12 protein-coding genes and 3 pseudogenes are annotated in these 42,723 nt (G+C 63.8%); 12 read left to right on the top strand and 3 right to left on the bottom strand.

The features are described 5' to 3' along the window. From HU767_RS24295 to HU767_RS24260, 8 genes are all read left to right on the top strand, one after another. The coding region (locus tag HU767_RS24295) for a non-ribosomal peptide synthetase (protein WP_186730663.1) at positions 1-5,327 on the top strand (5,327 nt) is incomplete at its 5' end. A gap of 4 nt (positions 5,328-5,331) precedes the next feature. Beyond that, complete coding sequence (locus tag HU767_RS24290; protein WP_186730662.1) at positions 5,332-18,915, top strand: non-ribosomal peptide synthetase; 13,584 nt, start codon at positions 5,332-5,334, stop codon at positions 18,913-18,915. Positions 18,916-19,634: 719 nt separating this feature from the next. After that, positions 19,635-20,900: a nucleotide disphospho-sugar-binding domain-containing protein gene (locus HU767_RS24285; RefSeq protein WP_186730661.1), complete on the top strand. Its 1,266-nt coding sequence runs from the start codon at positions 19,635-19,637 to the stop codon at positions 20,898-20,900. Positions 20,901-21,151: 251 nt separating this feature from the next. Beyond that, positions 21,152-28,441: a non-ribosomal peptide synthetase gene (locus HU767_RS24280; protein ID WP_186730660.1), complete on the top strand. Its 7,290-nt coding sequence runs from the start codon at positions 21,152-21,154 to the stop codon at positions 28,439-28,441. Between the two features lie 86 nt (positions 28,442-28,527). Continuing rightward, positions 28,528-29,688: an FAD-dependent monooxygenase gene (locus HU767_RS24275; protein ID WP_186730659.1), complete on the top strand. Its 1,161-nt coding sequence runs from the start codon at positions 28,528-28,530 to the stop codon at positions 29,686-29,688. A 587-nt stretch (positions 29,689-30,275) separates the two neighbouring features. Further along, positions 30,276-31,100 (top strand): helix-turn-helix transcriptional regulator, encoded by an 825-nt coding sequence (locus HU767_RS24270; protein ID WP_186710304.1) that lies wholly within the window; start codon positions 30,276-30,278, stop codon positions 31,098-31,100. Between the two features lie 83 nt (positions 31,101-31,183). Continuing rightward, positions 31,184-32,608 carry an AdeC/AdeK/OprM family multidrug efflux complex outer membrane factor gene (gene adeC / locus HU767_RS24265; RefSeq protein ID WP_186730658.1) on the top strand — a complete coding sequence of 475 codons (1,425 nt, stop codon included), beginning with the start codon at positions 31,184-31,186 and terminating at the stop codon, positions 32,606-32,608. Between the two features lie 6 nt (positions 32,609-32,614). Then, complete coding sequence (locus tag HU767_RS24260) at positions 32,615-32,821, top strand: hypothetical protein (protein ID WP_186710299.1); 207 nt, start codon at positions 32,615-32,617, stop codon at positions 32,819-32,821. Between the two features lie 206 nt (positions 32,822-33,027). Here the strand turns inward: HU767_RS24260 and hemN are convergent, their stop codons facing one another. From hemN to HU767_RS24245, 3 genes are all read right to left on the bottom strand, one after another. After that, positions 33,028-34,416 carry an oxygen-independent coproporphyrinogen III oxidase gene (gene hemN / locus HU767_RS24255; RefSeq protein ID WP_186730657.1) on the bottom strand — a complete coding sequence of 463 codons (1,389 nt, stop codon included), beginning with the start codon at positions 34,414-34,416 and terminating at the stop codon, positions 33,028-33,030. Then, positions 34,413-35,786, bottom strand: coding sequence for a coproporphyrinogen III oxidase (locus HU767_RS24250; RefSeq protein WP_186710295.1), 1,374 nt, complete (start codon positions 35,784-35,786; stop codon positions 34,413-34,415). Before HU767_RS24250 ends, hemN begins: the two co-directional genes overlap by 4 nt. Before the next feature lie 96 nt (positions 35,787-35,882). Continuing rightward, positions 35,883-36,326 (bottom strand): hypothetical protein, encoded by a 444-nt coding sequence (locus HU767_RS24245; protein ID WP_186710294.1) that lies wholly within the window; start codon positions 36,324-36,326, stop codon positions 35,883-35,885. A 418-nt stretch (positions 36,327-36,744) separates the two neighbouring features. Here HU767_RS24245 and HU767_RS28965 point away from each other — a divergent pair. The 4 genes and pseudogenes from HU767_RS28965 to HU767_RS24240 all read left to right on the top strand — a co-directional run. Continuing rightward, positions 36,745-37,809 (top strand): annotated as a pseudogene (locus HU767_RS28965) (glycosyl hydrolase family 28-related protein); the annotation flags it as partial. Between the two features lie 122 nt (positions 37,810-37,931). Further along, positions 37,932-38,111: pseudogene (locus HU767_RS28960) on the top strand (hypothetical protein); the annotation flags it as partial. Between the two features lie 229 nt (positions 38,112-38,340). Further along, positions 38,341-38,493 (top strand): annotated as a pseudogene (locus HU767_RS29205) (hypothetical protein); the annotation flags it as partial. Next, on the top strand, positions 38,470-42,357 hold the full coding sequence (locus HU767_RS24240; protein ID WP_346343479.1) for a putative Ig domain-containing protein: 3,888 nt from the start codon (positions 38,470-38,472) through the stop codon (positions 42,355-42,357). The pseudogene HU767_RS29205 and the gene HU767_RS24240, both read left to right, overlap by 24 nt. Positions 42,358-42,723 lie beyond the last annotated feature (366 nt).

Below are 42,723 nucleotides of genomic sequence, written 5' to 3'. Positions count from 1 at the left end.
ACGTGAGCCTGTCCCTCAACGACGACGGCGAGCACATCAGCGGCCAGTTCGAATACGCCACCGACTTGTTCGATGAAAGCACCATCGCCCGTTGGGGCCAGCATTTGCTGCACCTGCTCGATGCCATGCTTGACGATGCCACCCAGCCGCTGGCGACCTTGCCGTTGCTGGATAACGCGCAGCGCCGGCAACTGCTGGAAACCTTCAACCCGACCAGTGTTGCCTTGGACGAAAGCCCGAGTCGCTTCCCTCACGCCGTGTTCGAGGCCCAGGCGAGCCTGACCCCGGATGCCGTGGCGCTGGTCTGCGCCGGCGAGTCCTTGAGCTACGCCGACCTCAACGCCCAGGCCAACCGCGTCGCCCACCGCTTGATCGCACTGGGCGTGCAGCCCGACGACATCGTCGGCCTGTGCGCGCGCCGCAGTCCGCACATGCTGGTCGGCCTGTTGGGCATCCTCAAAGCCGGCGCGGCCTATCTGCCGCTCGACCCACAGTACCCAGCCCAACGCCTGGCCCACATGCTGGCCGACAGCAAGCCGCGGGCCCTGGTCCACCCATCCGGCCTGGACGAACTGCCGGTGCCCCAAGGCCTGGCGACGCTGGAACTGGGCAGCGCGGCGTTGGCCCAAGCCCCGACTCACAACCCTCAAGTGAAAGGGCTGAATTTCAGTCACCTGGCCTACGTGATCTACACCTCCGGCTCCACCGGCTTGCCCAAAGGCGTGATGGTCGAACATCGCGGCTTGCGCAACCTGCTGGACTGGTACCTCGAAGACTTGGCCTTCCATGCCGGCGACGCGGTGCTGCTGGCGTCCTCCTACAACTTCGACCTGACCCAGAAGAACATCCTCGCGCCGCTGATGGTCGGGGCCACGCTGCACCTGGCCGCCGAACCCTTCAACCCCGGCGCCATCGTCGCGCAGGTTGCCGAGGCCGGGATCAGCCACCTCAACATGTCGCCCAGCGCCTTCCACGCCTTGGTGGACGCCGATCAACAGCAAGGCCTCGCCTGCCTGAAACGGGTAGTTCTCGGCGGAGAGCCAATCCAGGTCGCCATGCTGGAAAAACTCCCCCAGCCACGGCCGACGGTGATCAACAGCTACGGACCCACCGAGTGCAGTGACGTGGTCGCCTGGTACACCGCCGACAGCGACCTGGCGACCTACCGACACCAATCGATCCCGATTGGCCGGCCGATCCGCAACCTGCAATTACATGTGCTGGACGCTCACGGGCAATTGCTGCCAGTGGGTGTACCCGGCGAAATCCACATCGGCGGTGTCGGTGTGGCTCGGGGTTACCTCAACCTGCCGCAGCTCAGCAGTGAGCGCTTCATCGCCGACCCGTTCTATGGCAAGGCCGACGCGCGTTTGTACAAGACCGGTGACATCGGTCGCTGGTTGCCGGACGGCACGTTGCAGTACCTGGGACGCAATGATGACCAAGTGAAGATCCGTGGCCTGCGGGTCGAGCTGGGGGAAATCGAAGCTGCCCTCGCCGCATTGGCGGGTGTGCGCGAAGCCGCAGTCGTCGCCCGCGATCATCAATCTGGCCAGCGCCTGGTGGCCTACTTGTGTGGCGAACCGGCCGCCGCCGGGCAACTGCGTGACGAACTGCTCAAGCGCCTGCCCCAACACATGGTGCCCAGCGCCTTCGTCGTGCTGGACGCCTTGCCGCTCACGCCCAATGGCAAGCTCGACCGCCGTGCCCTGCCTGAACCGGACCAGGACGCCTACGCCAGCCGGGCCTATGAGGCGCCCGAGGGCCGCGTTGAATTGATCATTGCCGGGATCTGGCAAGCCCTGCTGGGCGTCGAGCGCATCGGTCGCCATGACGGCTTTTTCGAACTGGGCGGGCATTCGCTGATGGCCGTGAGCCTGATCGAACGCCTGCGCGAACAAGGCTTGAACGCGGACGTCCGCGCAATCTTCAGCACCGCGTCCCTGGCCGAGCTGGCCCAGGCCTTGACGCATGCGCCAAGCCCGGCGTTCCAGGCACCGGCCAACCGCATTCCCCCTGACTGCACAGCCCTGACCCCGGACATGCTGCCGTTGGTGGTCCTGACCCCGGATCACCTCGAACGTATCGTCGACGCCATCCCTGGCGGTGCCGCGAACATCCAGGACATCTACCCCCTGGCACCGCTGCAACAGGGCATCCTGTTCCATCATTTGCTCGGGCACGAAGGCGACGCCTACCTGGTGCGCTCGATGCTCGAGTTCGATGACCGCCAGCGCCTCGATGCCTTCACCAACGCCTTGCAACAGGTGATCGATCGCCACGACATCCTGCGCACCTGCGTGCATTGGGACGGCTTGCCTCAACCGGTGCAGGTGGTACAGCGCCAGGCACGCTTGCCGGTGCACAGCGTTTCCCTCGACAGCCACCAGGACCCGCTCAGCCAGCTCGAAGCCCTGAGCGACCCACGGCAACTGCGCCTGGACCTGCGCCAGGCGCCGCTGATGCGTGCCTGCATTGCCCAGGATCCGCATTCCGAACGCTGGCTGCTGGCGCTGCTCAACCATCACATGGCCAGCGACCACGTGACCCTGGAGATTGTCCTGGAAGAAATCCACGCGATCCTCCATGACCAAGGCGAGGGCCTGGCGGCGCCACAACCCTATCGCGACTTCATTGCCCAGGCCCAGGCCATCCCGGCCGACATCCATGAAGCCTATTTCAGCCGCCGCTTGGCGGAGGTGGATGCACCCACCGCGCCCTTCGATCTGTTGGAGGTACAAGGCGACGGCCGCCACATCGAAGAAGCCAGCATGACGTTGAGCGTCGAGCTCAACCTGCGCCTGCGGGCACAGGCCCGGGAGCGCGGCATCACCCCGGCGACGCTGTTCCATGTCGCCTGGGCGCAGGTACTGGCCCGCTGCACCGGACGCGACGACGTGGTGTTCGGGACCGTGGTCGCCGGTCGCCTGCAAGGCTCGGCCGGTGCCGAGCGGGCGTTAGGTGTATTCATCAACACCCTGCCGGTGCGCGTGCCATTGACCGCCGGCGCCCACGAACAGGTGCTGGCCACTCACCGCGACCTGGTCGAGCTGCTGGCCCACGAACAAGCCTCCCTGGCCCTGGCGCAACGTTGCAGCGGCGTGCCCAGCGCCTTGCCGCTGTTCACCACGTTGCTCAACTACAGACACCAGCGCGACGACAGCCAGTTGCAATGGCCGGGCATGCGCATCCTCGACAGTGCCGAGCGGACCAATTACCCGCTGACCTTGTCCGTCAATGACTACGGCGATGCCCTCGGCCTGACCGTGCAAAGCGTGCGGGCGGTGGACCCGCAGCGTATCTGCGCGCTGATGCAACGGGCCCTGGAGCAACTGACCCAGGCCCTGATGTACACGCCACGGATCCCGCTCGTGCAACTGGACGTGCTGCCGGCCCAGGAGCGCACCCTGCTGCTGGACACCTTTAACCGGACCGAGGTGGATTACCCGACTGGCCTGTGCATTCAGCAACTGTTCGAAGAGCAGGTCCGCCGCACGCCGGATACCTGCGCGTTGCTCGACAGCCGCCAATCCCTCAGTTATGCCGAGCTCAACGCCCAGGCCAACGGCCTGGCCCAGCAGTTGATCGCCGCTGGCGTCCTGCCGGGGGATCTGGTGGCCATCTGCGTCGAACGCGGCGTGGCGATGATCACGGGCCTGCTGGGGATTCTCAAGGCCGGTGGCGCCTACGTGCCGCTGGACCCGACCTACCCCGCCGAGCGCCTGGCCGCGATCATCGAGGACGCCAGGCCGCGCCTGTTGCTGGCCGACCCGGTCGGTCGCGCGGCCGTGGGCACCTTGCAGGAAGGCACTCGCTACCTGGCCATCGAGCGGGCACTGGCAACGTCATCGAGCAACCGTGATCCGCAACCCGACAGCGTCGGCCTGACGCCAGAGCACCTGGCCTATGTGATTTACACCTCCGGCTCCACCGGCAAGCCCAAGGGCGTGATGATCGAACACCGCAACCTGGTGAGTTCGACGCTGGCCCGGGGCACGGTGTACGGACCGGCGACCGGCAAGCGCTTCCTGCTGTTGTCGTCGATTGCCTTCGACAGCTCCGTGGCCGGGGTCTTCGGTACGCTGACCAGTGGCGGCACCTTGTGCATCGCGGATGCCGACACTGCTCGCGATCCCGACGCCGTCGCCCGTTTCATTGGCGAACAGGGCGTCACCTCGCTGCTGTGCGTACCGTCCCTGGGCCGCCTGGTGCTGGCAAGCCTTGGCAGCGGCAACGGCCATGGCAGCCTGCAAGAAATGATCGTCGCCGGCGAAGCCTGCCCCGCGCAGTTGGTGCAGGCCTGTACCGCGCTGGAACCGGCGATCGCCTTGTACAACGAATACGGCCCCACCGAAGCCACCGTCTGGACCACGGTGCATCGCTGCACCGCCGAGGACCTGGGCACGGTGCCCATCGGGCGAGCGATTCCCAACAGTCGCTTGTATGTGCTCGACGAACAGCGCCAACCGGTGCCGCTCGGCGTGCCGGGCGAACTCTACGTGGGCGGCGCCGGAGTTGCCCGTGGTTACCTGGACCGGGCGGCACTGAACGCCGAACACTTCCTCAGCGACCCGTTCGCCCCGGGCGACGAGCCGCGGATGTACCGCACCGGCGACTTGGTGCGCCTGCGCGCCGACGGGGTGGTCGAGTTCCTCGGGCGTAACGACCAGCAGGTCAAGATCCGTGGTTTCCGTATCGAACCCGGTGAAATCGAGGCCCTGATGTTGACCCTGCCAGGGGTGCGCGAGGCGGCGGTCATCGCCCGCGAAGACACACCGGGGGCCACGCGCCTGGTGGCTTACCTGAGCGTCGAACCGCACCTGGCCGGCCGCAATGCCAGCAGCACGCTACGGCCCTACCTGACCTCGCAATTGCCGGACTACATGGTCCCGGCGGCGTTCGTAGTCGTCGAGCATCTGCCACTGAGCCCCAACGGCAAGCTGGACCGCCGCGCCCTGCCCGCGCCCGGCAACGACGATTTTGCCCGCCGTCAGTACGAAGCGCCCAACGGTGAAACCGAGACGCTGCTGGCACAGATCTGGACCGATCTGCTGGGCCTGGAACGGATCGGCCGGCACGACGACTTCTTCGAACTCGGCGGTCACTCGCTGCTGGCGGTGCAAGTCACGCTCCGGGCGCGAGAGACCTTCGGCGTCGAAGTCCCCCTCAGGGGGCTGTTCGAACACCCGTCGCTGCTGGCCCTGGCTGACCTGATCAACACCTTGCAACTGGCGCAGTACGAGTCGGATGAATTGCTCGACCTGCAACAAGAAATGGCTTCGCTGTCAGAAAGCGAACTGCTCGCTATCGTCTCCAAGGATGCTTAATAAATTGAACGAACATAACGATAGTCTCGACCAGTTGAAACGTGCCGCACTGCTGCGACTGCTCAAGCAACGCGGCGCGACGCGGGTCATCGAAACCGTTGCCGAGGACCTGCCCCGCGTCGACCGCGACGCTCCACTGGCGCTGTCGTTCGCCCAGCAGCGGCTGTGGTTTCTCGACCAACTGGACCCGACCGCCAGCGCCGCCTATCACATGCCCGCCTCGCTGTCGCTGCAGGGTGCCCTCGACCAAGACGCCCTCAAGGCTGCACTCGATCGCCTGGTGGCGCGACACGAAAGCCTGCGCACCACCTTCCGTCGGGAGGGCGAACAGCCGGTGCAAGTCATCGCCCCGGTCGATTGCGGCTTCAGCCTCGTGACCCATGACCTGCGCCACCTGTCCCGGGAGCAGGCCGACACCGAGGCCGCACACCTGAGCGAAAACGCCGCCACGGCGCCGTTCGATCTGCTGCGCGGGCCGCTGATCCGCGGCACCCTGCTGCGCCTGGCCGACGACGAGCACCGGCTGCTGATCACCCAGCACCACATCATCTCGGACGGCTGGTCCATCGGCATCCTGGTCAAGGAATTTGCGGCCTTGTATCAGGCGTTCAGCGCCGGGCAGCCTGATCCGCTGCCGCCGCTGACCCGGCAATACGCCGACTACGCGGCCTGGCAACGCCAGCACCTGGACGGCGAACGCCTGGCCCAACAGGTGGAGTTCTGGCGAGCGCACCTGGCTGGCGCCCCGGCCCTGCTTTCGCTGCCGACCGACCGGGCCCGTCCGGCGGTGCAGAGCTATCGCGGCGAAACCCTGGGCTTCGACCTGCCGGCATCGCTGTCCGCCGCCATCGTCCAGTTCGCCCAGTCCCGCGCGGCGACCCCGTTCATGACCTTGATGGCCGCCTGGGCGGTCTTGCTGGCGCGCATCAGCGGCCAACAGGACCTGGTGATCGGCACCGTCGCCGCCAACCGCGACCGCCACGACGTACAGGCGCTGATCGGCTTCTTCGTCAACACCCTGGCCCTGCGCGTACGCCTGGACGCCAACCCCACCCTTGACCAGGTATTGCAGCAGGTCAAGGAACTGATGCTGGACTCCTCGACCCGCCAGGACACCCCGTTCGAACTGGTGGTCGAGGCCCTCAAGCCGCCGCGCAGCGCCAGCTACAGCCCCGTGTTCCAGACCATGCTCTACACCAATGCCGGAGGCGCCGGCGGCCAGTTGCAATTGCCCGGGCTGAACCTGGCATTCCTGCCCTCGCGCAAGGACAACACCCAGCACGACCTGTCCTTGCACATCGACGAAGGCGGCCCGAACCTGTCCTGCAGCCTGTCGTATTCCACCGCGTTGTTCGACGCCGCCACCGTCGAACGCCTCGCTGAGCGTTTCGAGCGCCTGTTGCGCTGCTTCACCGAAGCCCCGGACACCCGGATCGGCGCCCTGGAACTGGACCCGACCCAGGCCTTGCCCGAGGTCAAGGCCCTTGTGCCTGTGCCGGAACGGCTGCCGCTGTCCTTTCACCAGGAGCGGATGTGGTTCGTCGACACCTTCGAAACCGGTTACCTGTACGACGCCAACCCGGTGTACCACAACATTGCGTTGCTGCTGGAACTGACCGGCGAGCTCAATCAACCGGCCCTGCAAACCGCCCTCGACGGCTTGCTGGCCCGCCACGACATCCTGCGCTGCCGAGTGCTGAGCGACGGTAGCCATGCGTGGCAGCAATTCGACGGCCCGGCCAGCCTGGTGCTCGAGCGCATCCAGGGTAACCCTGACGATCTGGCAGCCCAGGCCTTGGCCGAAACGCGCCGCCCATTGACCATGGACGGCGGCAGCCTGGTGCGCGCAACCCTGGTACGGGGGGACGAACACAACGCCATCCTGGCCATTGCCGTGCACCACTTGCTGGCCGACCGCAATTCCATGCAGTTGCTCAAGCGCGACCTGCTGGCCCTCTACGAAGCCGCCTGCGCCGACAGCAGCGCCGAGTTGCCAGCATTGCCATTGAGCTATGGCGACTTTGCCGCCTGGCAACGCAACCTGCCGGCCACCGTGCTGGAAAACCTGCGTGCCTACTGGGCCTATCAACTGCGCGGCAAGCTGCAAGCCCTGGAACTGCCACTGAATCGTCCCCGGGCGGCGGTGCATGTGTTTGCCGAAGCCACCCACGGCTTCACCCTCGAACCGGCACTGGCAAGGCGTCTCGACGCGCTGGCCCGAGAGGTCGGCGTCAGCAGCGACAGCCTGGCCCTGAGCGCATTCACCGCGCTGTTGCGCCGCTACGCCGGCCACGATGAACTGGTGATCGGCACCACGGCCGCCTGCCGTGAACCGGCCTTGCGGGATGTCGTCGGGCCGCTGGACAACCTGCTGGTCATGCGCGGCCGGTGCGACAGCAACACGACCTTGCAACAGCTCTGGGAACAGACCGCCAACAACCTGACCCAGGGCCAGCGGCACCGGCACATGCAGTTCGACCAACTGGTGCTGGCCCTCAACCCGGCCAAGGACATGAGCCGTACCGCGCTGTTCGACGTGCTCTTCAATTTCCAGCGCAGCGCCGACCGCAACACGCTGGTAGCGGGCCTGGCGGTCACGACCTTGGAAACCAACCTGGGTTACGGCAAGAACGACCTGCACCTGCTGATCACGGCCGATGAGTCGCAGTGGGCCGGGCACTTGGTGTACAACGCTGAGTTCTTCGACGCGGCGTTCATCCAGCAACTGATGCGCCATTACGTGCGCCTGCTGGAAGCCTTCGTCGAGGACTCGCAGCAGCGTGTCGATGACGTCCCGCTGCTGGACGCCGCCGAACGCCAACGGCAGATCCTCGATTTCAACGACAGCGAAGCGGCCTGGCCCGACACCCTGACCTTGCATCAGATTTTCGAGGAACAGGCGCGCCAATACCCGGACCGCATCGCCGTCAACCTGGGCGAGGAGCGGCTGAGCTATCGACAGCTCAACGAACAGGCCAACCGCCTCGCCCGTCGCCTGCGGGCGGCCGGCGTGCAGCCCCAGGAGCTGGTAGCCATCGCCCTGGAGCGCTCGGTGCAGATGATCGTCGCCACCCTGGCAGTGCTCAAGGCCGGCGCTGCCTACGTGCCCATCGATCCGAGTTCACCCCAGGAGCGCATTGCCTATGTGCTGCGCGACAGCGGCGCAGGCAAGGCCATCGCCCGCCAGGACATGGGCCTGGCGCTGCAGGAACTCGGCATTGAAGTCTTCGATGTCGCCACGCAGAGCACCGTCAGCGCCGCCAACCTGCCTAACCTCAGTGCGGCAAACCACCTCTGCTACGTGATCTACACCTCGGGTTCCACCGGAGAACCCAAGGGTGCCCTGCTCGAACACCGCAACGTCGTGCGCCTGCTGCACAACAATCGGCTGGACTTCCAGTTCAGCGCCGACGATGTCTGGTCGTTGTTTCACTCCAACGCCTTCGATTTCTCGGTATGGGAAATCTTCGGCGCCCTGCTCTACGGGGCGCGCCTGAGCCTGGTGCCCGAGGCCCTGCGCCGCGATCCGGTGGAACTGCTGGGTTTCCTTGAAAGCGAGCAGGTGACGGTGCTGAACCAGACGCCGTCGGCGTTCCTGCAACTCAGCGCCGCCGCCCTCTCGACGCCACAGGTGCGCCTGGAACGCTTGCGCTATGTGATCTTCGGTGGCGAGAGCCTGGAACCGGGCAAGCTCGACGCCTTCCACTGTGCCTTCGGACATGTGGCACTGGTGAACATGTACGGCATCACCGAAACCTGCGTGCACGTGACCTACAAGGCCATTGGCGCGGCGGACATCGCCGCCGGCATCTCCAATGTCGGGCGGCCGATCCCGACCACCGTGGCCTACGTGCTCGATGCCCATCAACGGCTGCTGCCGGTGGGCGTGGCGGGTGAAATCTGTGTCGGCGGGCTGGGGGTGGGTCGTGGTTACCTGAACCGTCCGGCCTTGAGCGCCGAACGTTTCATTGCCGACCCGTTCCGGCCCGGCGAACGCCTGTACCGCTCCGGGGACCTGGGCAAGCTGCTGGACAATGGTGACATCGTTCACCTGGGCCGAATCGACGCCCAGGTGAAGATTCGCGGTTTCCGCATCGAACTCGGGGAGATCGAAGCCAAGCTGCTGGCCTGTGAAGGGGTGCGGGAAGCGCGGGTATTGGCCCGCGAAGACGCGAGCCAGGACAAGCGCCTGATCGCCTACTTGATCCCTGAAACGGGTTCGGTGCTGCAAGTGGCGGCATTGCGCAAGCAGTTGGGCGCCACACTGCCCGACTACATGATCCCCAGTGCCTTTGTCAGCCTGCCGGCCTACCCGCTCACCGCCAACGGCAAGCTGGATCAGGACGCGCTGCCGGCACCAAGCCTGGACGCCATGTCCGAGCGCGGTTATGCCGCGCCGCAAGGGTCCACCGAAACCGCCCTGGCGCAGATCTTCCAAGAATTGCTGGGCCTCGAACGCGTTGGACGCAGCGACAGTTTCTTTGAGTTGGGCGGCCACTCGCTGCTGGCCGCGCAACTGGTTTCCCGGGTCCGCCAGCAGTTGGGCGGCGAACTGATGCTGCGCGAACTGTTCAGCCATCCCACCGTGGAGGAATTGGCAAGGGTCGTGGGCGGACTGCACAGCCCCGGCACCGAGACCATCGGCCAGGCAGACCGCAACGAGCCTCTGGTGCTGTCGTTTGCCCAGCAACGCTTGTGGTTCCTCGACCAGCTCGACGCTGGCGCGGGCAGCGCGTATCACATGCCCGCCGCCCTGCTGCTGCGCGGCGAACTCGATCAGGCCGCGCTCAAGGCGGCCCTGGATCGCCTGGTGGTACGTCACGAGAGCCTGCGCACCACCTTCGAACGCCGTGGCGAGCAACCGGTGCAAATCATCGCCGCGCCAGACTGCGGCTTTGCCCTCGGCGAACAGGACTTGCGCGCGCTGCCTTATGAGCAGGCCAGCCTCAGCGCGGCCCGTATCGGCAACAGCGAAGCCCTGGCGCCGTTCGACCTGGCCCGGGGCCCGCTGATTCGCGGCCGCCTGCTGCGCCTGGCCGACGATGAGCACATCCTGCTGATCACCCAACACCACATCATCTCCGACGGCTGGTCGGTCGGTGTCCTGGTCAAGGAGCTGGCCGCTCTCTACCAGGCCTTCAGCCAAGACCAGGCCGACCCGTTGCCCGCCCTGCCGATCCAATACGCCGACTACGCGGCCTGGCAACACCAGGCCCTGAACGGTGAACGCCTCAACCGCCAGGCGGATTTCTGGCGCGAGCACCTCGGCGGCGCCCCGGCCTTGCTGTCCTTGCCCACCGACCGCCCGCGCCCGGCGATGCAAAGTTATCGCGGCGGCGACGTCCCGGTGGCGATCGCCCCGGCGTTGCGCGAGCGCCTGGAACGCTTCTGCCAACAGCACAACGTCACCTTGTTCATGACGTTGCTCAGCGCCTGGTCGGTGCTCATGGCGCGCCTGGGTAACGAGCGCGACGTGGTCATCGGTGTGCCGACCGCCAACCGCGGGCGCACCGAAACCGAAAACCTCATCGGTTTCTTCGTCAACACCCTGGCCCTGCGGGTGAACCTGACGGAAAACCCGAGCGTGCCAGCGCTGCTCGAACAGATCAAACAAACGACGCTGGCGGCCTACGAAAACCAGGACATTCCCTTCGAACAAGTCATCGAAGCCGTGCAACCGCCGCGTTCGCTGAGCCACAACCCGCTGTGCCAGGTCGCCCTGTCACTGGACAACACCCCGGGCGGCGGTGAACTGAGCCTGCCCGGGCTGACCCTGATGCCTGTGGCCCAGGCCCATGAAACCGCGCAATTCGACTTGATGCTGACCCTGGGCAACGACGGCGGCACCCTGGCCGGGGTAATCGAATACGCCAGCGACCTGTTCGACCGCTCCACCGTGGAGCGTTTTGCCCAGCATTTCCAAACGCTGCTGGAGGCGCTGGTCGAAGCGGACGAACAACCGGTGCTCAGCCTGCCGTTGCTCAGCCCGGCACAGCGCCAGGCCTCGCCGGCGACGCTGCCGCCCAAGGCAACATGCGCTCCCGGGTGGCTGATCCACCAGCGCTTCGAACAATTGGCCGCCGCTCACCCCCAGGCCATCGCCTTGGTGTTTGGCGAACAGCAACTGAGCTATCAAGACCTCAACCGCCGGGCCAACCGCATCGCCCAGGCGTTGCTCGCCCAGGGCGTACGCCCTGATGATCGAGTCGCGATCCTGGCCCGGCGCGGGGTGGAAATGGTCTGCGCGGTATTGGCCGTGCTCAAGGCCGGCGGTGCGTACGTGCCGCTGGACCCGGCCTACCCCAGCGAACGCCTCGGCTATCTGCTGGCGGACAGCGCGCCGGTGGCCTTGTTGGCGCAATCGGCCTGCCTCGACGCCTTGCCTGAACATCAAGTGCCGGTGGTGGACCTGGTCGATTACGTTGCCGCCGATGATCGAGCCGATGCATCCCTGGACCACAACCCCGATGCCGATACCCTGGGCCTGACGTCGCGGCACCTGGCCTACGTCATCTACACCTCGGGTTCCACCGGACTGCCCAAGGGCGTGCTGGTGGAACACGGCAATGTCGCGCGGCTGTTCGACACCACCGCCGGGCTGTTCGATTTCGGTCGCGACGATGTCTGGACCCTGTTCCATTCCTTTGCCTTCGATTTCTCGGTCTGGGAAATCTGGGGCGCGCTGAGCTACGGCGGCAAGCTGGTGATCGTGCCCAGCGAGGTGGCGCGTTCGCCCGATGATTTCTACGGGCTGGTCTGCCAGCAGCGGGTCACCGTCCTGAACCAGACGCCGAGCGCCTTCCGCCAGTTCATCGAAGCCCGCGAGCGCAGCGACCAGGAACATGCCCTGCGTGAAGTGATCTTCGGCGGCGAGGCCTTGGATTTTCGCAGCCTGCGGCCCTGGACCGCGCGCACCGCCCTGTCGCGCACCCGTCTGGTGAACATGTACGGGATCACCGAAATCACCGTGCACGCCACGTATTACCCAATCAGCCAAATGGAAATCGACAGCGGCGCGCCCAGCCTGATCGGCCCGCCCCTGCCCGACCTGTGCCTGCGCATCCTCGACGAGTACCAGCAACCGGTGCCGGTGGGCGTCGATGGCGAGATCTACATTGGCGGCGCCGGGGTGGCCCGGCATTACCTGAACCGTGACGCCCTCAATGCCGAACGGTTCATCAGCGATCCTTATGCCGTGGCGCCCGGCGCACGCTTGTACCGCACCGGTGACATCGCCCGCTACCGCGCCGACGGCGGCGTCGTCTACGTGGGCCGCAACGATTCGCAGATCAAGATCCGTGGTTTCCGCATCGAGCTGGGGGAAATCGAAGCCCAACTGCTGGCCCTGCCACACGTGCGCGAAGCCCTGGTGATCGTGCGCGAGGACTCGCCTGGCGACAAACGCCTGGTGGCGTACCTGATCGCCCATGACGGCGGCGTCCTTGAGTCTTCGGCGCTGCGTAGCCAACTGGCCGACGTGCTGGCCGAACACATGCTGCCCAGCGCCTTCGTGATCCTGGACGCCTGGCCGTTGACCACCAACGGCAAGCTGGACCGCAATGCCTTGCCGGCGCCGGACTTGTCCGCCGCCGCGAGCCAGCACTACGAAGCGCCCCTGGGCGACATCGAACGCACCCTGGCCAACGCTTGGCAGGAACTGCTCGGGGTTGAACGGGTGGGTCGCCAGGATCACTTCTTCGAACTGGGGGGCCACTCGTTCCTGGTCATCAGCCTGATCGAGCGCCTGCGCCAGGCCGACCTGCAATTGGATGTTCGCACGGTGTTTGCCGCGCCGACTCTCAAGGCCATGGCCACGGTCCTGGCCGGTGGCAGCAACGCCCAACGGGTCGTCCCGGCCAACCTGATCCCGGCCGACTGCACGGCCATCGAACCGCAGATGCTGCCGCTGGTGACCCTCACCCAGGGGGAAATCGAGCAGATCGTCGCCGACGTGCCGGGCGGGGCCGCCAACGTGCAGGACATCTACCCGCTGTCGTCACTGCAGGAAGGCATCCTGTTCCACCATTTGTTGCAGTCCGAAGGCGACGCCTACCTGATGCGCACCGTGGTGACGTTCAGCCGTCGCCAGGTGCTCGACGACTTCCTTGCCGCCGTGCAGGTGGTCATCGACCGTCATGACATCCTGCGCACTGCCCTGCGCTGGCACGGCTTGCCGCAGCCGGTGCAAGTGGTGCATCGCCAGGCGCAACTGCCGATGGTGACCCTGGACTGCGTCCCTGGCGAAGACGCCTTGCAGACCCTGCGCGAGCATACCGATACCCATCACCTGCGACTCGACTTGCAGCGAGCGCCGCTGATCGCGGCGTACATCATTTACGACGAGCCCCAGGCCCAATGGTTGCTGGCGTTGCTCGACCATCACCTGGTCAGCGATAACGTCACCTTGCGCCTGATCATGCTGGAAATTCAGGCGATCCTGGCCGGTCAGGCCGACAGCCTGCCGCCCTCCCAGCCTTATCGTAACTTCATCGCCCAGGCCGCCAGCGTGTCCCAGGCCGATCACGAAGCCTATTTCCGTCGCTTGCTGGCCGATGTCGACGCCACCACCGCGCCTTACGGCGTGCTGGATGTCCGAGGCAACGGCGCCGGGATCAAGCGCGCCGTGAAACACCTGGGCGACGCGCTCAGCGCCCAGGTGCATCGCATGGCACGCCAGCAAGGCGTGCCCACCTCCGTGCTGTTCCATGCGGCCTGGGGCCTGGTGGTGGCGGCAACCAGCGGACGCGACGACGGGATCTTCGGCACGGTGCTGTCGGGCCGCTCCCAAGGCACCGCCGGTGCCGACCACGCATTGGGAATGTTCATCAACACCCTGCCGATGCGCATTCGCCTGCAGCAAAACACCGTCGGCGACATTGTCCGCGACGCCTACCAGCAACTGAGTGAATTGCTGACCCACGAACAGGCGTCCCTGGCCCTCGCCCAGCGTTGCAGTGCGGTGGATGCCTCGTTGCCTTTGTTCACGGTGATCCTCAACTGCCGCCATGGCGACCTGGTGAACGCGTCCGGGGAAAACGTCGAGGACATGGGCGACCACGAAGGCATGCATTTCATCGCCTCCGAAACCCGCACCAACTACCCCATCGAAATTGCCGTGGCGAATGTGGGCGACGGGTTCTCCCTGACCGCCCAATCCATCACCGGCATCGACCCGCAACGCATCGCCGATTATCTCGCCCACGCCGTGGGCGCATTGGTCGAAGCCCTGGAACAGGCCCCGGAACGCCTCGCCAGCCAATTGGACGTGCTGCCCGCCAGCGAGCGGCAATTGCTGCTGACGGACTTCAACCGCACCACCAGCGATTTCGGCGCCGCGCAACCGATCCATCACCTGTTCGAAACCCAGGTCCAGGCCAACCCCGACGCCGTGGCCCTGGTCTGCGAAGAACAGCAACTGACCTACCGCCAGCTCAATCGCCGCGCCAACCGCCTGGCCCGGCAGTTGCTCGCCCTCGGTGTCGAGCCCGATCAGCGTGTCGCCGTCTGTGCCGAGCGCAGCCTGGACATGATCGTCGGCCTGCTCGGCGTGCTCAAGGCTGGCGCCGCCTACGTGCCCATCGACCCGGCCCATCCCGCCGAGCGCATGGCCTTCATGCTCAACGACAGCCAGCCACGGGCGCTGTTGACCCAGTCAGCCCTGTCGTTGCCAGCGGGCGAGCTCCCGCTGCTGTTGCTTGATACCCATGAGTCGCTGCAAGCGGCGGATGACGCTGATTGCGATGCGAATCCGCAGGTAGCGGGCCTGACCGCCGAACACCTGGCCTATGTGATCTACACCTCCGGTTCCACCGGCCAGTCCAAGGGTGTGATGGTAGAACACCGTTCGGTGTTCAACTTCTGGCAAGTGCTGACCCGCACCACCCACCAGCACTGCCCGAGCCCAGCCACCGTGGCGCTGAACGCCGGGTTCTTCTTCGACATGTCGATCAAGGGCATTTCCCAGCTGTTCTCCGGCCACCGGCTGGTGATCATCCCGCAACTGATCCGTGCCAGCGGCCATGAACTACTGGACTTCCTCGAACAGCACCAGGTGCACGCCTTCGACTCCACGCCATCGCAGCTCGATACTCTGCTCGCCGCCGGCCTGCTGGAACGCAGCCGCTACCAACCGGTGAGCGTGCTGCTCGGCGGCGAGGCGATCAATGCCGCGACCTGGACGAAGTTGCGCGACTGCCCGAGCATCCGCTTCTACAACATGTACGGCCCGACCGAATGCACGGTGGACGCCACCATCGACCTGATCCGCGACCTCGGCGAACGCCCGAGCATTGGCCGGCCGATTGCCAACGTCCAAGTGCATGTGCTCGATGCCCGTGGGGAACCGACGCCGTTGGGCGTGGCTGGCGAGCTGCACATTGGCGGCGCCGGCGTGGCGCGGGGTTACCTGAACCGAGCGGAACTGAGCGCCGAACGTTTTATTGCCGACCCGTTCAGCACCGCGCCGAACGCACGGCTGTACAAGACCGGCGACCTCGGGCGTTGGCTGGCCGACGGCACGTTGGAATACCTGGGGCGCAATGATTTCCAGGTGAAGATCCGTGGCTTCCGCATCGAGTTGGGGGAGATCGAGAACGCCCTGGTGGCCTATCCAGGTATCCGCGAGGCCGTCGTCATCGCCCGGGAGGACAGCCAAGGCGATGGGGACAGCAAGCGGCTGGTCGCCTATGTCTGCGGTGAACCGATCCCGGCCGAGCAACTGCGTAGCGCGTTGCTGAGCGGCCTGCCGGAGTACATGGTGCCCAGCGCCTTCGTCCACCTCGATGCCCTGCCCCTGACCGCCAACGGCAAGCTCGATCGCCGCGCCTTGCCGGCCCCCGGCCAGGACTCCCTGGCCAGCAAAACCTACGAGGCGCCCCAGGGCGACACCGAAATCGCCATTGCCGAGATCTGGAAAGGTTTGCTGCACCTGGACCAGGTCGGTCGTCACGACGGTTTCCTTGAACTCGGTGGCCATTCGCTGCTCGCCGTACAACTGCTGTCGCGGCTGCGGCGCAAGCTGGGCGCACGGCTGACCCTGCGCGAACTGTTCGACGCGCCGACCGTGCGTGGCCTCGCCGCCCTGGTACACGCGGCCTCGCCCACCGAGGCCGTGTCGATTCCCTTGGCCAATCGCGCCGGGCGCCTGCCGTTGTCCTTCTCGCAACAGCGGTTGTGGTTCCTCGATCATTTGGATCACGCGGCGGGCGCGGCCTATCACCTGCCATTGGCCTTGAGCCTGAAGGGAACGCTGGACAAACCGGCGTTGCAAGCGACCCTCGACCGCCTGGTAGCGCGTCACGAAACCTTGCGCACGCGGTTTGAGCTGGTGGACGACGAGCCCTTGCAAAAAATCGCGCCGGCCGACCATGGCTTCCGGTTGGAGCAGCAGGACCTGCGCACCATCGCCCCCGCTGAACGCCAGGCCACCCTTGAGCACCTCGGCCAGGTCAACGCCACGCAACTGTTCGACTTGCACAGCGGACCACTGCTGCGCGGCCACCTGGCGCAATTGGCCGATGACGAACATGTGCTGTTCATCACCTTGCACCACATCGTTTCCGACGGTTGGTCCAACAGCGTGCTGGCCCGTGAGGTCAGCGTGCTCTACAACGCCTTCACCCAAGGCCAGAAAGACCCGTTGCCGCCCCTGGCGTTGCAGTACGTGGACTATGCCGCCTGGCAACGACAATCCCTTGAAGGCCCGGCGCTGCAAGCGCAGATCGACTTCTGGCGGCAACACCTGGAAGGCGCACCCGTGCTGCTGAACCTGCCGCTGGACCGTCCGCGCCCGGCGATCCAGCGCTATACCGGCGGCATCATCGAGTGCGGCTTTTCACCCGCCCTCAGCGCCGACCTGCGTACGTTCAGCCAGGCCCGGGGCACCACGTTGTTCATGGTCTTGCTAGCGGGCTGGTCGGTGCTGATGAGTCATCTGAGCGGCCAACACGATGTGGTGGTCGGCACACCGGTGGCCAACCGTCAGCGTCCGGAGCTGGAGGCATTGATCGGTTTCTTCGCCAACACCCTGGCGTTGCGAGTCACCACCGAGCGCGACACCCGCGTCGACGAACTGCTGGGGCGAATCAAGGACCTGACCCTGGCTGCGTACAATCACCAGGACCTGCCTTTCGAGCAGGTGGTGAGCGCCCTGCAACCGACGCGAAGCATGAGCCACAGCCCGTTGTTCCAGGTGATGTTGAGCCTGGACAACACGCCACCGGCGCCGCTGCAACTGCCAGGGCTTGAGGTGCAAACCCTGGCCAGCCCGCACAACACCACGCAGTTCGACCTGTCACTGTCGCTGATCGACAATGGCGAGCGCATCGGTGGCAGCCTGCAATACGCCAACGATCTGTTCGACATCGCCACCGTGCAGAACATCGCCGGACTCTTTGCCAGCGTCTTGGAAAACCTGGTGAGCGATCCACAGCAGTCCATCGGCCAGTTGTTGCAAAACACGCCGCCGCTGGTGCGCTCGGCCAATGCCATCGTCCAACCCGCCACTGTCGAAGACGGCCCTGCGCCGTTGCCTTATGAAGCGCCTCAAGGCGACACCGAGATCGCCATTGCGGCCCTCTGGCAGGACCTGTTCAAACAGGAGCGAATCAGTCGCCACGACGACTTCTTCAGCCTCGGCGGCATTTCGCTGATGGCGGTGCAAATGGCCTCTCGCCTGCGCAAAGTCCTCGGTAAACCGATCGCCGTGCGCGACCTGTTCGTCGAGCCGACCATCGCCGGTTTCGCCAGGACCCTCGACGGCCAATCCCGGCCGAGTGCCCAGCGCAATCTGGTGCCGATCCGCCGTACGGGTTCCCAGCGGCCGTTGTATCTGGTCCATCCCTTGGGCGGCGAAGTGCAATATGCGCGGGACCTGGCGCCAGCGCTCGATCCCCAGGTACCGGTCTATGGCTTGGCAGCCAGTGGCTTGGTGGCCGGCGAGGCACCGCTGTCCGATGTACCGGCCATGGCAACGCGTTACCTGACGACCATCCGTCAGCTCCAGCCACAAGGTCCGTACCGGATCGCCGGCTGGTCGGCCGGTGGCCTGATCGCCTATGAAATGGCCCGTCAACTGCAAGCCGGTGGTGAGGCCGTGGAGTTCCTCGGCATCATCGATGCGTCGGCGCGCCCGGATCCGGTGCCCGAACAATCGATCAGTGAAGCGCAGTTCCTGATGGCCTGGTTGCCCGAGCAGGTCGATCCAGGATTGTTGCAGCAACTGACCGCGCTGGCGGAACACTCGGACATCGACGCCATGCTGGCGCTGTGCACCAGCCACCGCCTGCTACCGGAGGAGTTGCCACACGACATCGACGCCGTCCTGCTGCGCACGCATCTGCAAGTGGCTTATCGGATGCGACTCGCCATCGGCGCCTACGTCAGCCCACCCAGCCCGCTCAAGGTGTCGCTGTTCACCGCGAGCGAACAGCAACGCAGCGACCCGACCCTGGGCTGGCGTGCGTTGCTGGCCGACCAGGTGAGCGTGACGCCACTGCCCGGCACCCACAACACACTGGTCAAGGCGCCCCATGTGGCCAAGCTGGGCGAGGCGATGTCCCTGGCCTTGAAAGCAGTCGCCACGTCATAACCGGTTTGGGCTGTCCTGCGAGCGATTCGCTGGGCAGCCCAGGATGTGGAAGCCAACCCACCGCTTTCGCGAGCAAGCCCGCTCCCACAGGGAATCTGGGTGTTGATGGAATTTGGTAATTCACCACAAGCCCCTTGTGGGAGCGGGCTTGCTCGCGAAGGCGGCGGCACATTCAGCATCGTTGCAAGCTGACCCACCGCTTTCGCGAGCAGGCTCGCTCCCACAGGGAATCTGGGTGTTGATGGAATTTGGTAATTCACCACAAGCCCCTTGTGGGAGCGGGCTTGCTCGCGATGGCGGCGGCACATTCGGCATCGTTGCAAGCTGACCCACCGCTATCGCGAGCAGGCTCGCTCCCACAGGGATTCTGGGTGTTGATGGAATTTGGTAATTCACCACAAGCCCCTTGTGGGAGCGAGCCTGCTCGCGAAGGCGGCGGCACAGTCAATGCTGATGCAAGCTGACCCACCGCTATCGCGAGCAGGCTCGCTCCCACAGGGAATCTGGGGTGTGATGAGTTTTGCATTCACCACAAGGTTTCACCCCCTGATCTGCGGGCTGGAATGTCCCCGTTTTCCGCTACAGACGTTTCCTACCTGCAACCGCTTAAATAACCCCTCAAGCTGAATCGTTTCTGTGGATGGAATCCACAGGCGATGTCCGATCGCCCGCCGGTCAGGACTGTCACCCATCGCACGATCACTCTAAAAGGGAGCCTTATGCATGTGATCATTACGGCCATCGGCTCAGCCGGTGACGTTCACCCATTTATCGGGATCGGCCGCACCCTCGCCGCGCGCGGGCATCGGATAACCTTTTGCGCCAGCGCGGTGTTCGCGCCGGTGATCGAGCGCTGCGGCTTCAAGTTCCTGCCCCTGGGCACCCGCGAGGAATATCGAGCCGTCATGGCTGACCCGGCGCTGTGGCATCCGCGCACGTCACTGCCCACCCTATGGAAAACCGTCGGCGGCACGTTGCGCGAACAGTATCGGCTACTGGAACAGGCGTGCGACGACGACACCGTCATGCTGGGTTCGTTGTGGGCGTTTTCCGCCCGCCTGCTTCAGGAACGGCACGGCATCCCACTGGTCACAGGCCAGGTCACACCGTTCGCCATCTGGTCGCCCCTTGCGCGCCCCGTCCATCCACCGGGAACGAACCTGCCAACCTTCGTACCGTATCCCTTGAGGCGCCTGCTACTGGGGGTCATCGAACATGCCTTCCTCGATCGGCTCATGAAGCCTGAGCTCAACAGCTTCCGCCGCGAATTGGGCTTACCCCCGGTCAAGCGCATCATCAGTCGGTGGATTTCCTCGCCTGACCGGGTGTTGGGATTGTTTGCGGACTGGTTCGCCCCGATCCAACAAGACTGGCCTGCCCAGACGGTACTGACCGGGTTCCCGTTATTCGATGAGTCCGGCTTCGAGGCGCCAGACGCCGAACTGGAGGACTTTTTGAGCGTGGCCCCGCCGGTGGTGTTTACCCCGGGTTCGACGACGGTCAATGCCGCACAGTATTTCGCCGCTGCGGCCCAAGCGTTGAAGTCGATCGACCGCCGCGGCGTGTTCCTGACCAGCCAGGCGGTAGACCCCTCGTTGTCCAGCGACGGCAGGATCCTGGTCAGGCCTTATGTCCCCATGAGCCGCATCCTGCCCCACACAGCGGCCCTGGTGCATCACGGCGGCGTCGGGACCACGGCCTTGGCAATCGCCGCCGGGGTGCCACAGATCGTCACGCCATTTGCCCATGACCATTTCGACAATGCAGCGCGAATGCAGCGCCTGGGGTGCGGCTTGCAAGTCTTCGCACCGGCCTGCGCCGAGTCATTGGCGACGGCCCTGGACACGGTGCTCAACAGTCATGAGGTACGCGCCAGTTGCGACCGCTACAGCCAACTGATGCCTCCTGGCGACAGCGCCCGCGAAGCGGCAGCGCTGCAAGTGGAGGCCGTCGCCCGCAGAGCCGCCACGTATCGCGTCGCGTAATCACGAGTCGATGAGTGGCCTGTGGCGAGGGAGCTTGCTCCCGCTGGGCTGCGCAGCAGCCCCAAGGAAGCTGCCCACAATCAACCTGAAACACCGCGATGGCCGTTTTGGGGGCTGCTGCGCAGCCCAGCGGGAGCAAGCTCCCTCGCCACAGGACTAGCACTTTTCTCGAGTGAACAGCATCACGGCCTGACGGCATCTTTTTTTTCATTCGTTTCATCGGGCCACCGGATCGGCCCACGGAGAGCACCATGCCCCAGACCCTGCCCGCGTCGAACGCAGAGCGAGTACTGTATCCCCTCACCACTCCGCAACTGGACATCTGGCTGGACCAGGTGCTACACGCCGATAGCCCGCTGTACAACATCGGCGGTTATGCCCGTATCAATGGTAAGGTCGATGCCGCACTGTTGCAGACGGCCTTCAACCAGGTCGTCAACGGCCACGATGCCCTGCGGATCCAACTCGTGCCGGGCTCGGCCGAACACCCTCTGCCGCGCCAACGCTTCCTTGGGCCGGTAGACGTCCCGCTGGGGCTGCACGACGTTTCGGGCCATGCCAACCCGGAGGCCAGCGCATTGGCCTTGCTGCAGGCCAAGCTGCAGACCCCGTTTTCCTTTGACGATGGGCTGCTGGTGCGCGCGGACCTGGTCAAGGTCCGTGAAGGCCTCCACTACTGCTTCGTCAATTGCCACCACTTGATCATCGATGGCTGGTCCTTCGCCATGATTGGCCGAACACTCAGCCAGGCCTATACCGCCCTGCACGACCAGGCGCAAAACACGACGACGGCACCGACCTATCAAGCCTATGTCGAGCAGCAAGTCGCCAGCAAAGACTCGGTTTCGTTCCAGCGCCAGCGCCAATACTGGATGGAGAAATACCGCACGTTGCCCGAGCCCCTGCTCGCGCCCCGTCAGCCGGGTCAGTTCGGCCAGCGCCTGGCGCCCAGCCAGAACCATGCCTGGCGCTTGCCGCGGGCGCTTTATAACCGCCTCGGCGAAAACGCCAAGGCCACGGGCCAGGCGACGGTCTTCCACGTCATGCTGGGGGTGTTGTACAGCTACTTTGCGCGCACCGAGCAACGGGATGAAATCGTCATCGGCCTGCCCATCCTCAACCGCGCCAATGCCGCCCACAAGGCCACGATGGGCTTGTTCGTCGGCATGAGCCCGGTCCGCCTGAGCCTGGGCACCGACCTGAGTTTCAGCGACCTGGTCGGCAAGATTGCCCTGACGCTCAAGCAGGATTATCGCTACCAGCGCTTTCCGCTGAGCGAGCTCAACCGCGAACTCGGCTTGCAGAACCAGGGCCGGCGCCAGTTGTTCGACGTGGTGGTGTCGTACGAACAGGACCAGGACACCTGGTACGGGCCAGCGCCGGCACAACCGGTCAAGCTCAGCAATGGCTACGAACAGATCCCGCTGGCGATGCACGTGCGCGAGTCCGCGCCGGAAGACGATGTGTGGATGCACTTCATCTACAACGAGGCGTATTTCGACGCGCCGCAGATCGAAGCCCTGCAACACCGCTTCATGAACATCCTGGAAGGCGTGGCCGCTGATTTCGACGTGTCGGTCATGGCCCTCGACCCGCTGCCGCCCGCCGAGCGACAACTGCTCAAGGAATGGAATCGCACCGGCATCGACTACCCCAAGGATGTGCTGCTCCATCAATTGATCGAAGCCCAGGTCGCCGCTCGCCCCGACGCGATCGCGGTGCGCTTCGCGGACCAGGCGCTGACCTATGACGCGTTGAATCGCCAGGCCAACCGCCTGGCCCATGCCCTGCTGGAAACCGGTGTTGGCCGCGACGATCGCGTGGCCATCTGCATGGAGCGCAGCCTGGAGATGGTGGTCGGCCTGTTGGGCATTCTCAAGGCGGGTGCCGCCTACGTGCCGCTGGACCCAGGTTATCCTGCCGACCGCTTGAGCCATATGCTCAGCGACAGCGCGCCCTGTGCGCTGATCACCAGCCAAGGCTTATTGGCCAGCCTGCCCGCCGTGACGGTGCCGGTGTTGTGCCTGGATGCCGAGCCTGAAGCACTGTCCCGACAACCGACGCACAACCCGGACGCCGCCGCGCTCGGGCTGACGCCTCGGCACCTGGCCTATGTCATCTACACCTCCGGCTCCACCGGTTTGCCCAAGGGCGTGATGAACCAGCATGACGGGGTGGTCAATCGCTTGCTCTGGGCCCGCGATGCCTATGGCGTCGATGAACACAGCCGGATCCTGCAAAAGACCCCGTTCAGTTTCGATGTGTCGGTCTGGGAGTTTTTCCTGCCATTGCTCAGCGGTGCGCAACTGATCGTCGCCGCCCCCGACGGGCACAAGGACCCGCGCTACTTGATGGACATCATGGCGAGCGCCGGCATCACGCTGCTGCATTTTGTCCCATCGATGTTGCAGGTCTTTCTCGATCAGGTGGAGCCGCAGCGCCTATCCGCGCTCCAGAAAGTCCTGTGCAGCGGCGAAGCCTTGCCCCATGCCTTGCAGACGCGCTTTTTCGAATATTTGCCGAGGGTGCAGTTGCACAATCTCTATGGCCCCACCGAAGCGGCCATCGACGTGACCGCATGGCATTGCCGGCACGATGCGCACGACGGCATCGTACCGATCGGCCGCCCCATCGCGAATATCCAGATGCATGTCCTTGATGGGAACCTGCAACAGCTGCCGCCGGGGGTGGCCGGCGAGTTGCACATCGGTGGCATCGGCGTCGCCCGGGGCTACCTGAACCGTCCCGAACTGACGGCCGAACGGTTCATCCACGACCCCTTCCGCAGCGAGTCCCAGGCCCGGCTGTACAAGACCGGTGACCTCGGGCGTTGGTTGCCCGATGGCAGCCTCGAATACTTGGGACGCAACGATTTCCAGGTGAAAATTCGCGGCCTGCGCATCGAACTGGGCGAGATCGAAGCCCACCTGCTTGCGTGCGAAGGGGTCAAGGATGTGGTCGTGATCGCCCGCCAGGAGGCCGGTGATGCGTACCTCAACGCCTATTGGGTGAGCGAACCTGGATGCTCGCCATCCCCGCAAGCACTGCAGGAAACCTTGCGTCAACGGGTCCCCGACTACATGGTGCCCAGGCATCTGATGGCGCTCGAGCAGTTCCCGCTGAGTGTCAACGGCAAGCTGGACCGCAAGGCCCTCCCCGAGCCTTCCGCCACTCAGGGCTGCGATACGACAGCGCCACGCACCGCCTTGGAGCAGCTGCTCGCCGAGCTATGGCGGGACAACCTCAAGCGCTCGACGCTGGGCATCCATGACAACTACTTCATGCTCGGTGGCGACTCCCTGAAAGTCATTCACTTGCAAATCAACGCCCGTGAACGAGGCATTGCGTTGACCCTGGCGCAGGTTTACCAGTCCCCGACCATCGCCCAGTTGGCCGAGGTCCTGCAGGCTGGGCAAACATCAGCCAGCGGGCTCGAACCCTTGACCCACGTGAAGCCTTTCGCCCAGGTCCCGGCAGCGATCCGCCTGGCCAGTGAAGGCGTGTTCGATGACGTGTTTGCCGCTTCGCAGTTGCAAGTCGGGATGATTTATCACTCGATGATGCACCCGGACTCGGCGATCTATCACGACATCTTCCGCTACCGCTTGCGCCTGCCTTGGGATGCGCCGGCCTGGGAACGGGCCTGCGCCGCCTTGATCCGCCGTCATCCGGCCTTGCGCATGTCGTTCGATATCGGTCACGCCGAGGTGCCCATGGCCCGGGTGCACGCGACGGTCGAGCCTCCCGTGCAGGTCATCGACGTACGCCCGCTGAGTCCCGATGCCCGGGCCCAGGCCATTACCGCCTACGTGGAGGAACGCAAGCGCTGCCGCGAAGACTGGCATCGGGCACCGCTGTATCAATTCTGTGTGTTCGTCGCGCGGGACGAGATCGATCTGGTCTTCAGCTTCCACCATGCGATTCTCGACGGTTGGAGCGTCGCCACCTTGATGCGCGACCTGATCACGCTCTACACCGCGGTGCCTGGCGCCGACGCACTGCCTGCCCTGACCACCACGCCGGCAGACTTCGTGGTCCTGGAGCAAGAGGCCACGGCAACGCAGACCCACCGCCGGTTCTGGCGCGGATACTTGCATGAGGCCCCCGCCGCCGCCATGACCAGCTGGATTCATGCCGTGGCGCCAGACTCGACGCCGCACCGCTCGGCCTACCGTGAGTTGCCCGCCGCGGACCTGGCCCGCCTCGAGGCGTTCTGCCAGGCCCACGACCTGCCCTTGCGCGCGGTCCTGCTGACGGCCCACGGTTTCGCCCAGGCGATCATGTCCAATCAAAAGGAAGTGCTGTGTGGCGTGATCAGCCATGGCCGGCCGGAATTCGAAGATGCCGCCTCGGTCCTGGGCCTGTTCCTCAATACCCTGCCGGTACGTTTCAGCAGCCAGGGCCCGAGCTGGCTGGCGTTGATCCGGGCAACGATTGCCCAGGAACGCCAGGTATTCCCCCACCGGCGCTACCCGTTCGCGTTGATCCATCGCGAGACCGACGTAGCCTTGAACGTGGTGTTCAACTACGTCGACTTCTATGTGCTCAAGGACCTGCTGGCCCAAGGCGAAGAGATCCTCACCGATTGGGAAACGACGGAAGCGAGCAACTACGACCTGCTGACCACCCTGGGTCGCCATCCGGCCAACGGTTCGCTGATGTTGAAGATGGACTACCGCACCGCCCGTGTCGCCACGAGCCAGGTCGAAGCCTATGCCGATTACCTGCTGCGCACGCTGGAACTGATGATCGCCATCCCTGAGGCCAAACCAACCATTGCAGCCTGGCTGCCGCCCATCGAACGAACCACGCCCAGGGCCACGACGGCCTTGCCCCACGACAACCTGTCGAGCCTCTTGCTGGACAGTTTCGCCCGGCATGGCGAGCAGACTGCCGTGAGCCTTGGCCAGGCCCGCCTGTCCTATCGTCAATTGCAGGACGCTTGCGCCCAACTGGCGGGCTGGCTGCACCGGCACGGTATCGGCCAGGGTGATCGGGTCGCGATCATGATGCCGCGCTCGCCCGACCTGATCGTCGCCTTGCTCGGTGTCGTGCAGGCCGGCGCCGCGTACGTGCCGATCGACCTGAGCTATCCGGACGAACGCATCCAGCTGATTCTCGAAGACTCGCAACCGCGACTGGTGCTGTTCGCCGATGCCTCCGCGAGCCTGGCGATGACCCTGGCCGGCCAGGCCGATACGCGCCATTGGGACAGCGTGGTCGCCGGCTTCGACGACGACCTGGCCGGCAGTCATCAACGGGTGGCCGCCATTGCCGCAGGCGTCATGGCTGAAGACAACGCCTACGTGCTCTATACCTCCGGCTCGACCGGCCGCCCGAAAGGCGTGGCCATGCCGCACCGGGCCTTGACCAACATGATTCTCTGGCAAAACCGCCAGCAGCCACGGGATGTCGATACGCTGAAGACGCTGCAGTACGCGCCCATTTCGTTCGACGTTTCGTTCCAGGAAATTTTCTCGACCCTGTCCAGCGGGCATGAGCTGGTGATGATTGACGAAGGGCTGCGCTATGACTTCATCCGCTTGCTGAGGTTTATTGACGCGCAACTGGTCAATCGCCTGTTCCTGCCGTACGTCGCCTTCCAGGGCCTGGCCGAGATCGCCCTGCAGCTCGGTATCCACCCGGCATCGCTACGCCAGATCAATGTGGCTGGCGAGCAGCTGAAAATCACCGCCGAAATCCGTGACCTGATCGATCGCCTCGGCGACTGCCATGTCGAGAACCACTATGGCCCGACCGAGGCCCACGTGGTCACGCGCTTGCGACTTGAAGGCGCGACCGCGACCTGGCCGAGCATGCCGCCGATCGGCACGCCCATCGACGGCGTGCGCATGCATGTCCTCGACGGGGCCGGCAACCCCTGCCCGGTCGGCGTGGTGGGCGATCTGTTCATCGAAGGGGCCAGCCTTGCCAATGGCTACTGGAATCGCCCCGATCTGACCGACGAACGCTTTATCTATCGCCAGCTCGAAGGCCAGACCCGACGCTTGTATGAAACCGGCGACATCGGTTTCTACCTGCCCGACGGTGATCTGGTGTACCAGGGCCGCAGCGACGCCCAGGTCAAGATTCGAGGCTACCGCGTCGAGCTCGGCGAGATCGAAGTGGCCATGCTCGGCTCGGCACGGTTCAGGGCCGACATCGAGCAGGTGGCGGTCATCGACAAGCTGGCAACCGATGGCAGCCGTTACCTGGTGGGGTTCGTCCAGGCCCTGCCGGGCTGCGAGCCGGACCTGGATCAGCTCAAAGCAGAAATGCGCCTGGCACTGCCCGACTACATGGTGCCGAACACACTGGTCAAGATCACGAAGCTGCCCCTCGGGCCCACGGGCAAGATCGACCGGCAGCGTTTGCAGAAGATCGACGTCCAGACCACCTTGCAGCGTCCGTTCATCGGCCCGCGCAATGCCATGGAGGATTTGCTGCAAGCCTACTGGCAGGAAACGTTGGACCTGGACAGCATCAGCATCCACGACAACTTCTTCGAGCTGGGCGGCAATTCGCTCAAGGCGGTACAACTGGTGGCCATGCTCGCCAGGCATCAAAGCCTGGAGCCTTCGCTGTCCGACTTCATCCAGGCGCCGACCATCGCCGAATTCGCCCAGGTGTTGCAACAGACCGCAACCGGACATCCTGGCGCCGGCGCGCTGGTGGACTTCAAGAATGCCACCCGCCGTCCGACGTTGTTCCTCGTCCACCCCATCGGCGGACATGTGCTGTGCTATGCCGCACTGGCGCGGGTGCTCAAGGACCAGGTCCACCTGTATGCCCTGCAAGCGCCGGGTACCTGGGATGCCCGTGAACCCTTGCAATCGGTGCAGGCCCAGGCGGTGTACTACGCGGACGCCATCGAGCAAGTCGCACCGCAAGGCCCCCTGAACATTGGCGGCTGGTCCTATGGCGGCGTCGTGGCGTATGAACTGGCGAGCGAGTTGCAGCGACGCGGACGGCGCCTGCATAACGTGTTCTTGCTGGACACCATCGTGCGCGTCAGCCAGGGCGAGGTGCAGATAGAACGCAGCGAGTTCATGAACTGGTTCATGTGGGAACTGCTCAGCGGCGACGGCCAGAAGGAATACGCTTACCACGCGCTGGACTTCGCCGCCCTGGACGACCCTCAGGCCTTCACGGCGATCCGGCAGCACGGCATCGACCAGGGTATTTTCGACACGAGCATCACCCTGGCGACGCTCGATCAACTGTTCCGCGTGTTCCATGCCAACTGGCAAGGGCTGCTGGACTATCGCTTCCCGCCACTGGATTTGCCTATCACCCTGTTCGCGGCGGATGTCGAGCTGCCCGATGTGCTGCAAGCCCCCCACGAATTGGTGGGCACAGCCTTCCGCGACCCGTACCGCGGCTGGCGTTCGATTGCACCGCACGTGCAGCGAGTCGCCGTCGAGGGCGACCATCTGACCATGATGCGCGAGCCGCACATCTTGCGAGTGGGTCAATGCATCCAGTCGCGGATGGACCTGGCCCGGGCCAGGAACGCCGAATCCATGGGCGCATTGGCTTGACCATGACCGACGATCACGGGGCCGCATTGACGGCCCCGCATGACTCCATCGCCCGGTCGTCCCGGGCTCGATACAGGTGAGACAACATGACAGCACCCAGAAAAGCCATTGTCGCCGGTGCCGGTATCGGCGGGTTGACCGCCGCCATCGCACTGCAACGAGCGGGCTGGCAGGTCAAGGTCTTCGAAGCGGCGCAGACACTGCGCACAGGGGGCACCGGCTTGTCCGTCATGGCCAATGCCATGGCGGCGTTGCACTCGATTGACGCCCATCTCCCGGTGGAACAGGCCGGCCAGGTGATTCGCGACTTCTTCTTCAAGAAACACCAGGGCGAAGCCATCACCCGCATGCCGATCCACGAGATTGGCGAACAGCTGGGGCATCCCAGCGTGAATATCCAGCGCCCGCTGTTGCTGCGTGCATTGGCGCAGCAGCTCGCGCCCGACACCTTGACCACCGGGTTGCGCTGCACCGGGTATGAACCTCGCCCCGATGGCGTCACGGTGCGGTTCGAAGACGGCAGCCTTCAGGAAGCGGATCTGTTGATTGGCGCCGATGGCCTGAACTCGGTGATTCGCCAACAGATGCTCGGCGAAACCCCGACCCGCCCATCGGGCTATGTCGCCTGGCTGGCGGTGGCGCCCTTCAGCCATCCGGTCATGACCGAAGGTTACGTGGCGCATTACTGGGGCCGCGGCAAGCGCTTCGGGCTCTGCGATGTCGGCAACGGCCAGGCGTATTGGTGGGGCACCTGCAATCATGAAAACGCGGCGGACGCTGCCTTGAACATCAGCAAGCAGGAAGTGCTCGCGGCCTACGCCGGCTGGGCGCCGGAAGTCGTGGCGGCCATCGAGGCCACCCCTGAGAGCGCGCTATTGAAAATGCACGCCAGGGATCGCCATCCCGTCGAGCAATTCTGCGATGGGCACGTGGTGCTCTTGGGCGATGCGGCTCACCCCATGTTGCCCAGCCTGGGCCAAGGTGCCGCACAGGCGATCGAGGATGCCGTGGTGCTGGCCGATCGACTGGCGCGAACGCCGGACCTGCGCACCGCACTGCTGCACTACCAGGCCCATCGGCATCCCCGGGCCAACGGAATCGTCAATGCCGCGCGTTTCATGAGTGGTATCGAACAAGCCGAGTCGACGCTCGCCTGCTGGGCTCGAGAATGGTACATGCGCCTGTCGCCACAGAGCAGCCTGCGTAAAAAGAACATCGACCTCCTCTCGTTCAAGCCCTGCCCATGACCTTCAACACGGTCGCTGAGCAACCTGGGCGGGATGGCGCAACCCCCGCCTTGTTACCGACGGCGCTAAAGCGTCAATGACCGAAAGCGACTCCTACATAGACAAAAAACGACACGCACCGGGATAAAAATCGATAAATGAGAAGTCTTCACCATACTGGGAATCCAGAATCTGGATGCTACTGTCAGATAGGTCCTACATTGAGGGCGGGCATCCAAGAACCGAACTGCGAACGCAACCCTTTAATTTAGTTGGATATTTTCCAGACACCTTGCTGAAAGCCAACCCTGCGGCGTTCGTCGCCAGGGAAAAAAACCTTTGACCCAACGTGTTTTTGCCCGGAGGTATCCAAAAACCGACAACCCCTGCCTGACCCGGAATGTCCCTGTTTTCCCTTACAGACTTTTCCTACATGGAAACGCTTAATAGCTCCACCGGGCTAAACCGTTTAAGTCGATAGGTTCACAAGACCGATTGACCCCAAGTATCAACTCCAGAAGAAGCTTCAGCATTTTGGAAGCGGTCGGATTTTTTCCGTCAACAATCAGCGATGCGGAGCTTTTTCGAGTAAGCAGGAAATAAGGATTATGAATCGACATGCGTATATCGAGGGTGCAGAAAAATCGCACCTCTACGTAGAGCTAGGAAAGCTGATTTCAAGTGTCGGACACGAGAGCTTCTTGACCAACATGCACCAGATGATCGAAACAACGGTGCCTGTCAGTCGGCTCGAATTGAGTGAATGGACAGCCGACGACACCCAGTCGAATGTCCTCGATGTACAACTGTTGGGGTATGCGGGTGCGGAAAAAAACCTGCACATGCAATCCCCCTGCCCCACCACGGCGATACAGCGCAATGATCACCCCTTGGTAAAAAGGGTACTGGAGGTGGATGACGCCCTGCTGATCCATTTGAATGCACGCATGAAGGACGAAAGAGGCAACGACTGCCTCGGCACCTCCCACCAGTGCATTCTGATTTCACGCAAGGCCAACCGTCGCTGTGTGATCTCGTTGCAACGCCCTCAGGTACAGCGCGACTTTTCCCTCCAGGAACTGTCCTTTCTGAAGTACCTTTCCGAAACGCTGCTGCCGCTGGCCGAGCGTCATGCGCACCTCAATCGCCAATGCTTCAAAACCCCTGGCAGCGCCGCGAGCCATCCGCTCGATAGCGCCGAACAGACCCAACTGCAACGTGACTTCAATGATCGATTGAGTCCGTGCGACGTCACCCTTTCCGTGCGGGAAAAAGAGGTCTGCCTGGGCCTGCTGGCCGGAGGCACCGTGCCGGAGATCGCCGAAAAGTTGCAGGTCAAGAACAGTTCCATCGAAACCTACCTCAAGCGTGCCGCCGCCAAGCTGGGCGTGAGTGGCCGGCATGGGCTGGCGAAATGGATGATCGGCTCATGACGGCTCGCCGCGAACGGCCCGCCAGAACCCGCCTGCCGGCGCCTGCGGTGCCTGGCCAGGCACCACGATGAGATAACAGGTCGATGCATAAACTCTTGAGTCCACTGGCAGCCGCGGCATTCATGTTGGGCGGTTGTTCGCTTATCCCGGACTACCAACGTCCCGACACACCGGTCGCCGGGCAGTATCCGCAGACGTCGGCCTACGCCCCGGCCTTGTCGGGGCCCCTGGCCGCCGAACAGGGTTGGCGCGACCTGTTCCAGGACCCGGTGCTGCAACAACTCATCGAAAGCGCGCTGGCCAACAACCGCGACTTGCGGGTCGCGGCGCTGAACGTCGAGGCGTATCAGGCGCAGTATCGGATCCAGCGGGCGGACCTCTTCCCGGCAATCAGTGCCAACGGCACCGGCTCAAGCCAGCGCCTGCCGGCCAGCCTCACCGGAACCGGTGACGCCGCCATCAGTCGTTCGTATTCGGCGACATTGGGGATCAGCGCTTATGAGCTGGACCTGTTCGGGCGCATCCGCAGCCTCAGTGACCAGGCATCGCTGATTTACCTGTCCAGTGAAGAAGCCCGGCGCAGCAGCCAATTGAGCCTGGTGGCCAGCGTCGCCAGCGCCTACCTGACCTGGCGTGCCGATCAGGAACTGCTGGCGTTGACCCAGGACACGCTCCAGTCCTACGAGCAAAGCCTGCGCCTGACCGAACGCAGTAACCAGGTCGGCACCGCATCGGCCTTGAACCTGAGTCAATCGCGAACATCGGTGGAAAGCGCCAGGGCCAGCCTGGCCAAGTTCCAGCGCCAGGTCGCCCAGGACCTCAACAACCTCACGCTGCTGGTGGGCACTTCGGTCGCCGATGACCTGCCCGGCCGCCCACTGGCCTCGGACCTGCTCAGCGAAGTACCGGCGGGCCTGCCTTCGGACTTGCTGCAACGCCGACCGGACATCCTTGGGGCCGAGTACCTGTTGCAATCGGCCAATGCCAACATCGGCGCGGCCCGTGCCGCGTTTTTCCCGAGCATCAGCCTGACCGCCAACGCGGGCAGCTCCAGCAACGAACTGTCCGGGCTGTTCAAGGGCGGGTCGGGCGGCTGGCTGTTTCAACCGCAGATCAACCTGCCGATTTTCAACGCCGGCAGCCTTCGGGCGAGCCTGGACTACTCGAAAATCCAGAAAGACATCCGCGTGGCGCAATACGAGAAAGCCATCCAGACCGCCTTCCAGGAAGTGTCCGACGGCCTGGCGGCACGCAAGACCTATAAAGACCAATTGATCGCCCAGCGCGACCTGGTGCAAGCCAACCAGGACTACTACCGCCTGGCGGAACGGCGCTATCGCATCGGCGTGGATAGCAGCCTGACGTTCCTCGATGCCCAACGCTCGCTGTTCAGCGCCCGGCAAACCCTGATTGTCGACCGGCTGTCGCAGCTGCTCGCCGAAGTCAACCTGTACAAGGCCCTCGGCGGGGGTTGGGTAGAACGCACAAGCAACGTGACGATGAGGTGACTGCAAATGGGCACATTCGAACCTGGGACACTGGTGCGCTTACGCTCGGGCGGCAAGACGATGGTGGTCAAGCATTCGTCGTCCATTTCCCAGATGCCGGATACCTTGCTGCTCCTGTGTGAGTACCGGGCCAAGAATCGCCTGGTGCAGGGCTTCTACGCGACGCGCGACCTGATCCCGGCCTCCAGCAACCCGGATACCGAACGGTCGTAGGAGCCCGTAGCGAGGCTCCTTTTTGTGGCAAGGCTCCTTTTTGTGGCAAGGGAGCTTTGGTGGCGAGGGAGCTTGCTCCCGCTGGGCTGCGCAGCAGCCCCCAAAACAGCCATCGCGGTGTTTCAGGTTGATTGTGGCTAGCTTCCTTGGGGCTGCTGCGCAGCCCAGCGGGAGCAAGCTCCCTCGCCACAAAAGCAGTTCGGGCTTCAGACCGTGCGCGAATACTGGACCATCTGGTCCGCCCCCAGGTACGCGTCGAATGCCATGGCGACGTTGCGCATCATCAATTGGCCTTGGGGCAACAACACCAGCTCGTCGTCACGGATGTCCAGCAACCCGTCGCGCACCAGCTCCTGGAGCCGGTCCAGGGCATCGGCGAAGTATTCGCCGAATCGGATGCCGTGTTCGCGGTCGATCCGACCGAAGTCGATGCGCCCATGGCACATCAGTTCGCTGATGACCTCGCGCCGCAGCCGGTCATCGTCGCTCAGCCGATAGCCGCGCTGCACGGGCAGCAGGCCTTGATCCAACCAGGCGTAATACTGGGAAAGCTCCTTGACGTTCTGGTTGTAGCTGTCACCCACCTTGCCGATCGACGACACGCCCAGGCCAATCAGGTCGCAATCGGCGTGGGTTGAGTAGCCCTGGAAATTGCGCTGCAGGGTCCCCTGGGCGCGAGCGCGCACCAGTTCGTCATCCGGCAAGGCGAAGTGGTCCATGCCGATGTAGACATAGCCCGCTTCGGTCAAGCGATTGATGGTCAGCTCCAGCAGTTCCAGCTTGCGCTCGGGCGGTGGCATGTCTTGCGGGCGGATCATCCGTTGCGCCCGCACCCGTTGCGGCAGGTGGGCGTAGCTGTAGGCCGCGATCCGATCCGGACGCAGGGCGATGATCTTGCTCAAGGTGACGTCGAAACTGGCGATGGTCTGCAACGGCAGGCCATAGATCAGATCGACGCTGACGGACTTGAAGTGCGCCCGGCGCGCGGCCTCCACCAGCTCGACGACCTGGGCTTCGCTTTGCACCCGATTGACCGCGATCTGCACTTGGGCGTCGAAGTCCTGGACGCCGAAGCTCAGGCGATTGAAGCCCAGCTGGCGCAGGCCTTGGATCTGCTCTGCATCGATGGTCCGTGGGTCGACCTCGATGGAAAACTCGTGGGCGTCGCTGTCGTCCATATCGAACGCCTGGTGCAGGCAGTCCATCAGGTCAGCCAGTTGCTCATGGGTCAGGTAAGTCGGCGTGCCGCCACCTAAATGCAGCTGGGTCAATTTGCGCGAGCGGTCGAACAACGCCGCTTGCAAGGCTATTTCACGCTTGAGGTAAGTCAGGTATTCGGCGGCGCGATGGGTCTTGCGGGTGATGATCTTGTTGCATGCGCAGTAATAACAAAGGCTCTGGCAGAACGGAATGTGGATGTACACCGACAACGGCTTTGGCTGTGGCGCCTGGTGGCTGCGCTGGGCGGCCTGGCGGTATTCGTCCATGGCAAAGGCCTGGTGGAACTGCGGGGCCGTCGGATAAGAGGTGTAGCGCGGTCCCGGGCGGTCGTATTTCTCCACCAGGGCACGATTGAAACCGGAGGCAGTTTTCATGAGGGGGTCAACTTTTCAAAAGCGTGTGGGCTTGCGTCATCCGGTGCCGGGTCGAACAGGTTGCAGATCGCGTCCACATTCAATCGCCCGGCGGGCAGGATGCCGATGAATCGGCTCGACAGTTCGATCAATCCCTGGTCATGCAACGCTTCCAGCAACGGCCAGGCGGACGCGAAGTGCTCGCGAAACACCAGGCCGAAGCGCGCCTCGATGGCTTGTATATCCAACTCCAGGTCACAGGACAGCTGTTCGGTCACGCTCGCCCTGACCTGGTCCTGCGCCTCACAACGCCAGCCACGACACACCGGTAATTGCCCGGCGTCCAGTTGCTGGCAATAGAGAAGCAGGTCGTCGGTGTTCTGTACGTACAGGTGCTCGATCTGCGTGATGGCCGACAAGCCGAAGCCCACGTGATCACAGCAACCGTGACGGGTAAAACCCTGGCAATTGCGGTGCAAGCGTCCATGTTCCTGAGCCACCGCCAGGTCATCGTCGGCCCTGACGAACTGGCCCAGGCCGATGTAGTGATAACCGGCACCGATCAACTGTTCGCAACAGATGCGCCGCATGGCGTCCTTGTCGGCGGGGCTGCAAAAGGTTCCGGCCAGCCCGGCGTTCTTCGAGCGATAACGATAAGGCGCGCGGGCGTAGTCGAAAACGTGCAACCGGTCCGGCTCCAGTTCGATCAGCGTCGCCAGTTTCAGGGCGAAACTGTCCGGTGTCTGCCAGGCGTGGCCGTAGCCCAAGTCGATGTTGATGGAGCGAAAACCAAACGTGCGTGCCGCATCGATCAATGAATGGATCGGCGCCGGGTTCTGGTAGCAATCGACCGATAGATCGCTGTCAACGCCAATGTCGGGCACGCCGATGCTGACATGGGTGAAACCCTGGTCACGGATCAGGCCCATGGTCGACCAGTCGGTGTGATGCAGGTCCACCTCGATACTGTGGTCGGCACCGTCGAACTCGCAGAAGTCGAAGCGTTTGCGCAGGTCACTCATCAGCTTCTGCAGATGCGCGATCACCGGTGTGCCGCCCGTCAGGCAAAACTGCTCGACGCGCCGCCCGGCCCCCAGGTGGCAACCGACCAAGCCCATTTCATAGGCCAGGCGTTGCAGATAGCCCTCGATCTCGCCGCATCGGCAGTCGCTGGCCAGGGGCGAACACGACGCCAGACGCAAGCGCGAAGGCAGGTGCACCGCCAGGGACAGGGGCCGTCGTTTCTGGCGGCTGGTACGTAATCCTCGAAGCAGGTCGAGGGAGCCGATACCGGCATGGAACCTGCGCGTGCCGACCGGACAATCGAAATCAGCCACCACCGGGGCACGTCCCGAGGGTCGTTCACCGAGGGTATGGAACGGGTCGAACATGACAATCTCCGAGTGGCGGTGCGCGAGCAGTTTGCGGGGTAACCCGTCGGGCCACCTTGACCTGTATCAAGCGCCTTGGAACCACGCCACCAGCGCTTACCAGGTGACGTAGAACATGGCCTTGGCCAGCAGCACGATCGCGACCATGTGCAGGAACACGCTGACATGGATGATGTGCACGTAGCGGGCGTTCATGCGCCCGCTGCGGAACAACCACATCGCCCAGAGGAAATGCCCCAGCACGCTGCCCGCCAACAGGATCTTCAGGCCCAGCAGCACACCGAAGGACGATTGCAACGGCGACGACAACGCCGGCCAGTATCGCAACCAGACCATGCCGCCGCCCGCGCCGAACAACACCAGCAGTACCCACGGCATCAACTGCCGGGCGCGTTGGCTGATGCCTTGCTCCAGCAGCACCATGACCTTGGCGGGCAGTTGCTTGCGGATGCTCTCCAGGAACAGGACTTCGAAGAACACCGTGCCGATGAACACCAGCGCGGCAAACAGGTGCAAGGTCAGAAGCAGCGGATAACTCATGAGCGTCCTCGGTCGCCCTCTTCAACGGGGCGATGGTTTATTCGAGGTTATCCCGTGGTCCTGGAAGAGGGGTTGATGCCAATCAAGGAAATTCCCATCAGTCACCACAGAACCTGTGGGGGAGAACCTGTGGGAGCGGGCTTGCTCGCGAAGGCGGCGAATCAGTCGACATCATCGTGACTGACACACCGCTTTCGCGAGCAAGCCCGCTCCCACAGGGGGTATCGTTCGGCCTTGAAGCGTCAACGGAACGTTGCTTTTGCTCATCCCGGCAATACCGCTGATCAGTTACTCCAGCTTTTTGACACTTTCCCCGATATGCGGTCACAACTTTTGCGTTCCGTTGGGTCATAACACCGAGGTCGTCGATGGAATGTTGGCGTCTACCGAGGTTTAAGCCTGATACGGAGATAAGCTCATGATTTTCAACGTACAAAATTTTGGCGCCAAAGGAGATGGCATCACCGACGACACGGCAGCCATCCAAAGTGCGATTGATGCGGCGGCCGCGGCCGGCGGAGGCCAGGTGTACATGCCCACCGGTACGTACATCGTTTCGGGGGGCGAGGAACCTTCCGATGGCTGCCTGATGCTCAAGAGCAACGTCTACCTGTACGGCGACGGCATGGGCGACACCACGGTCAAGCTGGCCGATGGTTCCGACACCAAGATCACCGGCATCATCCGCTCGGCCTATGGTGAAGAAACCCATGATTTCGGCGTGAGCAACCTCACCATCGACGGCAACCGCGACAGCACCACCGGCAAGGTCGATGGCTGGTTCAACGGCTATATCCCCGGCGAAGAAGGCTACGATTCCAACGTCACCCTCGACAGCGTCGAGATCAAGGATTGCTCCGGGTACGGTTTCGACCCCCACGAGCAGACCGTCAACATGGTCATCAAGAACAGCGTGTCCCACGGCAACGGCCTGGACGGCTTCGTCGCCGACTTCCTCAGCGACAGCACCTTCGAAAACAACATTGCCTACAACAACGACCGCCACGGTTTCAACGTCGTCACCAGCACCCACGATTTCACCCTGACTAATAACGTCGCCTACGACAACGGTGGCAATGGCATCGTGGTCCAGCGCGGCAGCGAGGACATCCCCTCCCCCAGCAACATCACCATCACCGGCGGCGAGGTGTATGGCAACGGCGCCGAAGGCGTGCTGGTCAAGCTCTCCAGCGAAGTGACCGTCACCGGCGTCGACATCCACGACAACGCCAGCGCCGGGATCCGCATCTACGGCAGCAACCACGTCGAGGTCATCGACAACACGCTCAACAACAATTCCCTGGGCGGCGCCGTACCGGAAATCATCATCCAGTCCTACGACGATACCCTGGGCGTGTCCGGCAAGTATTTCAACGGCAGCGACAACCTCATCCAGGGCAACATTATCAGCGGCAGCGACCTGTCGACCTACGGTGTCGCCGAGCGCAATGAAGACGGCACCGACCGCAACGCCATCATCGCCAACACCATCAGCCACACGAGCAAGGGCGCCACGCTGGTCTACGGCGACGGCAGCTACGTCAGCGCCACGGTGCCAATGACGACCGTGCAAGGTACGGCGGGCAACGACATCCTGACGGGCACCAGCGCCAGCGAGATTTTCTATGGCGCGGCAGGCAACGACACTCTCAACGCCGGGGCCGGAAGCGACATCCTGGTAGGCGGCGCGGGCATCGACAAACTCACCGGCGGTACCGGCGCCGATACGTTCCGGTTCGTCGCGCAGTCGGACAGTTACCGCAACGCGACGACAAGCTTCGATGACACCATCACCGATTTCGACGTCACCCAGGACAAGATCGACCTCGCCGGCCTCGGTTTCACCGGCCTGGGCAACGGTCGCGGCGGCACCCTGCAAGTCAGCTACAGCGCCAGCAACAACCGCACCTACATCAAGGACTTCGACGCCGACGCCAGCGGCAACCGCTTCGAGCTGATCCTCACGGGCAACCTCGCCAGCACCCTGACCGCCAATAACTTCATCTTCAACCGGGTGATCACCGGCACCAGCGGCAGCGACTCGCTGTTGGGCAGCGATGCGGCCGACACCCTGCTCGGCCTGGCGGGCAACGACAGCCTCAGTGGCGGCGCCGGCGACGACAAGCTCGACGGTGGTGCCGGCATGGACACCCTCACCGGCGGCACGGGCGCGGACACTTTTGTGTTCGCCAATCGCCTGGACAGCTACCGCAACTACAACACCGGCGGCGCCAATCTCGGCGACCTGATCACTGACTTCAACATCGGCGCCGACAAAATCGATCTCTCGGCCATGGGCTTCACCGGCCTGGGAGATGGCAAGAACAACACCGTGTACCTGGTGCTCAACAGCGCCGGCACCAAGACCTACATCAAATCCCTGGAGGCCGACGCCAACGGCAACCGCTTCGAGGTGGCCCTGGACGGTAATTACCTCAACACCCTGACCAGCGCCAACTTCGTCTTCGCCACCTCCTCGCCGACCAACCAGGCGCCCGTGCTGGCCACGCCGTTGCTGGACCAGAACGCCACCGAAAACACCCCGTTCAACTACGTGGTGCCGGCCACCAGCTTCACCGATCCGGACAACGACAGCCTCAGCTACACCGCCAGGCTCGCCAATGGCAGCGCCCTGCCCAGTTGGCTGACCTTCGATGCGGCCACCCGCACCTTCAACGGCACGCCACCCGATACGGCATCGGGCACCTACTCGATCCAGGTCACCGCGACCGATGGCAGCAACGCCACCGTCAGCGACAGTTTTACCCTCGCCGTGCAGGACGTCCCCGCCGCCATTGTGATTAATGGAACACCGAACAACGACACGCTGACCGGCACCGCTGCCAATGAGCAACTGTTCGGTGGCGCGGGCAACGACACCCTCAATGGCGGCGCCGGCAACGATATCCTGGTCGGCGGCACCGGGGTCGACAAGCTCACCGGTGGCACGGGCGCCGATGTGTTCCGCTATACCTCCAAGCTCGACAGCTATCGCACCAGTTCCACCAGCGCCAGCGACCAGATCCTTGACTTCGACGTGGCCGCCGACAAGATCGACGTTTCCGCGCTCGGCTATACGGGCTTGGGCAACGGGCTCAACGGTACCCTGCAGGTCACCTACAGTTCGTCGACCAACCGCACCTACCTCAAGGACCTGACGGTGGATGCCAACGGCAATCGGTTCGAGATTTCCATGGCGGGCAACTTCGTCAGCAGCCTGACGGCCAGTCACTTCGTCTTCGCCGACCAAGGCACCCCCACCAATGTGGCGCCCGTGGTGGTCACCCCGCTCCTGGACCAGAACGCCAGTGAAAGCACGCCGTTCAAATACACCGTGGCCAGCAACAGCTTCAGCGACGCCAACCAGGATGTGCTGACCTACACCGCAACCCTCGCCAACGGCAACGCCCTGCCCGCCTGGCTGAGTTTCAATGCCACCAACCTGACCTTCAGCGGCACGCCCACCAGTACCGCGGCGGGCAACTACGACGTCTTGGTCAAGGCCACCGATCCGTCAGGCGCCTCGGTCAGCGACAACTTCACCCTGGTGGTCGCCGATGCGCCCGCCAACACCATCACTGGCACCGCCAATGCCGAGACACTCAATGGCACGACGGGCGCCGACCTGATCCTCGGCCTTGGCGGCAACGACACGATCAAGGCCGGCACCGGTGCGGATATCGTCGATGGCGGTGCCGGACGCGACTCGCTGTACGGCGGTGATGGCGCCGACACGTTTCGCTACAGCAACCTGTCCGACAGCTACCGCGACTACGACACCGGCGGTGTCACGGCCACCGACACGATTTACGATTTCACAGCCGGCGTCGACAAAATCGACGTCTCCGGGTTGGGTTTTCTTGGTCTCGGCGACGGCACCAACAGCACCTTGTACATGACTCTCAACGCCGCCGGCGACAAGACCTACGTCAAGTCCGCCGAAGCCGACGCCGATGGCAATCGCTTCGAGATCGCCCTCAACGGCAACTACCTAAACACCCTTACCGCCAACGACTTCGTCTTCGCCGAGCGCGCCCAGCAGGATATTCTCTACCTGCCAACCCTGGGTCAATCCAACGCACGTCTGTTGCGCATGAGCGAGGACGATGATCAATCCGGCACTTCGATGCTGGTCAACGACCTCAACCGCTACACCACCTACGACGTGCGCAGCCAGTTCAACGATGCCGATGGCAACGGCATCGACATCGCGGTGGGCGGTAGCACGGTCAACGGCCTGTCCACCCTCAGCGCCGAGGAACTCAAGCTGTGCTGGTGGTTGACCGACACCAACCAACCCGGGGCGGCACTGTTGCGCGCGGTGACATTGCTGCGCGACCAGCGCACCGAACTGCAGTCGATCGATAACGTCACCATGGGCATCATCTGGGGCCAGGGTGAAGAAGCCGCCCAGGAAATCGCCCGTGCCACGGACAAGGCCGCAGCGGCGGCGGCGTACAAGGCCGCGACCTTGAAGGTATTCGACTACCTGCATGCCCAGTTCGGCAACTTCAGCGTGTACCTGATGGAAACCGGTCATTACTCAGAGGACGCGGCCCGGGCCCGGGGTTATTCGGAAGAGAAAATCGCCGCCATCGTCGAGGGCGTCGGTTATGTCCGCGCCGCCCAGGAGGCCATGGCCGCCGAACGCGCCGACGTCAAGCTGGCGGTGGACTACACCGACCTGCCGTTGCGCTATGAAGTCGATCCGCTGGTGTATCCCGATGACGTCTGGCACCTGCACGAGGAATCGGCGGAGATCGTCGGCCAACGCCTGGCGGACTACATTGCCAATGACCTCGGCTTCCAGGGCAACCCCGACGACAATAACAGCGTGCAGGACATCTTCAACAAAGGCCAGAACCAGGGCGGGATGATCGCCGGCACCGACCAGGACGACACCCTGGTGGGCAGTGCGGGCAACGACACCCTGGATGGCGACTTGGGCGCCGACACCTTGACCGGTGGCGATGGCAACGACATCTACGTGGTCGACAATGCGTTCGACAGCGTGGTGGAAACCAACACCTCGACCGCGCAGATCGATACGGTGCAAGCCTCGGTCAGTTGGACGCTGGGGGCCAATCTCGAGAACCTGGTGCTCACCGGCGTGTCGGACATCGACGGCACCGGCAACGAACGGCGCAACTTCATCACTGGCAATGTCGCCAACAACGTGATCGACGGCGCCGCCGGGGCCGACAGCATGAGCGGCGGCGATGGCAACGACACGTATTTTGTCGACAATGCCGACGACAGCGTGATCGAGACCAGCACCAACGCAGTGACCGGCGGGATCGACAGCGTGCACAGCAGCCTGGCGGCCTACACCTTGGGCAGTAACGTCGAGAACTTGTATGTCGATAGCCCCGGCGCCGCCAATGGCACCGGCAACGCCTTGGACAATACGTTGTTCGCCAGTGCCGGCAACAATGTCCTGGATGGACGCGATGGCATGGATACGGCGAGCTATGAACGGGCACTGTCCGGCGTGACCGTCAACCTCTCGACGTCGGCGCAGCAGAACACCGTGGGCTCCGGGCTCGACACCTTGAAATTCATCGAGAACCTGGAAGGCAGCGCCTCCGCCGACACGCTGTCGGGGAACAGTGCGGCAAACGTCCTCGACGGCGGGGCCGGCAACGATACGTTGGTGGGCGGTTCGGGCGATGACCGCTTGATCGGCGGCGCAGGCACCGACAACCTCACCGGCGGCACCGGCGCGGACACCTACGCGTTTGGTGCGCTGTCGGACATGGGCGTCGGGGCTTTGCGCGATGTGATCAGTGGTTTCAAGAGTGCCGAGTTCGACAAGTTGGACCTCACCGACCTGGACGCCAACCCACTGACCGCCGGGGTCGATGCCTTCACGTTCATCGGCAGTAACGCCTTCGACGCCAGCAATGCCACCGGCCAGTTGCGCTTCGTCGATGGCATCCTCTCCGGCAGTACTAACGCCGACGCCACCCCCGAGTTCGAATTCGAACTGGTCGGCGTCAAGGAGCTGCACGCCAGCGACTTCACTGCCTGACCCAAGCCCCCTCCGGGGGGCTTGAGCTGAAAAACCCAAGACAACCACAGACCAGAACTGTGGGAGCGGGCTTGCTCGCGAAGGCGTCGGTACATCCAACAGGGATGTTGACTGACACACCGCTTTCGCGAGCAAGCTCGCTCCCACAGGGACTTTGTGATGCCAGGAAAATCCAGGTCAACCACAGATCAAAAATGTGGGAGCGAGCCTGCTCGCGAAGGCGTCGGTACATCCAACAGGGATGTTGACTGACACACCGCTTTCGCGAGCAGGCTCGCTCCCACAGGGACTTTGTGATGCCAGGAAAATCCAGGTCAACCGCAGATCAAACTGTGGGAGCGGGCTTGCTCGCGAAGGCGTCGGTAC

Origin of the sequence: Pseudomonas sp. SWRI179 (assembly GCF_014268705.1) — a bacterium.
Classification (GTDB): Bacteria; Pseudomonadota; Gammaproteobacteria; order Pseudomonadales; family Pseudomonadaceae; genus Aquipseudomonas; species Aquipseudomonas zanjanensis.
The sequence above is the reverse complement of the archived record's forward strand: the minus strand, read 5'-3'. Positions and strand labels throughout refer to the sequence as shown.

What these genes read in the sequence shown, in the direction of transcription:
- HU767_RS24280 (WP_186730660.1), top strand. Translation starts at nt 21,152, where the DNA reads ATGCCCCAGACCCTGCCCGCGTCGAACGCAGAGCGAGTACTGTATCCC.
- HU767_RS24270 (WP_186710304.1), top strand. Translation starts at nt 30,276, where the DNA reads ATGAATCGACATGCGTATATCGAGGGTGCAGAAAAATCGCACCTCTAC.
- HU767_RS24275 (WP_186730659.1), top strand. Translation starts at nt 28,528, where the DNA reads ATGACAGCACCCAGAAAAGCCATTGTCGCCGGTGCCGGTATCGGCGGG.
- HU767_RS24240 (WP_346343479.1), top strand. Translation starts at nt 38,470, where the DNA reads ATGGACACCCTCACCGGCGGCACGGGCGCGGACACTTTTGTGTTCGCC.
- HU767_RS24245 (WP_186710294.1), bottom strand. Translation starts at nt 36,326, where the DNA reads ATGAGTTATCCGCTGCTTCTGACCTTGCACCTGTTTGCCGCGCTGGTG.
- HU767_RS24260 (WP_186710299.1), top strand. Translation starts at nt 32,615, where the DNA reads ATGGGCACATTCGAACCTGGGACACTGGTGCGCTTACGCTCGGGCGGC.
- HU767_RS24285 (WP_186730661.1), top strand. Translation starts at nt 19,635, where the DNA reads ATGCATGTGATCATTACGGCCATCGGCTCAGCCGGTGACGTTCACCCA.
- HU767_RS24250 (WP_186710295.1), bottom strand. Translation starts at nt 35,786, where the DNA reads ATGTTCGACCCGTTCCATACCCTCGGTGAACGACCCTCGGGACGTGCC.
- adeC (WP_186730658.1), top strand. Translation starts at nt 31,184, where the DNA reads ATGCATAAACTCTTGAGTCCACTGGCAGCCGCGGCATTCATGTTGGGC.
- hemN (WP_186730657.1), bottom strand. Translation starts at nt 34,416, where the DNA reads ATGAAAACTGCCTCCGGTTTCAATCGTGCCCTGGTGGAGAAATACGAC.